General features: G+C 70.5%; 46 protein-coding genes and 2 tRNA genes (1 of these 48 only partly in view). 9 read left to right on the top strand and 39 right to left on the bottom strand.

What is annotated here, in order from left to right:
- Positions 1–3,167, top strand: a 3,167-nt coding sequence (locus ACIREE_RS35860) for a HAMP domain-containing protein (protein WP_404162035.1), incomplete at its 5' end; no start/stop codon positions are given.
- 12 nt (positions 3,168–3,179) lie between these two features.
- A complete protein-coding gene (locus tag ACIREE_RS35865; RefSeq protein WP_404162038.1) occupies positions 3,180–3,755 on the top strand; it encodes a two-component system response regulator in 576 nt (191 codons plus the stop codon).
- 21 nt (positions 3,756–3,776) lie between these two features.
- On the opposite strand, the gene ACIREE_RS35870 is transcribed toward ACIREE_RS35865, so the two are convergent.
- Both ACIREE_RS35870 and lepA read right to left on the bottom strand, forming a co-directional pair.
- Positions 3,777–5,666 carry an AMP-dependent synthetase/ligase gene (locus ACIREE_RS35870; RefSeq protein ID WP_404162041.1) on the bottom strand — a complete coding sequence of 630 codons (1,890 nt, stop codon included), beginning with the start codon at positions 5,664–5,666 and terminating at the stop codon, positions 3,777–3,779.
- A 239-nt stretch (positions 5,667–5,905) separates the two neighbouring features.
- Complete coding sequence (lepA, locus tag ACIREE_RS35875; protein ID WP_404162044.1) at positions 5,906–7,777, bottom strand: translation elongation factor 4; 1,872 nt, start codon at positions 7,775–7,777, stop codon at positions 5,906–5,908.
- A 225-nt stretch (positions 7,778–8,002) separates the two neighbouring features.
- Between lepA and rpsT the strand changes: the two genes are divergently transcribed.
- The gene (gene rpsT / locus ACIREE_RS35880; protein WP_404162047.1) at positions 8,003–8,269 is read left to right on the top strand and encodes a 30S ribosomal protein S20; all 267 of its coding nucleotides are present in this window, start codon (positions 8,003–8,005) and stop codon (positions 8,267–8,269) included.
- 242 nt (positions 8,270–8,511) lie between these two features.
- On the opposite strand, the gene holA is transcribed toward rpsT, so the two are convergent.
- From holA to ACIREE_RS35925, 9 genes are all read right to left on the bottom strand, one after another.
- Positions 8,512–9,501, bottom strand: coding sequence for a DNA polymerase III subunit delta (gene holA / locus ACIREE_RS35885; protein WP_404162050.1), 990 nt, complete (start codon positions 9,499–9,501; stop codon positions 8,512–8,514).
- A 63-nt stretch (positions 9,502–9,564) separates the two neighbouring features.
- Positions 9,565–9,810, bottom strand: a complete 246-nt coding sequence (locus ACIREE_RS35890) for a hypothetical protein (protein ID WP_404162053.1) — start codon at positions 9,808–9,810, stop codon at positions 9,565–9,567.
- 75 nt (positions 9,811–9,885) lie between these two features.
- On the bottom strand, positions 9,886–10,767 hold the full coding sequence (locus ACIREE_RS35895) for a YceI family protein (RefSeq protein WP_404162056.1): 882 nt from the start codon (positions 10,765–10,767) through the stop codon (positions 9,886–9,888).
- A gap of 315 nt (positions 10,768–11,082) precedes the next feature.
- Entirely contained in the window at positions 11,083–13,830 is a 2,748-nt protein-coding gene (locus ACIREE_RS35900) for a ComEC/Rec2 family competence protein (RefSeq protein WP_404162059.1), read from the bottom strand.
- A complete protein-coding gene (locus ACIREE_RS35905; RefSeq protein ID WP_404162062.1) occupies positions 13,827–14,825 on the bottom strand; it encodes a helix-hairpin-helix domain-containing protein in 999 nt (332 codons plus the stop codon). Before ACIREE_RS35905 ends, ACIREE_RS35900 begins: the two co-directional genes overlap by 4 nt.
- 300 nt (positions 14,826–15,125) lie before the next feature.
- On the bottom strand, positions 15,126–15,974 hold the full coding sequence (locus ACIREE_RS35910; RefSeq protein WP_404162065.1) for a DegV family protein: 849 nt from the start codon (positions 15,972–15,974) through the stop codon (positions 15,126–15,128).
- A gap of 93 nt (positions 15,975–16,067) precedes the next feature.
- Positions 16,068–16,751, bottom strand: a complete 684-nt coding sequence (locus tag ACIREE_RS35915; protein ID WP_404162067.1) for a hypothetical protein — start codon at positions 16,749–16,751, stop codon at positions 16,068–16,070.
- Between the two features lie 129 nt (positions 16,752–16,880).
- The gene (gene leuS, locus ACIREE_RS35920) at positions 16,881–19,799 is read right to left on the bottom strand and encodes a leucine--tRNA ligase (RefSeq protein ID WP_404162070.1); all 2,919 of its coding nucleotides are present in this window, start codon (positions 19,797–19,799) and stop codon (positions 16,881–16,883) included.
- Positions 19,800–20,201: 402 nt separating this feature from the next.
- Complete coding sequence (locus ACIREE_RS35925) at positions 20,202–20,351, bottom strand: hypothetical protein (protein ID WP_404162073.1); 150 nt, start codon at positions 20,349–20,351, stop codon at positions 20,202–20,204.
- A 4-nt stretch (positions 20,352–20,355) separates the two neighbouring features.
- Here ACIREE_RS35925 and ACIREE_RS35930 point away from each other — a divergent pair, with 4 nt between their 5' ends.
- Positions 20,356–21,519, top strand: coding sequence for a cytochrome b/b6 domain-containing protein (locus ACIREE_RS35930; protein ID WP_404162076.1), 1,164 nt, complete (start codon positions 20,356–20,358; stop codon positions 21,517–21,519).
- The gene (locus ACIREE_RS35935; protein ID WP_404162079.1) at positions 21,516–23,090 is read left to right on the top strand and encodes an NADH-ubiquinone oxidoreductase-F iron-sulfur binding region domain-containing protein; all 1,575 of its coding nucleotides are present in this window, start codon (positions 21,516–21,518) and stop codon (positions 23,088–23,090) included. The genes ACIREE_RS35930 and ACIREE_RS35935 overlap by 4 nt, the downstream gene beginning before the upstream one ends.
- A 70-nt stretch (positions 23,091–23,160) precedes the next feature.
- Here the strand turns inward: ACIREE_RS35935 and ACIREE_RS35940 are convergent.
- Positions 23,161–23,233, bottom strand: a tRNA-Ala gene (locus ACIREE_RS35940).
- A gap of 146 nt (positions 23,234–23,379) precedes the next feature.
- Here ACIREE_RS35940 and ACIREE_RS35945 point away from each other — a divergent pair.
- Positions 23,380–24,573, top strand: coding sequence for a glycosyltransferase 87 family protein (locus ACIREE_RS35945; RefSeq protein WP_404162082.1), 1,194 nt, complete (start codon positions 23,380–23,382; stop codon positions 24,571–24,573).
- Here the strand turns inward: ACIREE_RS35945 and ACIREE_RS35950 are convergent.
- From ACIREE_RS35950 to ACIREE_RS35990, 9 genes are all read right to left on the bottom strand, one after another.
- Complete coding sequence (locus ACIREE_RS35950) at positions 24,542–24,775, bottom strand: hypothetical protein (RefSeq protein WP_356493193.1); 234 nt, start codon at positions 24,773–24,775, stop codon at positions 24,542–24,544. The two genes, ACIREE_RS35945 and ACIREE_RS35950, sit on opposite strands and share 32 nt — an antisense overlap.
- Positions 24,776–24,785: 10 nt before the next feature.
- Complete coding sequence (locus tag ACIREE_RS35955) at positions 24,786–25,004, bottom strand: hypothetical protein (RefSeq protein ID WP_404162085.1); 219 nt, start codon at positions 25,002–25,004, stop codon at positions 24,786–24,788.
- Between the two features lie 355 nt (positions 25,005–25,359).
- Positions 25,360–25,432, bottom strand: a tRNA-Ala gene (locus tag ACIREE_RS35960).
- 131 nt (positions 25,433–25,563) lie between these two features.
- Positions 25,564–26,217, bottom strand: a complete 654-nt coding sequence (locus ACIREE_RS35965) for a histidine phosphatase family protein (protein WP_404162088.1) — start codon at positions 26,215–26,217, stop codon at positions 25,564–25,566.
- Entirely contained in the window at positions 26,214–26,672 is a 459-nt protein-coding gene (gene rsfS / locus ACIREE_RS35970) for a ribosome silencing factor (protein ID WP_404162091.1), read from the bottom strand. The genes ACIREE_RS35965 and rsfS overlap by 4 nt, the downstream gene beginning before the upstream one ends.
- A gap of 150 nt (positions 26,673–26,822) precedes the next feature.
- Complete coding sequence (locus tag ACIREE_RS35975; protein ID WP_404162094.1) at positions 26,823–28,574, bottom strand: LCP family protein; 1,752 nt, start codon at positions 28,572–28,574, stop codon at positions 26,823–26,825.
- A 25-nt stretch (positions 28,575–28,599) separates the two neighbouring features.
- On the bottom strand, positions 28,600–29,262 hold the full coding sequence (gene nadD / locus ACIREE_RS35980) for a nicotinate-nucleotide adenylyltransferase (protein WP_404162097.1): 663 nt from the start codon (positions 29,260–29,262) through the stop codon (positions 28,600–28,602).
- A gap of 46 nt (positions 29,263–29,308) precedes the next feature.
- Positions 29,309–29,473 (bottom strand): hypothetical protein, encoded by a 165-nt coding sequence (locus ACIREE_RS35985; protein ID WP_404162100.1) that lies wholly within the window; start codon positions 29,471–29,473, stop codon positions 29,309–29,311.
- Positions 29,474–29,585: 112 nt separating this feature from the next.
- Positions 29,586–29,759, bottom strand: coding sequence for a hypothetical protein (locus tag ACIREE_RS35990; RefSeq protein WP_404162103.1), 174 nt, complete (start codon positions 29,757–29,759; stop codon positions 29,586–29,588).
- Between the two features lie 134 nt (positions 29,760–29,893).
- Here ACIREE_RS35990 and ACIREE_RS35995 point away from each other — a divergent pair, with 134 nt between their 5' ends.
- Entirely contained in the window at positions 29,894–30,985 is a 1,092-nt protein-coding gene (locus ACIREE_RS35995) for a M48 family metallopeptidase (RefSeq protein WP_404162106.1), read from the top strand.
- 12 nt (positions 30,986–30,997) lie between these two features.
- On the opposite strand, the gene ACIREE_RS36000 is transcribed toward ACIREE_RS35995, so the two are convergent.
- From ACIREE_RS36000 to proB, 5 genes are all read right to left on the bottom strand, one after another.
- Positions 30,998–32,086: a hypothetical protein gene (locus ACIREE_RS36000; protein WP_404162109.1), complete on the bottom strand. Its 1,089-nt coding sequence runs from the start codon at positions 32,084–32,086 to the stop codon at positions 30,998–31,000.
- Positions 32,087–32,175: 89 nt separating this feature from the next.
- On the bottom strand, positions 32,176–32,793 hold the full coding sequence (locus ACIREE_RS36005; RefSeq protein WP_404162112.1) for a hypothetical protein: 618 nt from the start codon (positions 32,791–32,793) through the stop codon (positions 32,176–32,178).
- A 41-nt stretch (positions 32,794–32,834) separates the two neighbouring features.
- Positions 32,835–34,124 (bottom strand): glutamate-5-semialdehyde dehydrogenase, encoded by a 1,290-nt coding sequence (locus ACIREE_RS36010; protein ID WP_404162115.1) that lies wholly within the window; start codon positions 34,122–34,124, stop codon positions 32,835–32,837.
- A gap of 142 nt (positions 34,125–34,266) precedes the next feature.
- A complete protein-coding gene (locus ACIREE_RS36015; protein ID WP_404162118.1) occupies positions 34,267–34,743 on the bottom strand; it encodes a hypothetical protein in 477 nt (158 codons plus the stop codon).
- 167 nt (positions 34,744–34,910) lie between these two features.
- The gene (gene proB / locus ACIREE_RS36020) at positions 34,911–36,050 is read right to left on the bottom strand and encodes a glutamate 5-kinase (protein ID WP_404162121.1); all 1,140 of its coding nucleotides are present in this window, start codon (positions 36,048–36,050) and stop codon (positions 34,911–34,913) included.
- Between the two features lie 263 nt (positions 36,051–36,313).
- On the opposite strand from proB, the gene ACIREE_RS36025 reads away from it, so the two are divergent.
- The gene (locus ACIREE_RS36025; RefSeq protein ID WP_404162123.1) at positions 36,314–38,404 is read left to right on the top strand and encodes a hypothetical protein; all 2,091 of its coding nucleotides are present in this window, start codon (positions 36,314–36,316) and stop codon (positions 38,402–38,404) included.
- A 109-nt stretch (positions 38,405–38,513) separates the two neighbouring features.
- Here ACIREE_RS36025 and obgE read toward each other — a convergent pair whose 3' ends face one another.
- The 7 genes from obgE to ACIREE_RS36060 form a co-directional block, all read right to left on the bottom strand.
- Positions 38,514–39,962 carry a GTPase ObgE gene (gene obgE / locus ACIREE_RS36030; RefSeq protein WP_404162126.1) on the bottom strand — a complete coding sequence of 483 codons (1,449 nt, stop codon included), beginning with the start codon at positions 39,960–39,962 and terminating at the stop codon, positions 38,514–38,516.
- 132 nt (positions 39,963–40,094) lie between these two features.
- Positions 40,095–40,352, bottom strand: coding sequence for a 50S ribosomal protein L27 (gene rpmA / locus ACIREE_RS36035; RefSeq protein WP_026245994.1), 258 nt, complete (start codon positions 40,350–40,352; stop codon positions 40,095–40,097).
- An 11-nt stretch (positions 40,353–40,363) separates the two neighbouring features.
- Positions 40,364–40,684: a 50S ribosomal protein L21 gene (rplU, locus tag ACIREE_RS36040; protein WP_324772180.1), complete on the bottom strand. Its 321-nt coding sequence runs from the start codon at positions 40,682–40,684 to the stop codon at positions 40,364–40,366.
- Positions 40,685–40,875: 191 nt separating this feature from the next.
- Positions 40,876–42,204 (bottom strand): phospholipase D-like domain-containing protein, encoded by a 1,329-nt coding sequence (locus ACIREE_RS36045; RefSeq protein WP_404162129.1) that lies wholly within the window; start codon positions 42,202–42,204, stop codon positions 40,876–40,878.
- A 234-nt stretch (positions 42,205–42,438) separates the two neighbouring features.
- Positions 42,439–46,386, bottom strand: a complete 3,948-nt coding sequence (locus ACIREE_RS36050) for an Rne/Rng family ribonuclease (RefSeq protein WP_404162131.1) — start codon at positions 46,384–46,386, stop codon at positions 42,439–42,441.
- Between the two features lie 244 nt (positions 46,387–46,630).
- Entirely contained in the window at positions 46,631–47,416 is a 786-nt protein-coding gene (locus tag ACIREE_RS36055; RefSeq protein WP_404162133.1) for a TIGR03936 family radical SAM-associated protein, read from the bottom strand.
- Positions 47,417–47,462: 46 nt separating this feature from the next.
- A complete protein-coding gene (locus ACIREE_RS36060; protein WP_404162136.1) occupies positions 47,463–48,497 on the bottom strand; it encodes a hypothetical protein in 1,035 nt (344 codons plus the stop codon).
- 128 nt (positions 48,498–48,625) lie between these two features.
- Between ACIREE_RS36060 and ACIREE_RS36065 the strand changes: the two genes are divergently transcribed.
- Positions 48,626–49,213, top strand: a complete 588-nt coding sequence (locus ACIREE_RS36065) for a TerD family protein (RefSeq protein ID WP_404162138.1) — start codon at positions 48,626–48,628, stop codon at positions 49,211–49,213.
- A gap of 123 nt (positions 49,214–49,336) precedes the next feature.
- Here the strand turns inward: ACIREE_RS36065 and ACIREE_RS36070 are convergent, their stop codons facing one another.
- The 6 genes from ACIREE_RS36070 to mreC all read right to left on the bottom strand — a co-directional run.
- Entirely contained in the window at positions 49,337–51,289 is a 1,953-nt protein-coding gene (locus ACIREE_RS36070) for a TIGR03960 family B12-binding radical SAM protein (protein WP_404162141.1), read from the bottom strand.
- 40 nt (positions 51,290–51,329) lie between these two features.
- Entirely contained in the window at positions 51,330–52,844 is a 1,515-nt protein-coding gene (locus ACIREE_RS36075) for a CHAD domain-containing protein (RefSeq protein WP_404162144.1), read from the bottom strand.
- Positions 52,845–53,010: 166 nt separating this feature from the next.
- Positions 53,011–54,210, bottom strand: coding sequence for a rod shape-determining protein RodA (gene rodA, locus ACIREE_RS36080; RefSeq protein WP_363191635.1), 1,200 nt, complete (start codon positions 54,208–54,210; stop codon positions 53,011–53,013).
- A gap of 6 nt (positions 54,211–54,216) precedes the next feature.
- On the bottom strand, positions 54,217–56,397 hold the full coding sequence (gene mrdA, locus ACIREE_RS36085; RefSeq protein WP_404162146.1) for a penicillin-binding protein 2: 2,181 nt from the start codon (positions 56,395–56,397) through the stop codon (positions 54,217–54,219).
- Between the two features lie 74 nt (positions 56,398–56,471).
- On the bottom strand, positions 56,472–57,146 hold the full coding sequence (gene mreD / locus ACIREE_RS36090; protein ID WP_404162149.1) for a rod shape-determining protein MreD: 675 nt from the start codon (positions 57,144–57,146) through the stop codon (positions 56,472–56,474).
- Between the two features lie 19 nt (positions 57,147–57,165).
- Positions 57,166–57,671 carry the 3' portion of a rod shape-determining protein MreC gene (gene mreC / locus ACIREE_RS36095; protein ID WP_404162152.1) on the bottom strand. It continues 445 nt past the right edge of the window, so the window shows 506 of its 951 coding nt (coding positions 446–951); its start codon lies off the right edge, out of view; its stop codon occupies positions 57,166–57,168.

Below are 57,671 nucleotides of genomic sequence, written 5' to 3' on the forward strand. Positions count from 1 at the left end.
AGATCCTCGAACTCAAGTCGACGATCAACACGATGGTCGACCAGCTCTCCGCCTTCGCCGACGAGGTCACCCGCGTCGCCCGCGAGGTCGGCACCGAGGGCCAGCTGGGCGGCCGCGCCCAGGTCCGCGGCGTCTCCGGCGTCTGGAAGGACCTCACCGACAACGTCAACTTCATGGCCGACAACCTGACCTCGCAGGTCCGTAACATCGCACTGGTGTCGACGGCCGTCGCCTCGGGCGACCTCGGCAAGAAGATCACGGTAGAGGCGAAGGGCGAGATCCTCGAACTCAAGTCGACGATCAACACGATGGTCGACCAGCTCTCCGCCTTCGCCGACGAGGTCACCCGCGTCGCCCGCGAGGTCGGCACCGAAGGCAACCTGGGCGGCCAGGCGCAGGTGCGCGGCGTCGCCGGCGTGTGGAACGACCTCACCGCGAACGTCAACTTCATGGCGTCGAACCTGACCTCCCAGGTCCGCAACATCGCGCAGGTCACCACGGCCGTGGCGCAGGGCGACCTCTCCAAGAAGATCTCGGTCGACGCGCGCGGCGAGATCCTGGAGCTGAAGGACACCGTCAACACGATGGTGGAGCAGCTGCGCGGCTTCGCCGACGAGGTCACGCGCGTGGCCCGCGAGGTCGGTACGGACGGCCGGCTCGGCGGTCGCGCGACGGTGCACGGCGTCTCGGGCGTCTGGAAGGACCTCACCGACAACGTCAACTACATGGCGGACAACCTGACCTCCCAGGTCCGTAACATCGCGCAGGTCGCCACGGCGGTGGCGCAGGGCGACCTCTCCAAGAAGATTGACGTCGACGCGCGTGGCGAGATCCTCGAACTGAAGACGACCATCAACACGATGGTGGACACCCTGTCGTCCTTCTCCTCCGAGGTCACGCGGGTGGCCCGCGAGGTCGGTTCCGAGGGCCAACTCGGCGGTCAGGCAAGGGTCGAGGGCGTCTACGGCACCTGGAAGCGCCTGACGACGAACGTGAACGAGCTGGCGTTGAACCTGACCACGCAGGTCCGCGCGATCGCCGAGGTGGCGTCCGCGGTCACCTCAGGCGACATGTCGCGTTCCATCACGGTGGAGACGCAGGGCGAGGTCGCCGAGTTGCGGGACAACATCAACCTGATGGTGGCCAACCTCCGCGAGACGACCCGCGCGAAGGACTGGCTGGAGTCGAACCTGGCGCGCCTGGCGGCCCTGATGCAGGGCCACCGGGACCTCATGGAGGTCGCCGACCTGATCCTGCGCGAGCTGACCCCGCTGGTGAACGCGCAGTACGGCGCCTTCTTCCTCGCGGAGCCGGACGAGGGCGACACTCCGATCCGTACGACCATTCCCACCAAGGGGCTCGCCTACATCGCGGGGTACGGCTCGGCGGCGGCCCTGGTCGTCGACACCGGTGGCATGCCGGTCCACGGTCTCGTGCGGCAGGCGGCCCTGGAGAAGAAGCGCATCCTGGTGGAGGAGGCCCCGCCGGACTACATCAAGATCAACAGTGGTCTGGGGGAAGCCGCTCCCGCCTCCGTCGTCATCATCCCGATCCTCTTCGAGGACAAGCTGCTCGGCGTCATCGAGCTCGCGTCCTTCTCCCGCTTCTCCGACGTCCACCTGGCCTTCTTCGACCAGTTCGTGAACACGATCGGCGTCGCGATCAACACCATCATCGCCAACTCCCGCACCGAGTCGCTGCTCGGCGAGTCCCAGCGCCTGGCGACCCAGCTCCAGGAGCGGTCCGACGAACTCCAGCGTCAGCAGGGCGAGTTGCAGCGCTCGAACGCGGAACTGGAGGAGAAGGCCGCCCTGTTGGCGACGAGCTCGCAGTACAAGTCGGAGTTCCTGGCGAACATGTCGCACGAGCTGCGCACCCCGCTCAACTCCCTCCTCATCCTGGCGCGGCTGCTCTCCGACAACCCGGACGGACACCTCAACGACCAGGAGGTCCAGTTCGCGACGACGATCCACCGCTCGGGATCCGACCTGCTCCAGCTCATCAACGACATCCTCGACCTGTCGAAGATCGAGGCCGGGCGCATGGACGTACGCCCGAAGAAGCTCCCGCTCATCAAGCTGCTCGACTACGTCCACGCCACGTTCCGCCCGATCACCCTCGACCGCGGGCTCGCCTTCGAGGTGACGGTCGGCGAGGACGTGCCGCGCGAGGTCTTCTCCGACGAGCAGCGCCTCCAGCAGATCCTGCGCAACCTCCTGTCGAACGCGATCAAGTTCACCGCCAACGGCAGGGTCGAGCTGCGGGTCAAGCGGATCAAGGACCCGGAGCACCAGTTCGTGCGCGAGACCGAGGATCTGATCGCCTTCGCCGTCTCGGACACCGGTATCGGCATCGCCCGCGACAAACTCCCCGTCATCTTCGAGGCGTTCCAGCAGGCCGACGGCACCACCAACCGCAAGTACGGCGGCACGGGCCTCGGCCTCTCCATCAGCCGGGAGATCGCCGGGCTCCTTGGCGGCCGCATCATCGCCGAGAGCGAGCCCGGCGAGGGCTCCACGTTCACGCTGTACGTTCCCGTGGTCTATCCCGGTCACGAGCCGGCCGGTGACGCGACGGAGACCGATCAGGCACCCCTGATCCCCGCCCAGCAGGACGACTCCGCGGACGTCTACACGATCCATGAGCAGGAGGACAACTGGCCGACGCCGACGAAGCTGGAGCAGTGGAAGACCGGACTCGCCGGCCAGGTGCTGCCGGGACGCCGCGTGCTCATCGTCGACGACGACATCCGTAACGTCTTCGCGCTCACCCACGTACTCGGTCGCGTCGGGATGCCCGTCCTGTACGCGGAGAACGGCCGGGAGGGCATCGAGACCCTGGAGCGCAACTCCGACATCGCACTCGTCCTGATGGACATCATGATGCCGGAGATGGACGGCTACGAGACGATCTCGGTCATTCGCGGAACGACGCGCTGGGCCGGGCTGCCGATCGTGGCCCTCACCGCGAAGGCCATGCCCGGCGACCGGGAGAAATCGATCGCCAAGGGCGCCAACGACTACGTACCCAAACCGGTGGACGTCGATCAGCTGCTGACCGTCGTGTGCGACCTCCTGGCCCCTGAGGCCGACGAGACGGGCGACTCCACCGCGACAGAAGAGCGGGAGGGCAAGGATGGATCCGTCGCCCCGCCGACGATCGAATGAGGGACCGGCATCATGACCACTGCAGAGCTGACCTCGGAGCGTGCGAGCATCCTCCTGGTCGATGACATGGAGGACAATCTCGTCGCACTGGAAGCCGTCCTCGGATCGCTCAACGAGCCGCTGGTACGGGCCCGTTCAGGCGAGGAAGCGATGAAGGCACTGCTCCGTCGCCGCTTCGCCGTCGTCCTGCTCGACATCAGGATGCCGGGCATGGACGGCTTCGAGACGGCGACGAACATCAAGCGCCTCGACCAGACGAAAGACGTCCCGATCATCTTCCTCACGGGCACGGACGCCGACGCCGGGTACGCCTTCCGGGGGTACGCGACCGGCGCGGCCGACTACCTGACCAAGCCCTTCGACCCCTGGGTGCTGCGCGCGAAGGTCACGGTCTTCCTGGACCTGCACCGCAAGACCCAGCAGCTGGAACGGCTACTGGCGCGCGAACAGCAGCAGTTCGACGCGCTGACGTCCCGTATGACCTCGATCGAGCACCAGTTGTCGGAGGAGACCGACCCCGAAGTACGGGAACTGCGGCATCACCTCACGCGGATGGAGGAGATCCTGCGCATGATGAGGCGCCCCTGACCGGGGCACCCCGTCACACTTTCAGCCTTCGCGGGAGCCGGCGTACATGTCGTCGAGCAGCTCCTTGTACTCGCGCTCGACGACGGGCCGCTTCAGCTTCAGGCTCGGCGTCAGCTCGCCGTGCTCCACGTCGAGGTCGCGCGGCAGCAGCTTGAACTTCTTGATGGTCTGCCACTTCTGCAGGCCCTCGTTCAGCTCGCGTACGTAGCCGTCGATGAGCTGCACCGTCGCGGGCGCGGCGACGACGTCCGCGTAGGACTTGCCCTCCAGGCCGTTCTCCTTGGCCCAGTCCAGGATGGCCGGCTCGTCGAGCGCGATGAGCGCGGTGCAGAAGTTCCGGTTCGCTCCGTGCACCAGGATGTTGGACAGGTACGGGCACACGGCCTTGAACTGGCCCTCGACCTCGGCGGGCGCGATGTACTTGCCGCCCGACGTCTTGATGAGGTCTTTCTTGCGGTCGGTGATGCGCAGGTACCCGTCGACGGACAGCTCACCGATGTCCCCGGTGTGGAACCAGCCGTCGCTCTCCAGCACCTCGGCGGTCTTCTCGGGCAGCCCGTGGTAGCCCTCCATGATGCCGGGGCCGCGCAGCAGGATCTCCCCGTCGTCCGCGATCCGCACCTCGGTGCCGGGCAGCGGCTTGCCGACGGTCCCGGTCCGGTACGCCTCGCCCGGGTTGACGAAGGACGCGGCCGACGACTCGGTCAGCCCGTACCCCTCCAGGATGTGGACGCCCGCACCGGCGAAGAAGTAGCCGATGTCGGGAGCGAGCGCGGCCGAGCCGGACACACAGGCGCGCAGCCGCCCGCCGAACGCCTCGCGCAGCTTGCTGTAGACGAGCCGGTCGGCGGCCTTGTGCTTCGAGGCGAGCTTGAACGGCACGGAGGCGACGCCCGTACGCCGGAAGTTGTCCTGGCTGACCTTCGCGTACTCGCGCGCGACCCCGGCCGCCCACTGGAAGATCTTGAATTTGGCGCTGCCGCCGGCCCGCGCCTTCGCGGCGACGCCGTTGTAGACCTTCTCGAAGATGCGCGGTACGGCCGCCATGTAGGTGGGCTGCACGATCGGCAGATTCTCGATGATCTTGTCGACGCGGCCGTCGACCGCCGTCACGTGCCCGACCTCGATCTGGCCGCTGATCAGCACCTTGCCGAAGACGTGCGCGAGCGGCAGCCACAGGTACTGCACGTCGTCCGGGCCGAGGAGCCCAGTCGCGGCCATCGCCTTCGCCAGGTACGACCAGTTGTCGTGCGGCAGCCGGACGCCCTTGGGCCGCCCGGTCGTCCCGGACGTGTAGATGAGGGTCGCGAGCTGCTCCTTGCGGATCGCCCCGACGCGCTCCTTGACGATCTCCGGGTTCTTCTCCAGATACGCGGCGCCGCGCGCCTCCAGGTCCTCCAGGGTGAGCAGCCAGCCGTCGGGGTCGGCGGCGTCGGGCTCGACCCCGGTCGCGTCGATCACCACGACATGCTGCAGCTCGGGCAGCTCGGCCCGCCGCTCGCGCGCCTTGGCGAGCTGCGCGGCGTCCTCGGCGACGAGCACCCTGGACTCGGAGTCGGACAGGATGAACGCCGACTCCTCGGCGTTGGTCTGCGGATAGACGGTGGTCGTCGCCGCTCCCGCGCACATGATGCCGAGGTCGGCGAGGATCCACTCGACCCGCGTCGAGGAGGCGAGCGCCACCCGCTCCTCGGGCCGGATCCCCAGCTCGACGAGGCCCGCGGCGATGGCGTAGACCCGCTGCGCGGCCCCCGTCCAGCTCAACGACTTCCAGTCGTCCGGGCCCGCGCCCGAGGGGGCCGGCACCGGATAGCGGTAGGCCTCGGCGTCCGGTGTCGCCGCGACGCGCTCCAGGAAGAGAGACGCCACGGAGGGCGGACGGTTCTCGATCAGGGTCTGTGTGTCGCTCACGACGTCCTCCGGGGCCCGCGACTCTTGAAACGCGGCTTGTTTAACTGGCGAGTAACCATTGAGCAGTGATCAGGGTAAGGCGCGCTCGCCCGGCGCGTAAGGGGCACCGGCTCTCAACTTCGGCCGGGTTGTCCCACTGGCCTCGGCCCACACAGCGTCCACACAAAAACGGTGGGCCCAGCACGCCTGCGCATGCCGGGCCCACCGTCTCGTGCGGGTGTCGCAAGGATTTCTCCGGGTTACTTCTTCCCCTTGGCACTGCCGCTGTCGTCGCTGGAGAGCACCGCGATGAAGGCTTCCTGCGGCACCTCGACGGAGCCGACCATCTTCATGCGCTTCTTGCCCTCCTTCTGCTTCTCCAGGAGCTTGCGCTTACGGGAGATGTCACCGCCGTAGCACTTGGCGAGCACGTCCTTGCGGATGGCGCGGATGGTCTCGCGGGCGATGACCCGGGAGCCGATCGCCGCCTGGACGGGGATCTCGAAGGCCTGGCGCGGGATGAGCTCGCGCAGCTTGGCCACCAGGCGCACGCCGTACGCGTACGCGGCGTCCTTGTGCGTGACCGCGGAGAAGGCGTCGACCTTGTCGCCGTGGAGCAGGATGTCGACCTTGACGAGCTGGGCGGACTGCTCGCCCGTGGGCTCGTAGTCCAGCGAGGCGTAACCCCGCGTCTTGGACTTGAGCTGGTCGAAGAAGTCGAAGACGATCTCGGCGAGCGGCAGCGTGTAGCGGATCTCCACGCGGTCCTCGGAGAGGTAGTCCATGCCGAGCAGGGTGCCGCGCCGGTTCTGGCACAGCTCCATGATCGAGCCGATGAACTCGCTGGGCGCGAGGAGCGTGGCGCGCACGACGGGCTCGAAGACCTCGTCGATCTTGCCCTCGGGGAACTCGCTCGGGTTGGTGACCGTGTGCTCGGCGCCGTCCTCCATGACCACGCGGTAGACCACGTTCGGAGCGGTGGCGATGAGGTCGAGGCCGAACTCGCGCTCGAGCCGCTCACGGATCACGTCGAGGTGCAGCAGCCCGAGGAAGCCGACGCGGAAGCCGAAGCCGAGCGCGGCCGAGGTCTCCGGCTCGTAGACCAGCGCCGCGTCGTTGAGCTGCAGCTTGTCGAGGGCCTCGCGCAGGTCCGGGTACTCCGAGCCGTCCAGCGGATAGAGACCCGAGAACACCATCGGCTTGGGGTCCTTGTACCCGCCGAGGGCGTCGGTCGCGCCGTTGTGCAGGGAGGTGATCGTGTCACCGACCTTGGACTGACGGACGTCCTTCACGCCGGTGATGATGTAACCCACCTCGCCGACGCCGATGCCGTCGGCCGGGGTCATCTCGGGCGAGGAGACCCCGATCTCAAGGAGCTCGTGCGTGGCGCCGGTAGACATCATCCGGATCCGCTCACGCTTGTTGAGCTGGCCGTCGACGACTCGTACGTACGTCACGACGCCGCGGTACGAGTCGTAGACCGAGTCGAAGATCATCGCGCGGGCCGGGGCGTCGGCGACGCCGACCGGTGCGGGGACCTCGGCGACGACCTTGTCGAGGAGCGCCTCGACGCCCATCCCGGTCTTGGCGGAGACCTTGAGGACGTCCTCCGGGTCGCAGCCGATGAGGTTCGCCAGCTCCTCGGAGAACTTCTCGGGCTGGGCGGCCGGCAGGTCGATCTTGTTGAGCACCGGGACGATCTTGAGGTCGTTCTCCATCGCCAGGTACAGGTTGGCGAGGGTCTGGGCCTCGATGCCCTGGGCGGCGTCGACGAGCAGGACCGTGCCCTCGCACGCGGCGAGCGAGCGCGAGACCTCGTACGTGAAGTCCACGTGTCCCGGGGTGTCGATCATGTTGAGGATGTGGGTACTGCCCTGGTCGGGGCCCTCGGTGGGGGCCCAGGGCAGTCGCACCGCCTGGGACTTGATCGTGATGCCGCGCTCGCGCTCGATGTCCATCCGGTCGAGGTACTGAGCGCGCATCTGCCGCTGATCGACCACTCCGGTCAGCTGGAGCATCCGGTCGGCGAGGGTGGACTTGCCGTGGTCGATGTGCGCGATGATGCAGAAATTGCGGAGCAGCGCCGGGTCGGTACGGCTCGGCTCGGGCACATTGTTAGGGATCGCGGGCACGCAGGGTCCTGTCTCTTGAGGCGCCTTATGCCTCGGGTCGGATCGATACGTAGCTTCCATGGTCCCACGGCCGGGGCACTGGAACCGGTTTGGGCCGGTGGGAGTACGGCTGGTACCGTGGGCGGCTGTGTCTCATGCCCTCTAAAGCGGAGACGCACACTCAGTGAAAATCATCGGCGCGGGACCCTTACCGGCCCTGTGCCTGAACCTGCAAAGGCTCATTTCGTGGCGAACATCAAGTCCCAGATCAAGCGGATCAAGACCAACGAGAAGGCTCGGCTGCGCAACAAGTCCGTCAAGTCTTCCCTGAAGACCGCGGTGCGCAAGGCCCGCGAGGCCGCTGCCGCGGGTGACGTCGAGAAGGCCACCGAGTTCCAGCGCGCTGCCGCGCGTGAGCTCGACAAGGCCGTCTCGAAGGGTGTCATCCACAAGAACCAGGCCGCCAACAAGAAGTCGGCGCTTGCTTCCAAGGTCGCCGCCCTCAAGGCCTGACCCTTCGCCTTCTCCACGGGGTCTTCTCTTCCCGGATGTATGTCCGGGAACTGATCTGATCCATCTGATCCAACGCCGGAAGGACCCGGGCGGGCCCTCTCTCATCCGCCCCCGACCGGCAACCCGAGCCCGCACGCGACTGCGTTCGCCACGCGGGTGTGGGCTCACCACAGGCGTCATCCGAAGCCCCGCCCTGATGCGTCAGGGCGGGGCTTCGGCATGCTGTCCCGGCCCGGGGTTCGCTACGTACGTCCTCGCGAGCGCGCGGCCCGCGCGATCGTCACGACGGCCTTCTCCAGCGCGTACTCCGGGTCGTCTCCGCCGCCCTTCACCCCGGCGTCGGCCTCGGCCACGGCCATGAGCGCCACGGCGACCCCGTCCGGAGTCCATCCGCGCATCTGCTGCCGCACCCGGTCGATCTTCCACGGCGGCATGCCGAGTTCCCGCGCCAGATCCGCGGGGCGGCCGCCGCGTGCGGAGGACAGCTTGCCGATCGCGCGCACGCCCTGCGCCAGCGCGCTGGTGATCAGCACCGGCGCGACCCCGGTCGACAGCGACCACCGCAGGGCTTCCAGCGCCTCCGCGGCCCGCCCCTCCACGGCCCGGTCGGCCACGGTGAAGCTGGACGCCTCGGCCCGACCCGTGTAGTACCGCCCCACGACGGCCTCGTCGATCGTCCCCTCGATGTCGGAGGCGAGCTGGCTCGCGGCCGACGCCAGCTCCCGCAGATCGCTGCCGAGGGAGTCGACGAGCGCCTGGCACGCCTCGGGGGTCGCGGACCGCCCGAGCGCCCGGAACTCATTGCGCACGAAGGCCAGCCGGTCCGCCGGCTTCGTCATCTTCGGGCAGGCGACCTCCCGGGCGCCGGCCTTGCGCGCGGCGTCGAGCAGCCCCTTGCCCTTGGCGCCCCCGGCGTGCAGCAGCACCAGGGTGATCTCCTCGAAGGGCGAGCCGAGATACGCCTTCACGTCCTTGACGGTGTCCGCCGACAGATCCTGCGCGTTGCGTACGACGACGACCTTGCGCTCGGCGAACAGCGACGGGCTCGTCAGCTCGGCGAGCGTGCCGGGCTGCAGCTGATCGGAGCTGAGGTCGCGCACGTCCGTGTCCGCGTCGGCGGCGCGGGCGGCCGCCACCACCTGCTGCACGGCGCGGTCGAGCAGCAGGTCCTCCTGGCCCACCGCAACGGTGACAGGGGCGAGGGGTTCGTCGTGTGCACTCTTCCTGGCCATCGCGGTCAAGCATCCCACGGGCCACTGACAATCCGCCCTGACCGGCGAGGGCCCGGCCAGGGCCTAGGACTCCTCGCGCCAGCCGTCCCAGCCGGCCGCGAACTCGTCCAGCTCCTTGGGATCGAGGCGGCCCCGCGGGTCCTCGACGACCACCAGCCACTGCGCGTCCTCGGCGTCGTCCTCGCCGGCCAACGCGTCCCGTACGAGCTGGGGCTCCTCGGCTACGCCGAAGCGCTCGCCGAGCGCTTCGGCGGCCGCCTCCGCGGCGTCACGGTCGGGCAGCACCAGTACGTGTCTCACATCGCTCACGACACCATTTTCCGCTACGCGCCGACCGCTTCCGCACCGCCACCCCGGCCACCCTGCACCCTGACCGTTCGCGGCTCAGCTCTTGGGCACGATCTGTACGTCGAGGTCGATCCGGACGCTGGAGCCGACGACGGCGATGCCGCGCGCGAGCATGGTCTGCCAGCTGACGGTGAAGTCGTCGCGGTGCAGTTCCACGGTGGCGCGGCAGGCGGCGCGGGTCTCGCCCTCCATGCCGCTGCCGAGGCCCAGGTACTCGGCGTCGAGGGTGACCGTGCGCGTCACCCCGTGCAGCGTGAGAGCGCCGGTGATCGTCCAGCGGCTGCCGCCCTTGTGCGTGAAGCGGTCGCCGTAGAACTCCAGGGTCGGGAAGCGGTCGACGTCGAGGAAGTCGGCCGACCTGAGGTGGTCGTCGCGCATCTTCACGTTCGTGTCGATGGACGCGGCGTCGATGACCACGTGCATCGCGGACTCCTCGATGCGATCGGCCACCCGCAGCGCACCCGCGAAGGTGTTGAACCGGCCGTGGATCCGGGCGAGCCCGATGTGCCGTGCGGTGAACGCGATCGAGGAGTGCGCCGGCTCGATCTCCCAGTCACCGGGCGCGGGCAGCTGCGGCGGCGGGGAGACCTGGAGCATGACGTCTCCGAGCGAGGCGTGTCCGCTCTCGGTGACCGTGGCGCTGCCGCGGAACGGGGCGTACCCCTCCGCCGACACGGCCAGCCGGTACTCACCGGCGGGCACGGTCGACACGAACGAGCCGAACGGGTCGGTCCCCCCGCCGACGACCTTGCGCCCCGTGGCGTCGCTCACCACCAACTCGGCGTCCTTCACCGGCTCGTTGACCGGGTCGAGAACGCGGCAGCTGAGCACGCCCGCGCTGGGTGGCAATGTCACCGCCGCGAAGGGACTTGTCCGTTGAGCCCGGTTCGTACGGTTTCCCAGCCAGCGGCCGAACATGACCTACCCACCCCAGTGCGCCTTGACGACGATCGTTGCTACTTGAACGAAAGAGTATTCGATCACCGTTGCGGCTTTCGAGGCAACACGGGCCCCATCGCGGAAATCGGAGGGAAGGTGCGCAGCTGCCCATGAGTGGGGGTAATGAGCCACTCCGATCGGCATTTGGACCAGCGTTCAGACCGGTGTTCAGATCAGTGTTCAGACCGGTGTTCAGACCAGTGTTCAGACCGGTGTTCAGACCGGTGTTCAGACCGGTGTTCAGACCGGTGTTCGGCCAGCTCGGGAGCGCTTCTGCTCGCGGGCAGTACGGGTTCAGCGTTCGATGTGCGCCACCCCCAACCCGCGACCGCCGCCCTTCTCACGGCCCACGACCGCGATCGCCCCGTCCCGGTCCGTCCGCAGCACGGCCGCGCCGCGCCCCCGCAACGCCTCCACCGTGCGCGGCGACGGGTGTCCGTACGGGTTGTCGACCCCGCACGAGATCAGCGCGAGCCGGGGCGCGACCCGGCGCAGCAGCTCCGGATCCTGGTACGCCGACCCATGGTGGGCGACCTTGAGCACGTCGACCGGGGGCAGTCGGGCCCCGTCGCCTGTCCTCAACAGGGCCCGCTGCGCTGCCGGTTCGAGGTCGCCGAGCAGCAGCATGGTCAGCCCTGCCGTGCGCACGAGCAGGGTGACGCTCGCGTCGTTCGGGCCGTCCGGAGCGATGAGCGGCTGCGGCGGCCACAGCACCTCCCAGTCGAGCGGCCCGGTCCTGCGCCGCTCCCCCGCGACCGCCCCGACCACCGGCACCCCGTGCAGCGTGGCGAGCCGCCGGACGAACGCGGCCTGGTCCACCGGCTCCTGGAACCCGGTCGTCTCGATCATCCCGACGGAGCGACCGCGCAACACCCCCGCGAGCCCCGCCACATGATCCGCGTGAAAGTGCGTGAGCAGCAGCAGCGGGACCTTCGTGATGCCGAGTGTGCGCAGGCACCGATCGATGAGCAGCGGATCGGGTCCGGCGTCCACCACGACGCCCGCCCCGGCCCCCGCCGCGAGCACCAGCGCGTCTCCCTGCCCCACGTCGCACATGACCATGCGCCATCCCGGTGGGGGCCAGCCCGTGATGACCCGGGTGAGCGGCGGCGGCTGCACCACCACCAGAAGCAGCGCCAGCACACAAGCCGCCACGACCCAGGCCGACTTCAGCGCCCTTCGCCCCAGCAGCACGGCCACCACCGTGCCGATCGCCAGCAGCACTCCGCCGCGCCAGCCACCCGGCCAGTCCACCCCGCTGCCCGGCAGCGCGGCCCCGGCCCGTGCGATGTCCGCGATCCACCCCGCCGGCCAACCGGCGCACCAGGCGAAGAACTCGGCCACCGGCATCGCCGACGGCGCCGTCGCGAGCGCGGCGAACCCCAGCACCGTCGCCGGCGCCACGGCGAACTCCGCGAGCAGATTGCACGGCACCGCCACCAGACTCACCCGCGCTGCCAGGACCGCGACGACCGGCGCGCACACGGCCTGCGCCGCCCCGGCCGCACCCAGCGCCTCGGCGAGCCGCGCCGGGACCCCGCGCCGCCGCAGCCCCGCGCTCCACCGCGGAGCCAGCGTCAACAGCGCCCCCGTGGCGAGCACCGACAGCAGGAACCCGTAACTCCGGGCCAGCCACGGGTCGTAGAGGACGAGCAGTAACACCGCGGTGGCCAGCGCCGGAATCAGGGATCTGCGCCGCCCGGTCGCCAGGGCAAGCAAGGTGATGGCGCCGCACGACGCCGCCCGCAGCACGCTCGGCTCGGGCCGGCACACCACGACGAACCCGAGCGTGAGCGCTCCGCCCAGCAGTGCCGTCGCCCTGAGAGACAGGCCGATCCGGGGCGCGAGGCCCCGCCGCTCCACGCGGTGCGCGGTGCCGGGCGGGCCGATCAGCAGGGCCAGCAGGATGGTGAAGTTGGCCCCGCTGACAGCCATCAAATGAAGCAGGTCCGTCGCCTGGAACGCCGCGTGCAGCTCCGGCGTGACGCGCGCCGTGTCGCCGACCACCAGACCCGGCAGCAGTGCCCGCGCGTCCCCCGGCAGGCCGTCCGTCGCCTCGCGCAGCCCTGCCCTCAGCGCCCCCGCAAGGCGCTGCGGGCCGCTCGGCCCGGCCACCACGCGCGGCCGCTCGCCGTGCGCGACGCGCAGCACCGCGGCGATCCGGTCGCCGCTCCTCAGCGGCTGAACCAGTCCGCCCCTGACGGCGACCCGGGTGGTCGGCAGCAGGGACAGCCAGGGGCCGCCGCGCGCCTCGACCATGACAAGCACGGGCGCGCGGGTCCGCGACACCGTCCCGTCGGATGCCGTCACCCGCACCGCGTCCGCCTCGATCAGCACGACGGACGGCGCCGCATGGTCCCCCGTGACCCGGGGCCGGGCGACCCGCGGATCGGACGTCACCTGCAACTCGGCTTCCACTCGCGCGTGTTGAGCGGCAAGGGCTGGCACGGGCCCCCTGCGCAGGTCCGCCCCGTGCAACCCGGCGGAGGCCGCCGCCGCGGCGACGCAGAGCAGGAGCACAGCGACGGATGGGCTCCGCCAGGGGTGGCCGTGGAGTGGCGCGGCTGGGGATGGGGCCGTCGGCTGGGCGGCGTCTCCTTGATCCGCATCGCGGCGGGAGGTCCCGGGTGCCCCCCGGAGCGGGGTCCCGGGCGTCCCCCGGAGCGGGGTCCCGGGCGTCCCCCGGAGCGGGGTCCCGGGCGTCCCCCGGGGCGAGGTCCCGGGGGACAGGTCCGGCCCAGGGCCCCACCGCGCCCCGCCGGTGGCCCGCGCCGCCCCTCCCCGCCGTCGACGGCCCCGCCCCGCCGCCAGGAGTGCCAAGCCGGTGGCCGAGCTCACCGTCGCCACGACGATCGCCCAGTACCCGGGAGCCGTCAGGGTCAGCGCCGCGGTCAGCCATGCCGCGAGCGCGGGCGGCACCAACCTCAGGTCGAGCGGCTCCTCTTGACGCGGGTTCGCTTCGCCGAGCCGGCCGGCCGGGGCCGATGCCGGAACTGGAGTGAGCGGTGCAGGATGCCGTCGGTCGGCGCGGGTGCCCCTCATGGCCGTACGAGATTCTGCAGATCTTCGAAGCGGCGGTCCCCGATCCCGTTGACCTCACGCAGTTCATCGACGGAGCGGAAGCCCCCGTGCTCCGTGCGGTAGTCGATGATGTGCTGGGCCAGCACCGGGCCGACGCCGGGCAGCGTGTCGAGCTGTTCCGGCGTGGCCGTGTTGAGGCCGACCGGTCCCGGGGGAGCCGCTCCCGCAGGCCCGCCGCCCGGTGCCGCGGGGACCGGGGCCACGCCGGGGGCGCCCACCAGGACCTGCTCGCCGTCCGTCAGCAGCCGCGCCCTGTTGAGCCCCGCGGTGTCCGTTCCGGGACGGACACCGCCCGCCGCCCGCAACGCGTCCGCCACCCGTGCCCCGGCGGGCAGCCGCTGCACTCCGGGCCTGCGTACCTTGCCACTGACGTCCACGATGATCCCCGCGCCGCCCGACGCCGCGGGTCCCGGCGCGACCGGGGACGCGGGGACATTCGACGGCTCCATCAGCTGCGGCGCCGCGGCGCGGACCGTCTCCGGCGCCTGTACCTGCTGCGTCCTCCCCGCCCAGAAATGCTGCACCGCGAAGAGCGCCACCACGCCGAGGACGACGACCAGTGCCACCGCGCCGCGGCGCTCGATCCCGCACCGCGTCTGCACCCACAGCGGCACCCGGTCGCGCACGGCGAGCGCGACCCGCTCCCGCCACGACCGCACCGGCTCCTGATCGGGCGCGAGCGCACCCGCGGGGATCGGATCGGCGAACGGGCCGGAGGTACGCGGCGTCGGGCCCCGTGCCGGAACCGCCTGCATCGGCACCGGCTCGGGCTCCGTATATCGCTGCGGCGGCGCGAACAACGCCTCGGCCCGCAGCCGCGTCCGCTCCGCCGCGAGGTGCTTGCGCCGCGTACGCCGCCGGACGGCGTGCCGGTGCTGTGTGCGGCTGTCGGACGCGGGGCCACGCCCCGGCCCGCTGGATGCCCGTGCTGTTCGGGTCAGTGATCGAAGTGCCATGTCACGACACGTTAGGCATCCCACGAGAACCCAGTGGATCTTGGTCAATTCCCGGGGACAACCCGGCAGTTGTGGATAACTCCGTCACCCACAGATCCCCCACAGATCACCCAGGCAACGCTCGAAGCTCGCCCGGAGAACGCCCAGGCAACGCTCGGAGCCCGCCCGGAGAACGCCCGCAGATCACCCAGGCAACGCTCGGAGCCCGCCCCGAGAACGCCCGCAGATCACCCAGCCAACGCTCGGAGCCCGCCCGGAGAACGCCCGCAGATCACCCGCGGAAAATAAACGCCGCCGCCCTCAGGCCCGCGGCGACACCACCACACCCAGCAGCCCGGGCCCGGTGTGCGCCCCGATCACCGCCCCGACCTCGCTGACATGCAGCTCGCCGAGGCCCGGCACACGCTCGCGCAGCCAGCCGGCCAGCGCCTCCGCCCGGTCCGGCGCCGCCAGGTGGTGCACGGCGATGTCGACCTGCCCGCTGCCCGCGCGCTCGGCGACGATCTCCTGCAGCCGCGCGATAGCCTTCGACGCCGTGCGGACCTTCTCCATGAACTCGATGCGGCCGCCGTCGAGCTGCAGCAGCGGTTTGAACGCGAGCGCGGAGCCGAGCAGCGCCTGCGCGGCCCCGATGCGGCCGCCGCGGCGCAGATAGTCCAGCGTGTCGACATAGAAATAGGCGGAGGTGTCCGCGGCCCGCTTCTCCGCCGCCGTCACCGCCTCGTCGACGGTGCCGCCCGCGTCGGCCGTCTCCGCCGCGGCGAGCGCGCAGAATCCGAGGGCCATGGCCACCATTCCGGTGTCCACGACACGCACCGGCACCGGTGACTGCCGCGCGGCCATGACCGCGGCGTCGTACGTCCCGGAGAACTCGGCGGACAGATGCAACGAGACGATGCCGGTGGCGCCGGACTCGGCGACCTTGCGGTAGGTCTCGGCGAACAGTTCGGGGCTGGGCCTCGACGTCGTCACCGAGCGGCGCTTCTGCAGCGCCTCGGCGACCGAGCGGGCCGAGATCTCCGTACCCTCCTCCAGCGCCCGGTCGCCCAGAACCACGGTCAGCGGCACCGCCGTGATGCTGTGGCGCTCCATCGTCCGCTGCGGCAGGTAGGCCGTTGAATCGGTGACGATCGCGACATGGCGGGACATGCACCGGAGGTTACCCGCCGGGGCCCGTCGGCGGCAGCCCGGCCCCCACCGGCCGGACGCCGACCGGCGTCCGTCGGCCACGGGTCAGAAGAATCAAGTCGTGCTCTCGGGGCGGGGTTTCTTCTGCCACGGATACACCGGCCGCACACCGGGCGGAGTGATCGCGGGCGGCGCGGGCTCCTGAACCGTACCCGCGCCCTCAGCGCCTCGCGGGGTGGCCTGCGGGCCGTCCTCCGTCGTCCAGTGCCGCAGCGCCCCGGCCTCCAGGTCGATCTGCACACGCAGCGAGTCCAGGTCGTCACCCGCGAAGCGGCTGGCCCGGTCCCGCGCCGCGTGCCGCAGTGCGTCGGCGGACGCCGTGATCTGTTCCGTCCGCGCCTTGAGCTCCGGCAGCAGGGCTGCCACGCGGGCCTTGTCGGGCTCGGTCTCCAGGCGCTTGAGCTCGCTGTCCAACTCGTGCCCATGTGCGCTCAGGCGCTCGAAGAGGCCGAGGGATTCCTTGAGCGTGACGTCCTCGCCCACGCGCGCGTGCAGCGAGTCCTGCGTGGCCCGCATGGAGGTACGCAGCTTCAGACGCAGCTGCGCCAGCTCGCTCGCCGTACCCGGCTGCGCGAAGGACCTGGCTCGCAGCGTGGTGTCCTCCACCGCCCGCCTGGCCTGCCCGACCGTGCGGTCCACTCCGCGCTTGGCCGCGCCGACCACCTTCACCGTCGCGTACGCGCCGAGCGCCAGGAACGCGATGAAGATCAGCGCCACGATCACCAGCACAGTTTCCACGGCGCTCCTCCGATTCGTCCGACTGCCCCGTAACTGCCCACTGTCCCGCCTCTCCACCGTAAACGGAGCGGGCAGGCCGAGGGTTCCATCAGAACCCCCAACCTGCCCGTAGGGAACAACCCTGAGTGCTTACGCGGGCACGATGTTCACCAGCTTCGGCGCCCGCACGATCACCTTGCGGATACCGGCGCCGTCCAGCGCGGCGACGACCTTCTCGTCGGCCAGGGCCACCTTCTCCAGCTCCTCGTCCGAGATCGACGGGGAGACCTCCAGGCGGGCCTTGACCTTGCCCTTGATCTGTACGACGCAGGTCACGGCCTCGTCGACGACGTACGCGGGGTCGGCGACGGGGAAGTCCCGGTGGACGACCGAGTCGGTGTGGCCCAGCTTGCGCCACAGCTCCTCGGCGACGTGCGGGGCCAGCGGCGCGACCAGCAGCACCAGTCGCTCGGCGACCGAGCGCGGCAGGGCGCCCCCCGCCTTGGTCAGGTGGTTGTTCAGTTCGGTGACCTTGGCGATGGCGGTGTTGCAGCGCATGCCCTCCAGGTCGCCGCGGACCCCGTCGATCGCCTTGTGCAGGGCGCGCAGCGTGGCCGGGTCGATCTCCGCCTCGGGCACGTCGACCACGGTGACCTCACCGGTCGCCTCGTCGATCATGTTGCGCCACAGGCGCTGCAGCAGGCGGAACTGGCCGACCACCGCGCGCGTGTCCCACGGCCGCGACACGTCCAGCGGGCCCATCGCCATCTCGTACAGGCGCAGCGTGTCCGCACCGTACTCGGCGCAGATCTCGTCCGGCGTGACCGCGTTCTTCAGGGACTTGCCCATCTTGCCCAGCAGGCGCGAGACCTTCTCGCCCTCGAACCAGAACGCGCCGTCGCGCTCCTCCACCTCGGCCGCCGGTACGGCGATGCCGCGCGCGTCCCTGTAGACGTAGGCCTGGATCATGCCCTGGTTGAACAGCTTGTGGAACGGCTCGGCCGACGAGATGTGGCCCAGGTCGAACAGCACCTTCGACCAGAAGCGCGCGTACAGCAGGTGCAGCACAGCGTGCTCGGCACCGCCCACATACAGGTCGACGCCTCCGGTGGGCATGCCCTCACGGGGGCCCATCCAGTACTGCTCGACGTCCGGGTCGACCAGCTTGTCGCTGTTGTGCGGGTCCAGGTAACGCAGCTCGTACCAGCACGAGCCGGCCCAGTTGGGCATGGTGTTGGTCTCGCGGCGGTACTTCTGCGGCCCACGGCCGTCGCCCAGGTCCAGGGTGACGTGGACCCACTCGTCGTTGCGCGACAGCGGCGTCTCGGGCTGCGTGTCGGCGTCGTCCGGGTCGAACGTGCGCGGACTGTAGTCCTCGACCTCCGGCAGCTCCAGCGGCAGCATCGACTCGGGCAGCGCGTGGGCGATGCCGTCCTCGTCGTAGACGATCGGGAAGGGCTCGCCCCAGTAGCGCTGCCGGCTGAACAGCCAGTCGCGCAGCCGGAAGTTGACGGTGCCGTGGCCGATGCCCTCGCGCTCCAGCCACTCGGTCATCCGCGCCTTGGCGTCGGCGACGCCCAGGCCGTCCAGGCTGATGTGCTCGCCCGTGGAGTTGACCAGCTTCGCCTCGTACGCGACGAACGCGTCGTCCCACGTGGCGGGGTCGGTGCCGCGATCGTCGGAGGGCTCGACCACGCAGCGCATCGGCAGCTCGAAGGCGCGCGCGAAGGCGAAGTCGCGGACGTCGTGCGCCGGTACGGCCATGATCGCGCCGGTGCCGTAGCCCATCAGTACGTAGTCGGCGATGAAGACCGGGACCTGCTCGCCGCTGACCGGGTTGATCGCGTACGCGCCGGTGAAGACGCCGGTCTTGTCCTTGGCGTCGGCCTGGCGCTCCACGTCGGACTTGGAGGCGGCCTGCTTGCGGTACGCGGCGACGGCCTCGGCGGGCGTCGCGTGGCCGCCCGTCCACACGTCGTGGGTGCCCTCGGGCCAGGCGGCCGGGGCGATCCGGTCCACCAGGTCGTGCTCGGGCGCCAGCACCATGTAGGTGGCGCCGAACAGAGTGTCCTGGCGGGTCGAGAAGACGGTGATCGCCTCCGCGCCGGACCCGGAGCCGGACGGCACCTCGAAGTCGATACGAGCGCCTTCGGAGCGGCCGATCCAGTTGCGCTGCTGCAGCTTGATCGCCTCGGGCCAGTCCAGGCCGTCCAGGTCGTCCAGCAGGCGGTCCGCGTACGAGGTGATGCGCATGTTCCACTGGCGCAGCTTCGCCTTGAAGACGGGGAAGTTTCCGCGCTCGGAGCGACCGTCGGCGGTGACCTCCTCGTTGGCCAGGACGGTGCCCAGGCCCGGCGCCCAGTTCACGGGAGCGTCGGAGGCGTACGCCAGGCGGTACCCGCTCAGGACGTCGGCCCGCTCGGCGTTGCTCAGCCCGGTCCAGGATCGGCCGCCGTCGACGGCGCGCTCACCGGTCTCGAACTGCTCGACCAGCTCGGCGATCGGACGTGCCTTCTTCAGGTCGTCGTCGTACCAGGAGTTGAAGATCTGCAGGAAGATCCACTGCGTCCACTTGTAGTACTCCGGGTCGATCGTGGCGAACGACCGGCGCTTGTCGTGGCCCAGGCCCAGACGGCGCAGCTGGACCTTCATGTTCTCCATGTTGGCCTCGGTCGACGTGCGCGGGTGGGTGCCCGTCTGCACGGCGTACTGCTCGGCCGGCAGGCCGAACGCGTCGAAGCCCAGGGTGTGCAGCACGTTGTGCCCGGTCATGCGCTGGTAGCGCGCATAGACGTCCGTGGCGATGTAGCCCAGCGGGTGACCTACGTGCAGGCCCGCACCCGAGGGGTAGGGGAACATGTCCATGACGAACTTCTTGGGCCGGGCGGCGATCGCCCTGGCCGCCTCGGACTCCCCGGCCAGGTCACCGGTCGGGTTGGGCGCCTCGTACGTGCCGTGGGCGTCCCAGAAGTCCTGCCAGCGTGCCTCGATGTCGGCAGCCATGGCCGCCGTGTAGCGGTGCGGTGCGACCGCCGCCTCGGAAACGGCGGCGGTATTCGTCTCGCTCATGATCCTCAAAGCTCCATCGATCGTCTCTGCCGGCTGCCAGTGCTCGGGAAATGAAAAAGCCCCTCGCACAGGAGGGGACGCCGCGCCGATGCCGACCACACGCGCGAAGGCGGGTCGGTACTGATCAGCGCGGCTCACTAAGCAGAAGGCGTACGGCACGCATGGCGTCAGGGTACCGCAGCCCCCGCGCGGGCCGCGAGGGGCTTCCACGCGCCCCACCCATGGCCAAGGGTTACTCCGCGTACCGCCTGCTATCGGGGCAACACAAATACCGGGCTTCCTCTAGATAACGGCGAGATAACTCAAACCTCGTACTGGCTGGTATTCATCGACCTAGAGTGCGGGCTGTGGGTCCACTGTGCCGAACCTTTCGGAGTCGCCCCCCATGAACCCTCGAACCCCTCACTCTCTGAACTCCCCTCGCTCGCCCAGGAGTTCACGCACCAGCGCACGCACCAGCGCACGCCTGACTTCACGTATAACGCCACGCACCATCGGAAGCAGCCGCCGCGCGACCACGGGGGTGTTGAGCGCGGCGGTCCTCCTGCTCATACCCGTGATCGTGGTCGTCGGGAGCGACGCCTTCAGAGCGGCGCTCGACTTCACCACGGGTGTGCTGTCCCTGGTCTCCCTCACGGCATCCGTCGTGTGGGGCCTGGTCGCCTCCGACCGCCTGTTCCTGACCTCCAGGCAGCGACTGCTCGCCCAGGGCGTCCACCGGGTCACCGCGATCGCCTCGCTGGGTTTTCTGCTGCTGCACGTCAGCGTGAAGGTGGCGCTGGCCCATGTGACCGTCATCGGGGCGCTGATCCCCTTCGGGGCGGGCGTCGCGGGCAGCAGCGGGCTGATCGGCCTCGGCGTCCTCGCCGGGCTCCTCCTGGTGACCACGGGCATCACCGGGGCGTTGCGCAGTTCCATGGCGTCCCCGGCGGGCCTCGCCGCACGCTGGCGCGCGACCCACATGCTCGCCTACCCGGCGTGGTGCATGGCCCTGATGCACGGCCTGTATGCGGGCCGGCCGCCCAAGACGTACGTGGTGGTCCTGTACTGCCTGTGTCTGCTCGCGGTCGCCGGCGCGGTGAGCCTGCGGGCCGCTCCTCGCCCGGTCAAGCTCAAAGTGGCGGCCCGGATCCTCGCCTTCCTGGATCCGGGACCGCGCGCGCCCCGTGACATCCCGCGCGAGACGGCCCGTGACGTGACCGAACAACCGCTGCCCGCAACCGAGGCCCCGGCCCGCCCCTCACCGGCGCCCGCCGGGGTCGGCTTCGCGGCCGCCTACCGCGCCGTCTCCGCCACCGCGACCCCGCGCAGCGAGGCACCCACTTCTTCGCTCCCCTACACGGAGCCCCTGCAGACCACATACGTGGAGCCGACATACGTAGAGCCAACGTATGTGGAGCCCGCATACGTAGAGCCAACATACGGAGAGTCCGCATACGGAGAGCCTGCGCCCACCCAGCGCTGGCCCGCCCCCTCTCCCCCGCCGCTGGCCGAGGCCCCGCCCTCCTCGTACGACCCCGCGTACGACACGCCTTACGGGGGCGTCCCCTCGTACGGCGTCCCCTCGCACGACACCGCATACGAGAACAGCGGCTCGCAGGAAGTCCCGTACGACGGCCGGTACGCGGCCGACGAGTCACCCACCGAACCGCTCCCCGGCCCTTTCCAGGCCCCTCCGTCGGGTGAGCCCTGGACCACGCCCTCCGGAGGCCCGCAGTGAACACGGCGCTGCCCGACGTCCCGGAGGTCCGCGTCGTCGGTCTTCCCCAGCTCACCGCGGGGTTCGACCTCGTGGAGCGACTCGACCTCGACATGCACCTCAAGGTGCACGGCCCGCTGGAACCCATGGCGGGCGAGTCGCTCGCACAGCTGGCCCAGGCGGTGTCGCTGCGCGGCAGGGGCGGCGCCGGCTTCCCGTTCGCCAAGAAGCTGCGCGCGGTCGCCGAGTCGGCGATCCGGCGCGGCGTACGCCCTGTGGTCGTCGTCAACGGAAGCGAGGACGAGCCCGCCTGCCGCAAGGACACCGTGCTGATCAACCGGGCCCCCCACCTGATCCTGGACGGCGCTCTTCTAGTCGCCGAGGCACTGGGCGCGCGCACGCTCGTCGTGGGCGTGACCCGCGACTCCACGGAAGCCTCGATGCAGGCGGCCCTCGCCGAGCGCGGCCTGTCGAACCGGCGCAACGCACCCCTACGCGCGCGCGTGCAGCGCAATCCGGTGCGCATGGTCACCGGGGAGTCGTCCGCCCTGATCCGCTCGGCGGACGGCGGGCCGCCGATGCCGCCCGGCCGCAAGGTACGGGCCTCCGACTCCGGGGTGGGCGGCGCCCCCACGCTCCTGTCGAACGCGGAGACGTTCGCCCAGCTCGCCGTCGCCGCCCGCACGGGCCCGGAACGCTACTGCCGCACCGGCCTGCACGACGAGCCCGGCACGGTCCTGCTGACCCTCTCCGGCGCCGTCACGCGGCCGATGGTCCTGGAGGTGCCCTCCGGCGTCCCGCTGCGCTACGTCCTCCAGCTCGCGGGCGCTCCCCCGCTCCCCCAGGGCGTCCTCACGGGCGGCTACCACGGCAAGTGGCTGGACGGGCTCGGCGCGCAGGACGCCATCGTCTCCCGCGCCTCATTGGAGGCGAGCGGCGGCGCTCTGGGCGCGGGCGCGATCCTGCCCATCGGCCAGGACACCTGTCCGCTCGGCGAAGCGCTACGGGTGGCGCAGTGGCTGGCCTCGGAGAGCGCGGGCCAGTGCGGGCCCTGCTACCTAGGTCTGCCCGCGGCGGCGCGCGGCCTGGAGGACGTCCTGAACGGCGGCGGGCCCACCGCTCTGGAGGCGCTGCGCGAGGTCACCCGCGCGGTGAAGCGGCGCGGGGCGTGCAAGCACCCCGACGGTTCGGCGGCGTTCATCGAGTCGACGATCTCCGCGTTCACGGACGACCTGGCGGCGCACGTCCTGGGCGCCGGGTGCGGTCGCCCGGTGCTCGGGGTGCTGCCGCTGCACACGGAGGCGCCGGCCGGGGCGGCCCCCAGCGGCAAGCGGCTCGCCGTCGACTGGACGCTGTGCCGGGGCCACGGCCTGTGCGCGGACATCGTGCCGGAGCTGATCCAGCTGGGCCCTGACGGCTACCCGGCGGTCGCGGACGCGGCGGTGCCGCGCTACTCCGAGGCGAACGCGGTACGCGCGGTACGCCGCTGCCCGGCGCTGGCCCTGCGCCTGGAGGAGGACGCGGCGGCGCTGCCCGCCCGGCCCGCACTCCCGCCCGCGCTTCCGCCGGGCCGCAGCCGCGCCCGCAGGTAGACACCTTCGGACGGCTTCCGGGACAGACGAAAGCGGGCCATCCGATGGGATGGCCCGCTTTCAACTCTTGTGGAGCTAAGGAGAATTGAACTCCTGACCTCCTGCATGCCATGCAGGCGCTCTACCAACTGAGCTATAGCCCCGTGCCTTGGTCCGCCAGGTTTTCCTGTCGGTTTCCCCGGCGGCGTCGCCAACATTACACGGTCACCCAGGTGCATCACCAACTCGATTCCCATCTGACCCGCTCTATGGAGAAACCGGAAGGAAACGACCACTAGGGTCCCCTGACGTGACCGTGCTCGTCCTGCCCCGCACCCATCGCCGTGTGCCCGCAGCCCTGGCCGTCTGTCTGCTCTCCTTCGTGAGCTTCTGGATCGCCCAGCGCGCCGCCCATGTCTCGATGATCGATTTGATGGTCTACAGAGCGGAGGGCGCGACCGTAAGAGCGGGCGGCGACCTGTATGCGCTGCGCACCACGCATGCCCGACTGCCCACCACGTACCCGCCGTTCGCCGCGCTGCTGTTCACCCCGCTGACGCTGCTGGACGTCACCACCATGCGGGCCGCGGCGACCGTGGCGAACCTCGCCCTTCTTGTCGCCTTCGCGCATCTGTCCCTGCGTCTCGTGGGGCGCCGCGCGCGCGTGGAGCAGGGCTTGTGGGTGGCGGCGGGCGCCGTGTGGTGCGAGCCGGTGTGGACGACACTGCGCTACGGGCAGGTCAATCTCCTGCTGGCCGTGCTGGTCCTGTGGGATCTGACACGGCGGCCGGGCCACCGCTGGGCGGGCGTGGGCATCGGAGTGGCGGCCGCGATCAAGCTGACGCCGGCCCTGTTCGCCGTCTTTCTGGTGTGTACGGGGATCACGCTGGCCGTGACCGGGAGGGGCGCCTGGCGGCCGTGGCTGCGGCAGGCGTGCGTGGCGGGATGTGCGTTCGTCGGCGCCACGACACTGGCCGCCGTGGCCCTGCCGTACGACTCCCGCCTCTTCTGGACCCGGATGGTCTTCGAGGCGGGCCGGGTGGGGCACGCCGAGGACACCGCCAACCAGTCGCTGCGCGGCGTCCTGGCCCGGCTGCTGCACACCGGCGACCCCAGCCCGTGGTGGGCCCTCGGCGCCGCCGTGACGGGCGCTCTCGGCCTCGCGGTCGCCGTCGCCGCGGCGCTGCGAGGCCGGCGGGCCCAGGCAGTGGTGGCGTGCGCCACGACGGCGCTCCTGGTCAGTCCGGTCTCCTGGTCCCACCACTGGGTGTGGTGCGTACCCCTGGTCCTCCTGGTTCGAGAGTCCGGCCGCGGACGCACCGCCGCCGTGCTGGCGGCGCTGTTCTGCTCGTACGCACTGTGGTGGGTGCCGCACGGCCAGGGCAGGCTCGAACTGCACCAGAACGGTGGGCAATTGGCTCTGTCGGCGCTCTACGTAGGCGTGGCGTACGCCTTCTTGATGTACTCCGGGTTCAGGCTCTGGCGAACGAGTAGAACCGCTTGAGGGTGCAGTGCTCGTCGAGGAGTCGGCCGTAGATCGGCTCGCCCTCCAGCTCCCGATACGTCTCGATCGGGTCGCCCTTTATGATCAGCGCCCGCGCGCACTCCTCGCACCAGTACTGGTAGTCCGGGTTCACCGGCTCCATGTCGCGCACGATGGGCGTACCGCTGCCGCACCAATCGCACTTCCTCCTGTGTGACCCCATGTCGATCTGCTCAGCTCCAGCTGTGGCCGCAGGCCGTGCACACGTACGAGATCCCACCGTTGTCACCCAGCATCTGGGCGACGTGGAAGGAACCGCAGGACGGACAGTTGAGCAGGACATCTATGACGAGGAGAGCATCACCGGAAGAACGGGACGGGGGCGGGGGCTCGACAAGTGGCACTGCCACGCCGAGGAGGCGGTCGGCCTCCTCATTGATGCTCAAGGGCATCGTGCACTCCCTCCCGTCGGGCCGTCTTCGTCGGTCGGACGCAGCCCCCTTCCGGTCGTCCGATTCTGCCACGGCCGGAGCAATACGGTCAGCGACGCCTGCGTACCAGTCCGGATACGGCACCCAGGGCAGCCGCTCCGGCCAGCGCATAAGCGCTTACCAGCAGCGCGTCCGCGGAGGTATACGCCCCGAAGGCCCCTGATGCCTCAAAGCGGTTGAGGAAAGGTGTCCCGGGGGCGGCCGCGCCGAGGAGCCGGCCGACGGGGAAGGCCGCGCGCGGACAACGAAAAATCCCGCCCCTGACGGGACGGGATCTTCGGCACCTGTGAACGAACCTGTACAACAGGAACTTCTGTGGAGCTAAGGAGAATTGAACTCCTGACCTCCTGCATGCCATGCAGGCGCTCTACCAACTGAGCTATAGCCCCGCGCCGCGATCTTCTCGCGGTCCTTCTCACTGTTCTTCTCGCCGGTTTTCCCGGCGGCCCGAACAAGAAGAACTTTAGCTTGCGACCTGCCCGAAAGTGAAATCCGGTCCCCGCGGCCCGCGGGGACCGGATCAGTCGTCGTCGCCGAGGACGGGCTCGGGCAGTGTGCCCGCGTTGTGCTCGAGCAGCCGCCAGCCGCGCGCGCCCTCGCCGAGGACGGACCAGCAGCAGTTCGACAGACCCCCGAGTCCCTCCCAGTGCCGGGACTCAAGACCCAGGAGGCGACCGATCGTGGTGCGGATGGTGCCGCCGTGGCTGACCACGACGAGCAGGCCGTCGTCCGGCAGCTTGTCCGCGTGCCGCAGCACGACGGGCGCCGCCCGGTCGGCGACCTCGGTCTCCAGCTCGCCCCCGCCACGGCGCACCGGCTCGCCGCGCTTCCACGCGGCGTACTGCTCGCCGTACCGGGCGATGATCTCGTCGTGCGTGAGGCCCTGCCAGTCACCGGCGTACGTCTCCCGCAGCCCCTCGTCGTACGTGGCGTCGAGACCGGTCAGGGCGGTCAGCTCGGCGGCGGTGGCGGCGGCCCGCTGAAGGTCGGAGGCCACGATGGCGTCCGGCTTCAGCGAGGCGAGCAGGCGCGCGGCCCGGCGCGCCTGGGCGACACCGGTCTCGGTCAGCTCGATGTCCGTGCTGCCCTGGAAGCGGCGCTCCAGGTTCCAGGACGTCTGGCCGTGCCGCCACAGGACGACGCGGCGGCCCCGCTGGGAGGAGCCGCTGGTCAAAGGACCTCACCGCCGAGTTCGCGGATGTCCTCCGCTTCCGCCGCGGCCTGCTCGCGCTGGGAGTGCTCGGCGCCCTTGCCGCGGGTGGCCTTGGCGTCGGCCGGCAGGTCGAGCTCGGGGCAGTCCTTCCACAGCCGCTCGAGGGCGTAGAAGACACGCTCCTCGCTGTGCTGGACGTGGACGACGATGTCGACGTAGTCGAGCAGGATCCAGCGGGCGTCGCGGTCGCCCTCGCGGCGGACCGGCTTGCTGCCGAGCTGCTTGTTCAGCTGCTCCTCGATCGCGTCGACGATCGACTTGACCTGGCGGTCGTTGGGCGCCGAGGCGAGCAGGAAGGCGTCCGTGATGGACAGCACGTCGCTGACGTCGTAGGCGATGATGTCGTGCGCGAGCTTGTCGGCAGCCGCCTGTGCGGCGACGGTGATGAGCTCGATGGAACGGTCAGTGGCGGTCACTACATGGCTTTCCGTCGGCGGTCAGAAACCCCCGAGATATCCGTGCCGGGGGTACCTCAAGGGTCTCACGGACCGCCGGATGGCCTCACTGCGTTCCTGGTGACCCCGGTGCGCGGAGAATCCGCGCCGGGTCCGGGGTCACCAGGAGGGTCACTTGCCGGTGTAGTCCTGGCCGAGGACGACGGCCACGTCCGCGTTGGCCGCGGCCTTGTTCTTCCGCACCGCCGAGGTCGGCAGGCCGAGCGTCTTGGCCACCTCGACCGCGTCCTGCTTGCGGGCGTCGTCGGCGTAGGTGACCTGCGACGCGGCCGCCGCGGTCCCGGTGCCGCCCTCAACGAAGGTGTAGCCGCCGTTGACCAGGGCGACGCGGGCCTTCTCGGTGCGGGCCTTGTCGCCGGTGGCGTTCTTGATGGCGACGCGCAGCGAGTCGCCCTTGGCGGGGGCCTTGACGGTGCCGCCGAGGACGTCCTTCACCACGGAGTTCGCGGCGGCCTCGGAGAGGGTGCCGCTCTGCTGGACCGGCAGCAGGGCGGTCTTGTAGTCGCCCTCCTTGGCGTGGTCGGCGAGCTTGGCGAGGAACGCGCCGAGGTCCTTCTCCGTCAGCGACGGGTCGAGGATCTGGGCGAGCGTCTGCACGGTGGTCGTCGCGGCCTGCGGGTCGGACGACAGCTTGCGCAGCACGCCCTGCATGACCTGCCCGAACCGCATGAGCTGCGCCGTCTCGGCCTCGCCCTTGGCCTGGTACGTGGCGTAGGCGACGGCCGCCGCGCCGCCGAGGGTCTGGGCCTCGCCCTTGTGGACGAGGAACGTGCCCTTCTTGGCCGGGTCGGGGACGTCCGTGTTCGTGTCGATGTCGATGTTGCCGACGAGCTCGACGAGGTTGTTGAGGTAGGGGGTGTCGAGCCGCCAGGTGCCCTCGACGTCCGTGCCGAGCAGGGTGTCGATCGAGCCGCTGGTGCCGGAGGAGCCGTCGTCGTCGACGGACTTGCCGAGCGTGGTGGCCGTGCCGTCGTCGTCCGTCAGGGCAAGGGAGTTGGGCAGCAGCACGGTGCTGCCCTGCTTGGTCGTGGCGTTGTTGACGAGCAGCGCCGACGAGGTGCCGCCGCCCTTGGTGTTGTGCAGGTGGACGACGATGACGTCCCGGTTCTGCGGACCGGTCGCGGCCGCGCCGCCCGCCTTCGCGTCGTCCTTGGACAGGAACGGCAGCTTGTTCGCGTACCAGAGGTAGCCGACGCCGCCGACCAGGCACAGGGCGAGTACGACGACGAGGGCGACGACCCGGTTGCGGCCGCGCCGCTTGGCCTCCCCGCGCCGCTCACTGCGCGACTCGGTGAACGCCAGCCAGTCGATGACGTCTTCGGAGTTCTCGTCCGGCTCCTCCACGAAGGAGAACTGCTCGGTGCGGTAGTCGCGGTCCTGCTGCGACGCGCGGGCCTGCCGCTCGGGTTCCTGCGGCGGCGGCGCCTGCTGCGGAATGTAGGCGGTGGACTGCTCGGTCTGCTGAGGCGCTTGCTGAGGCGGGTGATGCTGAGGCGCGCGATGCGACTGCTGAGGCATCTGATGCGCCTGTTGGGGCACCTGGTGCGTCTGCTGGGGCTGGTGCGTCTGCTGGGTGGCCCGGGGCTGCTCACCGGTCCCGGCGGCCTGCCCGTACGGGTCGTAGGTCCCGGCTCCGTACGGGTCGTAGGAGTGCGCGGGCCGCTGCGGCGGAGCCGGCGGCACCGGCTGCTGCTGCCCGGTCGCATACGGGTCGTAGCCGTATCCGTACCCCGGGCCCGCCGCGTTCTGCTCGTACGACGGCGCCTGCTGGACCTGCCGGTACACCGGCTGGCCGAACTCGTCGTAGCCGACCAGCTCGTATTCATCGTTGCGCTGGTCGTAACCGTCGTAGCGGTCGTTCACCGATGCCCCTCTCGGCGGTGCAGGGTCATTCGCCTCGGTACAGCTGGCGCTTGTCGATGTAGCGCACCACACCGTCCGGCACCATGTACCAGATGGGGTCTCCCTTGGCGACCCTGTCCCGGCAGTCCGTGGACGAGATCGCGAGAGCCGGCACCTCGACGAGCGAGACACCGCCCTCCGGGAGGCCCGGGTCGGTGAGCGGATGTCCGGGCCGGGTGACGCCGATGAAGTGTGCCAGGGAGAAGAGCTCTTCGGTGTAACGCCAGGTGAGGATCTGACCCAGGGCGTCCGCACCTGTGATGAAGAAGAGGTCCGTTTCCGGATTGAGCGCACGCAGATCGCGCAGGGTGTCCGTGGTGTACGTCGGGCCGCCGCGGTCGAGGTCGATGCGGCTCACCGAGAACTGCGGGTTCTCGGCGGTCGCGATGACCGTCATCAGATAACGGTCCTCGGCCGGTGAGACCTGCTTGTCGCTCTTCTGCCACGGCTTCCCGGTCGGCACGAACACCACCTCGTCGAGGTGGAACTGCGCGGCGACCTCACTGGCCGCCACCAGGTGTCCGTGGTGGATCGGGTCGAACGTTCCGCCCATGACGCCGAGACGTCGCTTGGCGGGTGACACCCACTCGTGATCCGGGCCGCCGGCCGGGCTGTTGACCGGGCCGGTAGGCATGTCCTGCGCTCCCATGCGTGCAGAGCCTACTGGCCCGATCGGAGTGGTCCGCGCCCCCGGCTCAGCGGTCGCGGTTGAAGCGGGTCACGATCCACAGCAGCAGAAGCAGGATGACGAAGGCGCCGCCACCGGTCACTAGGGGGCTGAGGCTCTCGTGGTTGCCGCCGTGCTCGCCGCCCTCGGCGGCGAGAGTGGCCAGCTGGGCAGCGGTGCTTGGCAGGGTCATCGTCAGCAGGACCTATCCGGTGTGGGATCGGGATAAAGACTTCCGGCCCATCGTAAGCGGGGGTGCTCGCGGCACTCACGCCGACTCTGCCGTACGGGTCCAAATCCTCGGATCAGTCGTCGGAGGAGTCGTCGCGCTTGTAGCCGCGCAGCAGGAACCAGGCCATGAAGAGGGCGCCGAGCACGCCGACGACGATCACGATGCGCAACAGGTTCCCTGGGCCCTGGCCGGACGCGGCGGCATTGACGATGTGCCCGAGTCCGGCGGCGCCGGTGTGGTGATCCATCACGGTTCGCTCCTTCTGTGTGCTGCCCCGCCACGGTATCTCCGCCTAATGTGGATCCCGCCTTGGGGGCACAACCGAACCACACCGGCATGCCAGCAACATGCCATCGACATGCCATCGACATGGGGGGCCGCATGCCCGACGTACCGAACGAGCAGCACGAGAACGTACCCAGCAGGCAGCGCAGGCGCTTCCCGGGAATCTCCTCGCGGGCGTACGAGCACCCCGCGGACCGCTCGGCCCTGGTGGCGCTGCGCAAGCTCACCGGGTTCGACACCGTCTTCAAGGCACTGAGCGGTCTGCTGCCGGAGCGCAGCCTGCGTCTGCTGTTCCTGTCGGACTCCGTGCGCGTCTCGGACGAGCAGTTCGCGCACCTCAACTCGATGCTGCGGGACGCCTGTTACATCCTGGACCTGGAGAAGGTCCCGCCGATGTACGTCAACCAGGACCCGCAGCCGAACGCGATGTGCATCGGCCTGGACGAGCCGATCATCGTCGTCACCACCGGTCTGGTGGAGCTGCTCGACGAGGAGGAGATGCGGGCGGTCGTCGGCCACGAGGTGGGCCACGCGCTGTCCGGGCACTCGGTCTACCGGACGATACTGCTCTTCCTGACCAGCCTCGCGCTGCGGGTGGCGTGGATCCCGCTCGGCAACCTCGCGATCATGGCGATCGTGACGGCGCTGCGCGAGTGGTTCCGCAAGTCCGAACTCTCCGCGGACCGCGCCGGGTTGCTGGTCGGCCAGGACCTGCAGTCCTCGATGCGCGGCCTGATGAAGATCGCGGGCGGCAACCATCTGCACGAGATGAACGTGGACGCGTTCCTCAAGCAGGCCGAGGAGTACGAGGCCGGGGGCGATCTGCGCGACTCCGTGCTGAAGATCCTGAACGTGATGCCGCGCTCCCACCCCTTCACGACGGTGCGGGCCGCGGAGCTGAAGAAGTGGGCGGAGTCGCGTGACTTCCAGCGCCTCATGGACGGCCACTACCCGCGCCGCACCGAGGACAAGGAGACCTCGGTGACCGACTCCTTCCGGGAGTCCGCCGCGCACTACACCGACCACGTCAAGAACTCGAAGGACCCGCTGATGAAGCTGGTCAGCGACATCGCGGGCGGCGCGGGCGACCTGGGCGGCCGGGTGAAGCGCGGCTTCGGCGGCTTCGGCAACGGGGGCGGTGGCAACACCGGCAACCACGGCGCTCAGGACGACCCCGGCGAGAGCTGAGACAGCGCGCTGTCAGACGGACGGCTGGGCGCTCGGTGCGAGCGCGCCGCACAGCGCGGTCGCACCGCCCGTCGCGTACGGGTCGGTGCCCGCCGGGCCGTCCTTCTTCGCCGTCTCTCCGGCGAGCAGCGGGTGCAGCCGCTCGGCGGCGTCCACGGAGCAGGAGAGCGGGCCCGCCTGGAGGTAGGACACGAGCAGTTCGGCCTGGTGGTTGCGCAGGTCCTCGCGGTCGAAGCGGAAGTGCAGCTCGCGGCGGACCGTGAACAGGGAGGCCCGCGCCCTGTCGCCGGCGGCGGTGCCGACGGGGCGCAGCGCGTACACGAAGGTGTGGTCGGAGGTCACTTCGAGGGAGTCCGTGTCGGTCTCGGCGGCGTGCAGCGTGCCCTGGACGCGGATGTGCGGGTCGGCGAGCTCTGCCTGTGCCGGGTCGAAGCGGACGAGCCAGCCGGTCGCCGCGTGCCGCCCGTCCACGACGGGCTGGTCGAAGCTCTGGTCGAACTGGTCGAGCTGCTGCGGGTCGACGAGCATGCGCACGCTCCTGACCGCTCCCCCGGTGAGCACGTCGGGGTCGAGCGAGGAGTCGACGAGGTAGTCCTTGACGGTGGTCAGCGCGGCGACGACCTGGCTGTCGGAGAAGTGCGCGGTGCGGCGGACGGGGGTCGGCAGCGCGATGCCGTCGGCGGCGGTGCGGAACCGGGCGGCGGGGCTGTGCTCGTACAGGTCGTGGACGGAAGCGGCGCCCGGGACCGCCCCGGTCGGGGCGAGCGGGATCACGGTCATCCGCAGCGGTTCGCCGTGCCGGGCGACGGCGGTCGTGCGGTACGGGCTGCGCACGCCCATGTAGATCGCGGTGCCGAAGGCGATGACGATCAGGACGACGAGTATGACGGCCTGCCTGGTCAGGCCACGGCGCAGCGCGGGCGTGCGGCGCACGGCGGGCGCGTGGTCGGAGATCCGCTCCTGCGCCGAGAACTCCTGGAGGCGGGCAGCCCGGACGAACGACTCGTCGAACACGACGGATCGGTACTCGTCGTCGCTTGCGCCGCCACCGCCTGGTCCGCCTTCCGGTGGCCCCTCCGGTGGGTCCACTGGCCCGCCCATACCTTCAGGGTAGGTCTCCTGGACCTCCGGTAAACGCCCTGGTGCACGACAACTTCCGACAGCGCCCCGCGCGGACGGTCCGCAGCCGCTCAGGGCGTCCGCGGGACCGCGGAAACCGCCGGCTGGGAATAGTCCGCCGAGGCGGAGGGCACGCTCGGGACGCTCTTCTCCAACTCCGTCGTCGCGGGCGGCGGAACCCGGTCCTGGCGGCCCGCGGCGGCGCCCCGGTAGACGGCCGTGAAGGCCAGGGCGACCATGCCGATGCCCATGAGCAGGGCCAGGGCCCAGGCGATGGGCCTGCGCCAGCGGACCATGCTCGCGTGCGCTCCGGCCCTGCCGTCGGCCTCAAGGCCTTCCTCGTACAGGCCGTCGGCGTCGTCCGGCACGTGGCCGAACCGGCTCGCGTCGGCCGCCCCGAACCCTTCGCCGTCGTCGTAGAAGTCGTCGTCGGGGCCGCGGCGGGTGCGCGCCCTGCGGGCCTCGGCCTCCTGGGCCTCGGCGCGCGCCTGGGCGGCGGCGAGCAGCCGCTCCACCGCGGTGGGCTCATGGACTTCGGCGGCCTTCACGAAGTCCTCGTCGAAGACCACGGAGGCGAACTCTTCGTCCCAGCCCCCGCGGTCGTGGTCGTCGTCGGGCTCCCAGCCGTCCGGGAACGGCGCGCCCCCCACGTCCTCCGGCACCTGTCCAGAGTAGACCTGAGGGGTCATTTTGGGCAGACGGTAAGGGAATTCACCCCACAAGACATTGCTTAACGGGTGTGGCCGTCGCCCGTGACGATGTACTTGGTGCTCGTCAGTTCCGGGAGCCCCATCGGACCGCGGGCGTGCAGCTTCTGCGTGGAGATGCCGATCTCGGCGCCGAAGCCGAACTGGCCGCCGTCGGTGAAGCGGGTGGAGGCGTTGACCGCGACGGTCGTGGAGTCGACGAGCTGGGTGAAGCGGCGGGCGGCCTGCTGGGAGGTGGTGACGATGGCCTCCGTGTGCCCGGAGGACCAGAGCCGGATGTGCTCGACGGCCTTGTCGAGGTCGTCGACGACGGCGGCCGCGATGTCGTACGAGAGGTACTCGGTCTCCCAGTCGTCGTGGGTCGCCTCGACGACGGTGGCCTTGGACCGGTCGGCGTAGGCGAGGATCCGCGGGTCGGCGTGGACGGTGACGCCCGCGTCGGCGAGCGCGTCCAGGGCGCGCGGCACGAACGCGTCGGCGATGTCCTGGTGGACGAGGAGCGTCTCGGCGGCGTTGCAGACGGAGGGGCGCTGGGCCTTGGAGTTGACGAGGATGTCGACGGCCATGTCGAGGTCCGTGTCGGCGTCGACGTACACGTGGCAGTTGCCGGTGCCGGTCTCGATCACGGGCACGATCGAGTTCTCCACGACGTTCTTGATGAGGGAGGCGCCGCCGCGCGGGATGAGGACGTCGACGAGGCCGCGGGCGCGCATGAGTTCGGTGACCGAGTCGCGGCTCTCGCCGGGCACGAGCTGGATGGCGTCGGCGGGCAGGCCGCTGCCGCCGACGGCGTCGCGCAGCACGCGCACGAGCGCGGTGTTCGAGGCGTACGCGGAGGAACTGCCGCGCAGGAGTACGGCGTTGCCCGACTTGAGGCAGAGGGCGGCGGCGTCGACCGTGACGTTCGGGCGGGCTTCGTAGATGATGCCGACGACGCCGAGCGGGACTCGGACCTGGCGCAGGTCGATCCCGTTCGGCAGGGTGTTGCCGCGGACGACCGTGCCGACCGGGTCGGGCAGGGCGATGACGTCGCGTACGTCGGAGGCGATGGCGCGGACCCGCTCGGGGGTCAGGGTCAGCCGGTCGATGATCGACTCGCTGGTGCCGGCCTCGCGGGCGCGGGCGATGTCCTCGGCGTTGGCCTCGACGATCTCGGCGGTGCGGACCTCGAGGGCGTCGGCGATGGCGGCGAGCGCGTCGTCCTTCTCCGCGCGCGGCAGCGGGGCGAGGTCGTTGGCGGCGGCGCGGGCGCGGTAGGCGACCCGGGTGACCGGGGTCATCGAGTCGTACGGGTTGAGCGAAGGCGACGTCATGCTCCGCAGGGTAACGGGGGACGGGCGGGCGTCCAGGTCCTGTTCCGGAGGCTGAGACATGGCCGAAAGCTGCAGGTTCGGCGGCGATTCGGGCCGTCGGAGGTTTGAGGACGGACCGGGAAACAGACCTGGGAAGCAGGCCTCAGAAAGGGTGCACGCCCACCGGGGTCGCGGGAAGCGGGCCATAACCCTCCGCGATGCGGTGGTGATAGGTCTGGCGGTCGATGACCTCCAGGCCGACGATCTCCCAGGGCGGCAGCTGCGACGTCTGGCGGTGCTCGCCCCACAGGCGCAACGCCACGGCCGCCGCGTCGTGCAGGTCGCGGGCCTCTTCCCAGTAGCGGATCTCCGCATGGTCGACGGCATAGCGGCTGGTCAGCAGGAAGGGGTGGTCGTGAGCAAGTTGTTCGAGGCCCCGGCGGACCTCCGCGAGGGGGGCCTCGGCGCCCGAGACGCTGAGCGTGATGTGCCACAGGCGGGGTCCCTCTTCGGCCATCGGCCCGGCGTCGGAGCCGAAGTCGCCCGCGGTCCCCTCGTCGTACGCGTCCCCGGCAGCCACGCTGGTCAGTGCCCGCTCCGCCGACCCTCGGGGCGTCGCCCCCGGGCGCGCTCGTCTCACGACGGCCTCCTTTGCGCAATGGTCGTGCGGAACTTCCCTGCATGAGGTCCCTGCATCAAGAGTTGAGCAGGACACGAGACGCCGTGGGGTGGTTTTGAGGAAGGTCCCCCTCGGGTGGCAGGCTTTCGGCCGATTGCACAACGGTTTCGAAGGCAGACGGGCACGGATCACGCCCTGAGGAGGACCAGATCGTCCCTGTGTACGACTTCTCGTTCGTAGGCGGGGCCGAGGTCGCGGGCGAGCTCCCGGGTGGAGCGGCCGATCAGCTGGGGGATCTCCTTCGCGTCGAAGTTGACCAGGCCGCGGGCGACCGCACGGCCGCTCCCGTCGCGCAGTTCGACGGGGTCGCCCGCGCTGAACTCGCCCTCCACGGCGGCGATCCCGGCCGGCAGCAGTGAGGTCCGCCGCTCGACCACGGCCCGTACGGCACCGTCGTCCAGAGTGATCGCGCCGCGCGGAGTGGACGCGTGCTGGAGCCACAGCAGCCGGTCCGCGCTGCGCCGGCCCGTGCGGTGGAAGTACGTGCCGGTGTCGCGGGCGGCGAGGGCGTCGGCGACGTGGCTGGCGCTGGTGAGGACGACGGGGATACCGGCCGCGGCCGCGATCGAGGCGGCCTCGACCTTGGTGACCATGCCGCCGGTGCCGACGCCCGCCTTGCCGGCGCTGCCGATCTTGACGTGCGCGATGTCGGCGGGGCCGCGCACCTCGGCGACGCGGGAGCTGCCGGGCCTGCTCGGGTCGCCGTCGTAGAGGCCGTCCACGTCGGAGAGGAGAACCAGCAGGTCGGCGTGGACGAGGTGGGCGACAAGGGCGGCGAGCCGGTCGTTGTCGCCGAAGCGGATCTCGTCGGTGGCGACCGTGTCGTTCTCGTTGACGACGGGGAAGGCGCCCATCGCGAGGAGCTGGTCGACGGTGCGCGAGGCGTTGCGGTGGTGGGTGCGGCGTGCCATGTCGTCGCTGGTGAGCAGGAGCTGCCCGACGCGGACGCCGTAGCGGGCGAAGGACGCGGTGTAGCGCGCCACCAGGAGGCCCTGTCCCACGCTCGCCGCGGCCTGCTGGCGGGCGAGGTCCTTGGGGCGGCGGGTCAGGCCGAGCGGGGCGAGCCCGGCGGCGATGGCGCCGGAGGAGACGAGGACGATCTCCCGCTCCCCGCCGGAGCGCTGCTTCGCCAGGACGTCGACGAGGGCGTCGACGCGGTCCGCGTCCAGGCCCCCCGCGGCCGTGGTGAGCGATGACGATCCGACCTTGACCACGATCCGGCGCGCTTCCGCCACGCCCTGCCGTGCCCCACGTGTTGCCCCTGACATGCTCAGCAATCTACGTGACGTGACCAGCCGGACGCTCTCGGGTTTCGAGGAGCGGACAACACCCCCGGACACCGGGCCCTGACGGGAATTTGGTCCCTCGGGTTCCATGTCCTTTGCCCCTTTATCGGGTGATTGCCCTCACGGAGGATTGCTACGGGACCTCTGAAAGTCATACGGTCAGTGGTCAGTCTCTTCACCGAGGTGGATCACCCCCACGCTCCCCCTCCCTGATCCCCTCCTACTTCCTGCCAGGAGCCCAGCCCGTGCCCTCCGCCGGACTTGCCCCGCGCCGCATCGTGCAGCTCTCCACGCTGTTCGCGATGTTCGCGCTATATGTGGCCCAGCTCGTCAGCGCGTCCCTTCCGTACGTTCCGGTGTTCGTCGCCGCGAGCGCGGCCGGTCTCGCCCTCGACACGTATATGCAGTACAAGCAGCCGGGCCTGCTGACCCTCCTGGGCAAGGTGCGCTTCGACGTCACCGTGCGGCAGCTGCTGCGCGACATGCTGATCCTCGTCGGCCTGCTGCGCATCGACGGCATCGAGCCGCTGGGCGAGCAGGCGCCGCTGCTGTTCGCGCTGCTGGCCGTGTACGTGCTGCACTTCGGCTGCCAGGCCGCCGCGGTCCTGGTGCGCCGCACCCGCACGCTGCCGATCCTCACGCGCAACATCGACGCCTCGGCGCTGCGGCTGTCCGCCGCCCCGCCGCGCATCCTGGCCCGCCGCTCCAGCCACCGGATGCTGACCTTCTCGATCCCGGCCACCGTCGGCCTGCTGATCACGGCCGCGACGACCGACGCGATCTGGGGCGGCATCGGCATCGGCGTCTCGATCGTCCTGTTCGGCGGCGGCACGCTGTACCTGGCCACCTGGCTGCTGCCCAAGAAGCGGGCGCTGAGCGAGGCGAAGGTCATGGCGTGGCTGGACAAGTGGCTGGCGAACTACAAGCCGACCGTGGCCATGTACTTCTCGGGCGGCACCACCTCCGCGTACCAGGCGAACATGTGGCTCTCCACGCTCGCCGACGTGGACGGCAGGCCGCTGATCGTGCTGCGCGAGCGCTTCATGGTGAACAAGATCGACGCCACCGACGTGCCGATCATCTGCTTCCCGAAGGTCGCCTCGATGTTCTCCCTGGAGAACTCGACGCTGAAGATGATGCTGCACCCGGCGAACGCGGCGAAGACCTCGCAGGTGCTGCGCATCCCGACGGTCAAGCACGCGTTCATCAACCACGGCGAGTCCGACAAGCTCTCGTCCTGCAACCCGTACGCGAAGGCCTACGACGAGGTGTGGGTGGCGGGCCCCGCGGCCCGCGAGCGCTACCAGCTGGCCGATGTCGGCGTCGAGGACAAGGACGTCGTCGAGGTGGGCCGCCCGCAGCTGGCCCCGATCACGGTCGGCACGGGCCCCGCTAAGGGTGCGTTCACCAATGTCCTGTACGCCCCCACGTGGGAGGGCTGGGACGGCAACCCCGGGAACACCTCGGTGATCCTGGCCGGCGAGAACATCGTGCGGCACCTGCTCGCCGACGACCGGGTGCGGCTGATCTACAAGCCGCACCCGATGACCGGTTCGCAGGTCCCCGCCGCGGGTGCCGCCAACGCGCGCATCATGGCGATGATCCGCGAGGCCAACACCCGCCGCTCAGGCGCCCGCCCCGGCCCCGAGGCCGCCGCCGAGCTGACGCGCAGTGCCGCGGCGCTCGACAAGCTGACCTCCACGTCGTTCCGCACCAGCGCCGACGAGATGGAGAAGATGCTGCTGCAGGGCCGCCCCGACGGTGACCGGCAGGCCGCCGTGGCCGAGGCGACGGCGGCGTGGGAGCAGGCCTACTGGGCCTCGTTCCCCGAGTGGGAGCACCTGATCGTCACCGAGGCCCGCCCCGCGATCTTCACCTGCTTCAACCAGGCCGACGTGCTCGTCTCCGACGTCTCCTCGGTCGTCTCCGACTGGCTGGCCGGCGAGAAGCCGTACGCCGTCGCGAACACCTCGGGCCTGTCGGAGGCGGATTTCCGCACCGGTTTCCCGACAGTGAGCGCCGCCACGATCCTGGCACCCGACGCGAAGGGCGTACCCGGCCTTCTCGCGGCCGTTCGCGGCGAGAGCGAGGATGTGTACGCCGAGGCGCGTCTGGAGCTCAAGGAGCACCTCCTGGGCCCCTCGGACCCGCCGTCCATCGACCGTTTCAACGCGGGCGTGGCCGCCCTGTGCGCCCGCGCCGACGAGCGCCGCGTGCGGATGGCCGCGCGCGGCGACGCGGAGATCCCCGCGCAGCGTGAGGACTCCGTGGAGGAGCAGGTGGCCGACGCGCTGGCGGCGGAGGCCGCTCCGGAGTCGGAGGACGTCACCGCGTAGCGCCTGCCGCGCGCGGACATGAGGAAGGGCCCGGGAGATTTCTCCCGGGCCCTTCCTCATTCACCACCAGCCGGCATGACCAGAGGCCGGCATGAACCACAAGCCAGATTTAGAAGGGCTTGAAGTCGTCGTACTCCTTGTCCGCCTCGTCCCGCTCCGCCTGCTTGTCACGGCGGCGCTGGGTGGCCGGACGCGGCTCGTCCATGCGGTGGTCCTCGCCACGACGGCCGAGCATCTCGGCGCCCGCCAGCACGGTGGGCTCCCAGTCGAAGACGACCGCGTTGTCCTCGGGGCCGATGGCGACGCCGTCACCACTGCGGGCACCGGCCTTCATCAGCTGGTCCTCCACACCGAGGCGGCTGAGGCGGTCGGCGAGGTAGCCGACGGCCTCGTCGTTGCTGAAGTCGGTCTGGCGCACCCAGCGCTCCGGCTTCTCGCCGCGCACCCGGAACAGGGGCTCACCGTCGACGTCCTCGCGGACCACGGTGAAGCCCGAGTCGTCCACGGCCTGCGGGCGGATGACGATGCGGGTCGCCTCCTCCTTCGGCTTCGCGGCGCGGGCGGAGCCCACCAGCTCGGCGAGCGCGAACGACAGCTCCTTGAGGCCCTTGTGGGCGACGGCCGACACCTCGAAGACGCGGTAGCCGCGCGCCTCCAGGTCGGGGCGGACCATCTCGGCGAGGTCCTGGCCGTCGGGCACGTCGATCTTGTTGAGGACGACCATCCGCGGCCGGTTCTCCAGGCCCGCGCCGTACTCCCGCAGCTCGGTCTCGATGACGTCGAGGTCGGAGACGGGGTCACGGTCGGACTCCAGGGTCGCCGTGTCGAGTACGTGCACGAGGACCGAGCACCGCTCGACGTGGCGCAGGAACTCGAGGCCGAGGCCCTTGCCCTGGCTGGCGCCGGGGATCAGGCCGGGCACGTCGGCGATCGTGTAGACCGTCGCTCCGGCCGTGACGACGCCGAGGTTCGGGACCAGCGTCGTGAAGGGGTAGTCGGCGATCTTCGGCTTGGCGGCCGAGAGCACCGAGATGAGCGAGGACTTGCCGGCGCTCGGGTAGCCCACCAGGGCGACGTCGGCGACGGTCTTCAGCTCGAGGACGACGTCGCGCAGGTCGCCGGGGACGCCGAGCAGCGCGAAGCCGGGGGCCTTGCGGCGGGCCGAGGCGAGGGCCGCGTTGCCGAGGCCGCCGCGGCCGCCCTGGGCTGCGACGAAGGTCGTGCCCTGGCCGACGAGGTCCGCCAGGACGTTGCCCTGCTTGTCGAGGACGACCGTGCCGTCGGGGACGGGCAGGACCAGGTCCTCACCGTTCTTGCCGGAGCGGTTGCCGCCCTCGCCGGGCTTGCCGGGGGTGGCCTTGCGGTGCGGGGAGTGGTGGTAGTCGAGGAGCGTCGTCACCGCCTGGTCCACGACCAGGATGACGTCGCCGCCATGGCCGCCGTTGCCGCCGTCCGGGCCGCCGAGCGGCTTGAACTTCTCACGGTGAACGGAGGCACAGCCGTGGCCCCCGCTACCCGCGGCGACATGCAGCTCGACGCGGTCCACGAAGGTGGTCATTGGTCAGTGCCTCCAGAAACGTACGGGGATTACTACTGCGTGCTGTGTTCATTAACAACACGCGAAAGGCGGACCCGCTTCCCCAGGAGGGAAGTGAGGTCCGCCTCGCGAAAGAACTGGTCAGAACGCCTTTCAGGCGGCGACCGGAACGATGTTCACGACCTTGCGGCCACGGTGGGTACCGAACTCCACCGCACCGGCGTCGAGCGCGAACAGCGTGTCGTCCTTGCCACGACCCACACCGTTGCCGGGGTGGAAGTGGGTGCCGCGCTGGCGGACCAGGATCTCACCGGCGTTGACGGTCTGACCGCCGAAGCGCTTCACGCCGAGCCGCTGAGCATTGGAGTCGCGCCCGTTCCGAGTGGACGATGCGCCCTTCTTGTGTGCCATGTCTCAGTCCCTTACTTCGCAGCCGCGGGGATCTCAGTGACCTTGATCGCCGTGTACTGCTGGCGGTGGCCCTGACGACGGCGGTAACCGGTCTTGTTCTTGTAGCGAAGGATGTCGATCTTCGCGCCCTTGTGGTGGTCCACGACCTCGGCCTGCACCTTGATCCCGGCCAGCACCCACGGGTCGCTGGTCACGGCGTCGCCGTCGACAACGAGCAGCGTAGAGAGCTCTACGGTGTCGCCAACCTTGGCGGTGGGAAGCTTGTCAACCTCAACGATGTCGTCGACAGCAACCTTGTGCTGACGACCACCGCTGCGCACGATGGCGTACACGGATCTCTCTTTTCGCTCGGAACGGGACCCCCGCAGTCCAGCCGCACGAGGCGGCCTCTCCGGTCGGTCCCAGAGGGACGCGTCCGGAGGAGAAGTAGGTTTACGGGAGTGCGGCGTCTCGATGGACACGCCGACGGTCCAGGTTACGGGTCAGCCCTGAGAAGGGTCAAACCGGCCCCGGACCGGACGCCTCACGCCGTCTTCACCTCACCGTCCTGCGGCAGGACCTTGACGCCCTTGCACAGGTTCGTGTTGTCGCTCGTTCCCGGGTACGCCACGTTCCACACGTTGGCGAAGTGGGCCCGGTACGTGTCGTGCACGGAGTCGTCGTCGATCTTGACGTACGCCTCGTCGTTCTCGCGCAGCGCCGGGCCCGAGGCGTTCTGCGAGCCGGTGAACGTGATCTTGTTGCGCGCGCCGTCGTACCAGCCGTCGATCGCCACGTACTTGGTGTGGATGATGAACGGCGTCGTGAGCTTGCTGCCCGGGTGCAGCGGATCCCGGTCGTCGTTGTAGCAGCGCGCGGGCGGGGCGCCCGTGGCGTTCATCGTCTTCCAGGTGCCGGCGTCGGCGGTGGCGTACTCGATGCTGACCGTGCAGCCCGCCTTCTTCAGCGCGACCAGCTTGTCGGCGATGGCCTGCCGGGTGATCTGGAAGATCGCGGCCCGCACGATGGTGCTGCGCTTCACACCGCCCGCGTCCTTGTAGGTGCAGGAGACGTTGTTGAGCGCCGAGTACAGCGTGTCCGTCGAGTTGGTGGTGCCGGCCCGCGGGAAGAAGTACGCCTTGTAGTGGCCGTTGCTGACCGTGCGGTAGTCCCAGTCCTTCCACAGCTTGGCGGCCATGTCGTCGAAGTAGTCCGAGTAGGCCCCGTACAGAACCCGGTTGTTGGGCAGTTGCAGCGCATCGTTGAAGAACTTCGTGCTCGCGGATGGTGTCGAGTTCGACGTGGTCTGCACGACGACGTTCGTGGCGCCCTCGACGGCCGAGAACAGCCAGAACTTGTTGTGCATGATCGACTTGCCGAACTTGGGGTCGCCCAGGCAGGACTTGTCGGTGGGGCACAGCGTCACGTACGACCGGCTCGTCGTGCTGGTGCCCAGGGCCGCCTTCAGCCGGCCGTACACCACGTTGTCGGGGCGGTCCTTCACGCTGGACGAGTCGAGCACGATCTGCACGTTCACACCGCGGTTCCTGGCGGCCACCAGCGCGTCGGAGACCGTGGTCTCCCACACGTGGTAGACGGCGACCTTGATGTACGAACCGGGCAGCGCCGCGTTCGTCAGATCGATGAGGCGCGTACGGATCGCGTACTGCTGCTCGGTGGTGCCCAGCGGGTCGTTGAAGAGGGGCCCCTCGGTCCAGGTCCGCGCCTCATCGGCCGACGCGGTGCCCGCGGAGAGTCCCGCCTGCAGCCCGGCCGCCGAGAGCACCGTGGCCAGCGCCACCGCCTGCCGCCCGGCCCTGGCCGGCTTCACGGCCCGGTGTCGGCCAGCACCTCTGAGACGCACGTGCGCCATCGCCACCCCTCCCCTGGCACGGGCACCCGTCTCCCCAACGTGCGCCCCACATTCACTTGTACGACGTGATGAGTTTTGCAGGTCGTCGACCGGGCTCCAAGAGGCAGGGGTGGATCGAGCGCTCATCGAGACATACGGAACATCACGCACACGGCACTACGACGAACGACGACGCCCCCGCACAGCGTGCAGCTGTGCGGGGGCGTCGCCCTGTCCGGTCTCCCGGACGGTGCCTCAGGCCTCGTCGGCCGGGGCCGAGACGGACGGCGACGACTGCTGCCCGGCCGCAGCGGTCTTCTTCGCGGCCGTCTTCTTGGCGGGGGTCTTCGCCGCCTTCTTGGCCGTCGTCTTCTTGGCGGCCGTCTTCTTGGCCGCGGTCTTCTTGGTGGCGGCCTTCTTCGCCGTCGCCTTCTTGGCCGTCTTACGGGCCGTCTTCTTGGCGGCGGGCGCCTCGTCCCCGGCCTCGTCGGCGGCGGACTCGACGGACTCGGCGGACTCGGCGGGGCCGGTCTCCTCCGCGGCCGACGGGACGACCACGACGGCCGTCTCCTCGGACGTGGTGGGGGCGGTGGCCTTGCGGACGGCGCGACGGCGCTGGCGGGCCGGGGCCGCGGTCGGCTCGGCCGCCTCCGCCACCACGGGGGCCGGCGCCTCGGCCGGCTCCTCGGCCTTCACCGGCTCGGCGACGGTCACCTCGGCGGCCTCCTGGGAGGACGCCTTCGGGGAACCGGCGGGCGCGCTGGCCTTGCGGGTGGCACGGCGACGCGAGCGCGGCGCGGGAGCCTCGTCCGCCACGGGCTGCGCGGGCTCGGCAGCCTCTGCCACGACGGGGGACGCCGGGGCCTCCACGACCGGCTCGGGCTCGGGCGCCGGGGCCTGCTGGGCCGCCGGCTCCTTCGGCGCGCCGACCGGGGCCGAGGCGCGGCGCGTGGCACGGCGGCGCGAGCGGCCGCCACGGCTCGCCGCGGCCTCCGCCTCGGCAGCGCTGGAGTACAGCTCCTCGTCCGGGTTGTAGTCGGGCTCGGGCAGCGCCACGGGGGCGGCGGCCTCCGCGGCGACCTCGGCCTCGGACTCGGTCTCGTACGACTCGGTGGAGTGCGCGGCATCGTGGTCGTGCTGGTCCGCCCCGTTGCCACCGCGGCCACGCTTCTTGCGCTTGCCGCCGCCACCGCCGGAGGAGGTGGGCTGCTCCATGTGGACGATGACGCCGCGCCCGTTGCAGTGCACGCAGGTCTCGGAGAAGGACTCCAACAGGCCCTGGCCGACGCGCTTACGGGTCATCTGGACCAGGCCGAGCGAGGTGACCTCGGCGACCTGGTGCTTGGTGCGGTCCCGGCCCAGGCATTCGAGCATCCGCCGCAGGACCAGGTCCCGGTTGGACTCGAGGACCATGTCGATGAAGTCGATGACGACGATGCCGCCGAGGTCGCGCAGGCGCAGCTGGCGCACGATCTCCTCGGCCGCTTCGAGGTTGTTCCTCGTCACGGTCTCTTCGAGGTTGCCGCCCTGGCCGGTGAACTTACCGGTGTTGACGTCGATGACGATCATGGCCTCGGTCTTGTCGATCACGAGGGAGCCGCCGGAGGGCAGCCACACCTTGCGGTCGAGCGCCTTGGCGAGCTGCTCGTCGATCCGGTACGTCGCGAAGACGTCGACCTCGCTGGTCCACCGCGTCAGGCGGTCGGACAGGTCGGGCGCCACGTGGTTGACGTAGCCGTGGATGGTCTCCCACGCCTCTTCACCGCTGACGATGACCTTGGAGAAGTCCTCGTTGAAGATGTCGCGCACGACGCGGACCGTCATGTCCGGCTCGCCGTACAGCAGGCTCGGCGACGACGTCGAGATCTGCTGGGACTTCTTCTGGATGTCCTCCCACTGGGCCTGCAGACGCTCGACGTCGCGGCTCAGCTCGTCCTCGCTCGCGCCCTCGGCGGCGGTGCGCACGATGACGCCCGCGTCCTCGGGGACGATCTTCTTGAGGATGGTCTTCAGGCGCGCGCGCTCGGTGTCCGGGAGCTTACGGCTGATGCCGGTCATCGAGCCCTCGGGCACGTAGACCAGGTAACGGCCGGGCAGCGAGATCTGGCTGGTGAGGCGGGCGCCCTTGTGGCCGATCGGGTCCTTGGTGACCTGTACGAGCACGGACTGGCCGGACTTGAGGGCGGTCTCGATGCGGCGCGGGCCGTTGGCCATGCCCAGCGCCTCGAAGTTGACCTCACCGGCGTACAGCACCGCGTTGCGGCCCTTGCCGATGTCGATGAAGGCGGCCTCCATCGACGGCAGCACGTTCTGGACCTTGCCCAGGTAGACGTTGCCGACGTACGAGGTCGACTGCTCCTTGTTGACGTAGTGCTCGACGAGGATGTCGTCCTCGAGCACGCCGATCTGGGTGCGCTCGCCGTTCTGGCGGACGACCATCACGCGCTCGACGGCCTCGCGGCGCGCCAGGAACTCGGCCTCGGTGATGATCGGCACACGACGACGGCCCTGCTCGCGGCCTTCGCGGCGGCGCTGCTTCTTGGCCTCCAGACGCGTGGAGCCCTTGATGGACTGCACCTCGTCCGCGGAGGTCGACCGCTCGGTGTGGCTGTCCTTCTTGCGGGGCTCGCGGACCTTGACGACCGTGCGCTCCGGGTCGTCGGACGTCTGCGGCTCGCTCTCGGGAGCCGAGTCACCGGCGCGACGCCTGCGGCGACGGCGACGGCGGCTGCTGCTCGAACCGGAGGCGGCGCTGTCGTCGCGCTCGTCGTGGTCGTCACGCTCGTCGTGCTCGTCCGCCTCGTCCACGTCGTCCGCGGAGTTCTGCTCCGCCTCGTCGTCGGACGGCTCCTGCTCGTGCTCGGCGTCGTTGTCGGCGGACTCGCCGCGGCGACGGCGACGGCCACCGCGGCGACGGCGACGGGCCGGGCGGTCTCCGTTCTCGTCGTGGTCGTCGTGCTCGTCGGACGCATCGTCATGGTCAGCCGGCTCCTCCGGCTCGGCCTCGGCCTCGACGACAGCCGCGGGCTCGGGCTCGACGGGCTGCTCGGCGACCGGCTGCTCGTCGGCGGCGCGCTTGCTCCGGCGGCGACGGCGCGGCGCCGGCTCCTCCTCGGCGACGGCGGCAACGGGGGCGGGGGTCGGCTCGGCCTCGGCGGGCTGCTCCTCGGCGGCCTCGGCCGCGGCAGCGGCGGCGGCGCGCTCCGGCGTCTGGAACATGGGCTCGGTGAAGACGGGCGCCTGGAACACGGCGACCGACGGACGCTTCGGACGGCCGGAGCCCTCCTCGTCACGGCCGGCCTTCGACGCGGACCGCTGAGTCGACTTCGGCTCGGCGAAACCGCCCGCGGCCTTGCGGGTGGCGCGGCGACGGCGGCGCGGCTCGGCGGCCTCGGCCGTGTCCGTGGCCTCGGTCACCGCGGCGGTGTCGGCCGGCTCGGGCTGCGTCTCTGCGGGCGCGGCGGCCTCGGCCACCTGGGCCTCCGGGGCGGCGACGGCGCGCGTGGCACGACGGCGGTTGCGGCGCGGGGCGGCCTCATCGGCCGGCTCCTCGACCGCGGCGGGCTCCTCGGGCGCGGCGACGGCCTGCGGCTCTTCGGCCACGGCGGTGGCGGGGGCCTCTGCAGCGGCGGTGGGCGCGGCAGCGGTGCGGGTCGCGCGGCGACGGCGGCGCGGGGCGGGCGCCTCGGCGGCGTCCTCCGGCTCCGCGACGGCCTGCGCGGCCTCGGCCTCGGCGACCGGCTCGGCGGCCTGCTGGGGCTGCTCGGCGGCGGGCGCGGTCACGGCGCGGGTGGCACGGCGGCGGGAGCGGCGCGGGGCCGCTTCCTCGGCCGCCGGTTCGGCGACGGGCACGGCCGGCTCCTCGACGGGAGCTGCGGTCTCGGCGGCGGGCTGTGCGGCCTCGTCCTGTGCGGGTGCACCGGCGGGCGCGGAGGCGCGGCGGGTGGCGCGACGGCGCGGGCGGCCGGCGGACGCGGTGTCCTGCGCCGGGGCCGTCTCGACGGCCTGGGCGGTCGCCTCGTCCGCGGCGTCGGGCTCGGCAGCGGCCGCTATGGCCGGCGTGGCCTGCGCGGCGGCCTTGCCTGCGGGCGGCCCCGCGGGGCGCGACGCGGCCCGGCGCCGACGGCGCGGGGGCAGGGTGTCGCTGGGCGTGTCGCCCGCGGCGGTGGCGGTGGGATCGTTCGATTCGATCTGCTCGGGCATGCGGGTGGATCTCCCGTCAGGCCCCCGGGCGCCGCGCCTGATCCGATGACCGGTGACGTCTGCGGCTCGCGCGTGGAGCGCGGTGCCGCCGGTCCGGGGCGCGGGCGCCGCACGGGGGCTCTCTAGTCTGTTCTCGCCGGTTCCGGTACGCGATGTACGTACGGCCTGGCGAAAGTCCTTGGGGTGGGTGCGCTGCCCGACCCAGGTGGCTCCCGAGTACCAGGGCGGCGCTACGACGACCGCCTTACGCGGAACCTTCCACGGCAGACGCCGTCGCGGCGGCAGATCCTGCGGCCCCCGAATGGGGGGCGGCCTGGACTGCCTCGCGGTCAGGCGCGAGCGGGTCGGTCACCGTGCCGGTCTCTTCATCGAAAGGCCCCTGCGCCAGCCTGGTCACCGCTGCGGGGACCGGCGGCGCCAGGTCAGCCACGGCGCGGAGACCGGACAGGACGTCGTCGGGTCGAACGGCAGGCGTCACGTGCCGAACAACCAGCCGCAGTATCGCACAGGCCGCGGAGCCGGGCCTATCAGCCGGAACATCCGCGGCTTCCAGACTCGCGACGGCCTCGCGGGCGTCGAACGTCCGGATCCCGTTCTTCGTGCGGCGCTGGACCTCGACGGTCTCGGCGGCGCGGAACGCATCGGCGGCGCGCGCGGCCTCCTCGACCGTCACTCCGTCGAGCCGCAGCTCCCACACGGATGCGGCGAGCCGCTCGGCCAGGCCCGAGGTGCGGGCCTCCACGGCGTCGATGATGTCGAGCCCGACGGGCATCGACTCGTCGAGCAGGGCTTTCAGTTTCTCGGGATCGCGCTGCGCGGTGAGCGCGATCTCCAGGTACTCGGCCTCACTGCCCGTGCCGGTGGGGGCGGCATTGGCGTACGACACCTTCGGATGCGGTGTGAACCCCGCCGAGTACGCCATGGGCACCTCGGCGCGGCGCAGCGCACGCTCGAAGGCGCGCTGGAAGTCTCGGTGGCTGGTGAACCGGAGGCGGCCGCGCTTGGTGTAGCGCAGTCGGATGCGCTGCACCGCGGGTGCGGGCGGCGGGCCTACGGGCTGTCGCTTGCCCAGTGTCCTAGTCCTTCGTGAGTGCGGTCGTACTCCTGTCAAGAGTACGTGTCGACGCGACGCCAGGTTCCCGCCGGTCCCTGACCTGCGGTTCAGGCAGGCCCACGGCCGGTCGTGGCGTACCGAACAGGGCGCGGCGGACGTCGGCGCGGACCTGCCGGACGGTGGCGCGGACCTCCTTGGCGACCCGGATCGCGGGGCGCCACACCTGGTCGCGTACGGCGTGCCCGACCGGAGTGAGCACGCTGCGGTACGCCCACCGCAGCGGGTCGACGACCAACCACCGCAGCAGCCGCCCGAGGAACCGTCCGACGGCGAGCGACACATACCCGGCCACGCGCCAGGCATGCCCGAGTGCGGCGCCGATCTCGCGGGCGATGACGCCGAGGACCCGGCCGACGGGCACGAGCACCCAGCGCCAGAGGGTCAGCACGGGCACCACGAAGATCCACCGCAAGAGTGTCGCGGCACCCCGCCCGAGCGCGAGAGCCGCCCACCGCAGTGCGTGCCCGAGGGGTGTGAGCAGCCAGGCGTACACCCACCCGCAGGGCACCACGACCAGCACCCACCCCAGCCAGCCGAGGGCGCGCCCAACTCCCTTGCACAGCAAGGCGATCGCATGACCCAACGGTGTCAGCACATACGTGTACGCCCAGACCGCCGGCACCACGACCAGCACCCGCGTGAGCCAGGCCAGCGCGAGCCCGGCCGGCACCACGCCGAACCGCCACAACGCCACCCACGGCCACACGAACAAGGCCCTGCCCAACCAGCCGAGCGCGACCCCTGCTCCCCTGCCCAGCACGGCGATCACCCGACCGAGCGGCGTCAACACATACGCGTACAACCAGACCGCCGGCACGACGACGAAGACCCGCGTGAGCGGTACGAGCACCCTCTGGTACACCAGGCGGCCGACCACGGTGAGCGCGTCCCACGCGAGGCGTACAGGTACCACCAGGACGAGCGCGACGATGCGCACCGGCAGGCGGATCGCGACGACGAGACAGCCGTCGGGCTCGGGGCGCTTTTCCAGGTCCATGCCTGTCAGGACGCCGCAAGCGGCGCGACGGATCCATTTTCCGGGCACTTGACCACCCGCGTGGACGTTGACCCCCTCGTATGGGCAAACTTTGCCGATAGCCAGCCACTATCAGGGGGGACCCCCGCATGATCACGCTCACGAAGGAAGACGGCCCGGCGGACCTGGACGGAGTCACGCATCTCTCCATCGGGGTGTCCTGGGACCCCACCTCCGGGAGCAGCGGCGGAGTGCTCGGCACCCTGCGCCGCAAGCAGGGCACCGACCTCGACCTGATCGCCATCGCGATGCAGGGCGCCGACCCGGTGCGCCTGGCCGGTCTCGACTCGCTGGACCCGCTGGGCAACGGCTCGCTGGTGCACTCCGGTGACAACCAGACGGGCAAGGGCGACGGGGACGACGAGACGGTCACGGTCGAGTTCGCGCGGATCCCGCAGAACATCACGGCGATCGTGTTCGTCGCGGCCGCGTTCAAGAAGGGCAGCTCTTTCCAGAAGGCCCGCAACGTCAGCATCAAGGTGTACGACGCCACGGGCGGCAGCAGCCAGCAGGTCGCCGACATCTGGCCGAGCATGCTGAGCGCCGACAACGGCTGCGCGGTGGCCAAGGCGATCCGCGGCGCGGGCGGCACGTGGAAGCTGGAGGTCATCAACACGACGGGCAAGATCAAGCAGGGCGACGAACTCGCCCTGATGCGGTTCGCCGTGAGCAAGTAGCAGGCATAGAGCAGCGATAGAGCAGGCATAGAGCAGGCATCAAGTACGCCGAAGGGGCGGCCGGTTGGTCAACCGGCCGCCCCTTCGCGTACGCCCTGCTTGCTAATTACTACTTGCTACTTGCTACTTGACGACCGTCAGCGGCAGCAGCTTCTTGCCGGTCGGGCCGACCTGGATGGTCGTGTCCATCGCCGGGCAGACACCACAGTCGAAGCACGGCGTCCAGCGGCAGTCGTCGACCTCGGTCTCGTCGAGCGAGTCCTGCCAGTCCTCCCAGAGCCAGTCCTTGTCGAGACCGGAGTCCAGGTGGTCCCAGGGCAGGACCTCCTCGTACGTGCGCTCACGCGTCGTGTACCAGTCGAGGTCCACACCGTGCGCGGGCAGCGCCTTCTGGGCGCACGCCATCCAGCGGTCGTAACTGAAGTGCTCGCGCCAGCCGTCGAAGCGGCCGCCGTCCTCGTAGACCGCGCGGATGACGTCGCCGATCCGGCGGTCACCGCGGGAGAGCAGGCCCTCGACGATGCCGGGCTTGCCGTCGTGGTAGCGGAAGCCGATGGAGCGGCCGTACTTCTTGTCGCCGCGGATCTTGTCGCGCAGCTTGGTGAGACGGGCGTCCGTGTCCTCGGCCGACAGCTGCGGCGCCCACTGGAACGGCGTGTGCGGCTTGGGCACGAAGCCGCCGATCGACACCGTGCAGCGGATGTCGTTGCCCGCGACCTCGCGGCCCTTGGCGATGACGTTCGCCGCCATCTCCGCGATCTGCAGGACGTCCTCGTCGGTCTCGGTGGGCAGGCCGACCATGAAGTACAGCTTCACCTGGCGCCAGCCGTTGCCGTACGCGGTGGCGACGGTCCGGATCAGGTCCTCTTCGCTGACCATCTTGTTGATGACCTTGCGCATGCGCTCACTGCCGCCCTCGGGGGCGAAGGTGAGGCCGGAGCGGCGGCCGTTGCGGGTCAGCTCATTGGCCAGGTCGACGTTGAACGCGTCGACGCGGGTCGACGGGAGGGACAGACCGATCTTGTCCTCGGTGTACCGGTCGGCGAGGCCCTTCGCGATGTCACCGATCTCGGAGTGGTCGGCCGAGGAGAGCGACAGCAGGCCGACCTCTTCGAAGCCGGTCGCCTTCAGGCCCTTGTCGACCATGTCGCCGATGCCGGTGATGCTTCGCTCCCGCACGGGGCGCGTGATCATGCCGGCCTGGCAGAAGCGGCAGCCGCGGGTGCAGCCGCGGAAGATCTCCACGGACATCCGCTCGTGGACCGTCTCGGCGAGCGGCACGAGCGGCTGCTTCGGGTACGGCCACTCGTCGAGGTCCATGACGGTGTGCTTGGAGACCCGCCACGGCACGCCCGACCTGTTCGGTACGACGCGGCCGATGCGCCCGTCGGGCAGGTACTCGACGTCGTAGAAGGCGGGGATGTAGACGTTGCCCGTCTTCGCGAGACGCAGCAGCACCTCCTCGCGCCCGCCGGGGCGTCCCTCGGCCTTCCAGGTGCGGATGATGTCGGTCATGTCGAGCACGGCCTGCTCGCCGTCACCGATGATCGCGGCGTCGATGAAGGCGGCGATCGGCTCCGGGTTGAACGCCGCGTGGCCGCCCGCGAGGACGATCGGGTCGTCAAGGGTGCGGTCCTTGGACTCCAGCGGAATCCCGGCCAGGTCGAGCGCGGTCAGCATGTTCGTGTAGCCGAGCTCGGTGGAGAAGCTCAGCCCGAAGACGTCGAACGCCTTCACCGGGCGGTGCGAATCGACCGTGAACTGCGGGACCTTGTGCTCGCGCATCAGCGCTTCCAGGTCCGGCCAGACGCTGTAGGTGCGCTCGGCGAGGACGCCCTCGCGCTCGTTCAGCACCTCGTAGAGGATCATGACGCCCTGGTTGGGCAGACCGACCTCGTACGCGTCCGGGTACATCAGCGCCCAGCGGACGTCGGAGGTCTCCCACGGCTTGACCGTGGAGTTGAGTTCTCCGCCGACGTACTGGATCGGCTTCTGCACATGCGGGAGCAGCGCTTCGAGCTGCGGGAACACAGACTCGACCGCTTTGGGCGCCGCGGCGGCGGCTTCGGCAGGCATAACCGTGGACCTTTGTGAGCTGACAGGGGGACCCTCAAGGCTAACCCGCCGAGAGGCCGGGCTCCGCCGCCCGATTCCACACCTTGGGAAGTTCCCGTTCCCGGTCCGCGGCGGCCGCCTGCTCCTGCCCGTACAGCAGACCCCAGGCGAAGGCGGTCTCGCCTGCGGCGTGTGCCTGGATCGCCAGGTCCCGCAGCGCCTCGCGGGCGACGACGGAGTCCTGGTGGTCGCCGAGCAGCGATTGCACCTTCTTGACGCGCTTGGTGAACTTCTTTGCCTGCTTGCCGAGTACGGGCACGGCCGTCTCCCCGGCGTACCGGGCGCGTTTGGCGGCCTTGCGGGCGTCGTGCAGCGCATGGTCGCGCTCGGTGCCGGGCGCGAGGGCCTCGGCGCGCTCGATGCGGGCCGCGAGGCGTGCGTGGTCCTTGAGGGCCGCCTTCACCAGCACCTCGGCGGCGGGCCGCTCCCCCGCGGGCCGCAGCGGCGGATCGGCGAGCAGCGCGTCTAGCGTTTCCAGGAGCGCCAGGTAGCGCTTGCCGTCGAGCACGGAGACGGTGTGCCGGCGCGAGCCCAGGCGGCGGGCCACGGCCCAGATCCGCAGCCGCCCCCGTACGGGCCCGAGCAGCAGGGTGCGTGGCAGCGCGTCGATCCGCTCGGTGAGCCGCTCGGTCAGCACTTCCCGGTCGCGGTCGATGCCCAGCTCCCCCGCGAGCCACTTGAGCTCCTGGCCGACGGGCTCCGTCACGGCCGGGTCGAGGACCTTCTTGTACGTCTTGAACGCGCTGCGCAGCCGCCGGGTCGCGACCCGCATCTGGTGCACGGCGTCCGGCAGGTCGCGGCGCACGGCGGGGTCGAGCTCGACGAGGATGTCGCGCTGCTCCCGCAGCCGGGCGAGGATGTGGTCCCCGGCGGTGACGGGCGCTGCCGCGGGGGCCTCCCGTGGGGCGCCGGCGCCGGTCTCGTCCAGCGCGCGGGCCAGCTTGGAGCCGGCGGCCGACCGCTCGACCCCGGCCCTGCGGAGCCGCTTCTCGACCTTGCCGAGGAACTCCGGGTCGCCGTCGTCGGCGAGCTCGACCTCGATCTCCGTCCATGCGACGGCGTTCTCGCCGCCGACCCGCTCGGCGCGCACGGCGTCCACGCACACCTCGGCGAGCAGTACGCCGTCGGCGCCGGTCAGATGGGTCACGTCCCGGGAGGTCAACAGGCGTACCACGGGGACGAGTTCACTCTCGCGGATCCGGGACCGGACGAGCCCGGAGAGCACCCGGGGCACGTCGTCGGAGAGCGGCGCCCGCACCTCGTCCCGTATGCCCTCGCTCAGGGCGACGGGCAGCTTGAGGTGCCAGCCCGCGTCGTCGCCGCCGGTACGCCGCCGCAGCGTGATCCGGTGGGCGGCGAGCCGCTGGTCAGGGGTGTCGTAGTACACGGCGTCGAGTTCCACGACGCCCTTGTCGATGACCTCCGACACTCCGGGGACCTTGTGCAGGTCGGGCAGCCGGAAGTGCTCGGCAGGGGCGTCGTACTTCCGCTCGATCTCGCGCTTGGTCTCCGCCATAACCTGAATTTAGACGTCACCTGTGCGCACCGATAGATGTCCGCGCTGCCAGGGGCGCGAGGCTGCGTCCGTCGGGCCGATGAATCAGCAACCGGCGATGGCGCTGATCCCCGGGGCTCTGCCCCGGACCCGCTCCTCAATCGCCGAAGGGGCTTAGTGGGCGGGCCTACGCCGACATCGGGCGTTGCACTCTGATCGACTGCAACAGCCCCACCGCCACCCACACGGCGAACATCGATGATCCTCCGTAGGAGACGAACGGCAGCGGGAGGCCCGCGACCGGCATGATGCCGAGGGTCATCCCGATGTTCTCGAACGCCTGGAACGCGAACCAGGCGATGATCCCGGCGGCGACGATCGTGCCGTACAGCTCCGTCGTCTCCCGGGCGATCCGGCAGGCCCGCCACAGCAGCACGCCGAGCAGCAGCACGATCGCCCCTGCCCCGAGGAAGCCGAGCTCCTCGCCGGCCACCGTGAACACGAAGTCCGTCTGCTGCTCGGGCACGAACTGGCCGGTGGTCTGCGAGCCGTGGAAGAGGCCGGCACCGGAAAGCCCGCCCGAACCGATCGCGATCCGCGCCTGATTGGTGTTGTAGCCGACGCCGGCCGGGTCGAGCGCGGGGTTGGCGAAGGCCGCGAACCGCGCGATCTGGTACTCGTCGAGCACGCCGAGCTTCCACACCGCGACGGCGCCGGCCGCGCCGACGCCGATCAGGCCGAGCACCCAGCGGTTGGAGGCGCCCGAGGAGAGCAGCACGCCGAGCACGATCATCACCATGACCATGACGGAGCCGAGGTCGGGCATCAGCATGACGACCGCCATCGGAACGGCCGCGAGGCCCAGCGCCTGCAGCACGGTCCGGTGGTCGGGGTGGTCCCGGTCACCGGCGTCGACGCGCGCCGCGAGCAGCATCGCCATGCCCAGGATGATGGTGATCTTCACGAACTCGGAGGGCTGCAGGGAGAAGCCGCCGCCGATGATGATCCAGGCGTGCGCCCCGTTCACCGTGGCGCCGAGCGGGGTGAGGACGAGCAGCACCAGGAAGACGGAGATCCCGTACAGGATCGGGACGGCCGTGCGCAGCGTGCGGTGTCCCAGCCAGATCGTCCCCACCATCAGCCCGAGGCCGATGCCGGTGTTGAGCAGGTGCCGGAAGAGGAAGTAGTACGGGTCACCCTGGTTGAGCTCGGTGCGGTTCCTGGTGGCGGAGTAGACGAGCGCCGCGCCGATCATCGAGAGCGCGAGCGCGGACAGCAGTATCGGCCAGTCGAGGCGGCGCACCACCGAGTCGCGGGCCATGAGCCGCGACATGGTGGAGCGCTGGGGACCGTACCCGGAGACGGAGAAGCCGTTGGTGCCGGCCATGGTGGGTCAGTCCCTCCTGCTGGTCGTCGTGGCGGGCGGACCCGCCGCCAGGTTCTGCGGGGCGTTCGGGTCCTCCTTGTTCGGCTCGTACGGCTTGATCTCCGGGGCGTCGATCGAACCGTCGGACTGGATCTTCGGCAGCGCCTTCTCGGGCTCGGGCAGCAGCGCCTTCTTGAGGTCCTGCTTGCCGTTGCCGTCGAGGCCGTAGATCGCGTCGTAGATCTTGCGGACGGCCGGTCCCGAGGCGCCGGAACCCGTACCACCCTGGGAGATCGTCATGACGATCGAGTAGTCCTTGGTGTACGTCGCGAACCATGAGGTCGTCTGCTTGCCGTAGACCTCGGCGGTACCGGTCTTGGCGTGCATCGGGATCTTGTCCTGCGGCCAGTTCTGGAAACGCCAGGCGGCCGTTCCGCGGGTCGCCACTCCCGCCAGTGCTTGGTCTATCTCGTTGCGCGTCTTACCGGTCATCGGGAGCTTGCCGTTGGTCTTCGGCTGGATCTCGGACACCTGCTTGCCGTCGGCGCTGACGACGGCCTTGCCGACCTCGGGCGCGTGCAGGGTGCCGCCGTTGGAGATCGCCGCGTAGATCGACGCCATCTGTATCGGCGTGACGAGGGTGTCGCCCTGGCCGATGGAGTAGTTGACGGAGTCACCGGCGCGCATGAGGTTGCCTTCGAGGCAGTTCTCGTAGTTGAGCTTCTGGACGTAGTCGCCGTCCTTCTTGCCCGACTTGCACCAGGAGTCCTTGTTGGCCGCCCAGAACTTCTTCTTCCACTGGCGGTCGGGGACCCGGCCGGTGACCTCGTTGGGCAGGTCGATGCCGGTCTCCTTGCCCAGGCCGAACTGGTGGGCCGTCTTGTAGAACCAGTCCTTGGTGTTCTTGTTGCCCTTGAGGCCGCCGTCCTTCTTCCACTCCCTGTGGGCGAGCCCGTAGAAGACGGTGTCGCAGGAGACCTCCAGGGCGCGGCCCAGGCTGATCGGGCCGAAGTTCTCCGACTCGAAGTTCTTGAAGACCTGGCCGCCGATGGAGTACGAGCTGGTGCAGGGGTAGCGGCCGTCGAACGCGTAGCCCGCGTTGACCGAGGCCGCCGTGGAGACGACCTTGAAGATCGAGCCCGGGGCGGCCTGGCCCTGGATCGCCCGGTTGAGCAGCGGGTAGTTGGACTTCTTGCCGGTGAGCGCCGCGTAGTCCTTGCCGGAGATCCCGCCGACCCAGGCGTTCGGGTCGTACGACGGCTGGGACGCCATGGCGACGACGCGGCCGGTCTTGGCCTCGAGGACCGCGACGGCGCCCGAGTCGGCCTTGTAGTTCGTCCCGGTGTTCTTGTCGAACTCCTTGCGGGCGGTCTTCATCGCCTCGTTGAGCTCGGCCTCGGCGACGGACTGGACACGGGCGTCTATCGACGTGACGACGTTCGCGCCGGGCTCGGCCTTGTCGCTGTTGGCCTGGCCGATGACGCGGCCGAGGTTGTCGACCTCGTAGCGGGTGACGCCGGCCTTGCCGCGCAGTTCCTTGTCGTACGTGCGCTCCAGGCCGGAGCGGCCGACCTGGTCGGAGCGGAGGTACGGGGATTCGCTGTCCTTGGCCTTCTCGATCTCGGCGTCGGTGACCGGGGAGAGATAGCCGAGGACCTGCGCGGTGTTGGAGCCGCCGGGGCCCGCGTAGCGGCGCACGGCGGTCGGCTCGGCCGTGATGCCGGGGAAGTCCTCGCCGCGCTCGCGGATCTGCAGCGCCTGCTTGGGCGTGGCCTCGTCGGTGATGGGGATGGGCTGGTACGGCGAGCCGTTCCAGCAGGGCTGCGGCGTCTTGGCGTCGCAGAGCCGGACCTTCTCCTCGACTTCCTTGGGCGTCAGCTTGAGGACGGCGGCGAGCTTGGCCAGGACGCCCTTGCCGTCGTCCTTCATCTTCATCAGGTCGGTGCGGGAGGCGGAGACCACGAGGCGGGTCTCGTTGTCCGCGATGGGCACACCGCGGGCGTCCAGGATCGATCCGCGCACGGCGGGGGTGACGACCTGCTGCACGTGGTTGCCGGAGGCCTCCTTGGCGTACTCGTCGCCGTTACGGATCTGGAGGTACCAGAGACGGCCGCCGAGGGTCAGCAGGAGGGAGAGGACGAGGATCTGCAGGACGATGAGCCGGATCTGGACACGAGGTGTCCGGCCCGTCTCGGGAATGTTGGTCACGGTGGTGGGCTCCCCCTCTCAGTACGAGTACGAGTACGTGTACACCCGGAAGCTGTGCGTCAACTGACCGGCGGTCACAGGCGCTTGACCCCCTTGATGCGTCCGGCGCGAGCGGCGCGGGCCTTGGCGGTCTTCATCCGCAGGCCGCCGCGCTGGTTGCCGATGCGCAGGCCGGTGCCGGCGGAGAGCCAGCCGGCGGACACGTCGGCGGTCTTGCCGGAGCTTCCCGAGGTCTCGGCCAGCGGATCGTTGTCCGCGCGTCTGGCGAGCGCCATCACGCCGGGCACCACGAACGGCGCGAGCAGCAGGTCGTAGAGCGCGGCGGTGAAGAGCAGGCTGCCGAGTCCGACGTGGCGGGCCGCGGTGTCGCCGACGAGGGCGCCCACGCCCGCGTACAGCAGGGTCGTGCCGATGGCGGCGCCGACGACCACGACCATGGGTCCTGTGGCCGAGCGCAGCTGCCCGTTGTCGGGCTTGGCGAGGCCCGCGAGGTAGCCGATGAGGCAGAGCACGAGGGCGTAGCGGCCCGCGGCGTGGTCGGCGGGCGGGGCCAGGTCGGCGAGCAGACCGGCCCCGAAGCCGACGAAGGCGCCGCCCACGTGCCCGTAGACCAGGGCCAGGCCCAGGACCGTCAGGAGCATCAGGTCCGGTACGGCGCCGGGGAGTTGGAGCCTCGCCAGGACGCAGACCTGGATGACCAGGGCCACGACGACGAGGGTGGTGGAGAGCAGCATCCGGTTGAAGCGCATGAGCTTTCGCTCCTCCTGACTACTGCTCGTAGCCGTTGTCGGCGGCGCCGTTCGCGGGCGCGGACGGGGTGACGGTGACGGTCACGGTCGGCGCCGGCTTGGGCTTGGCGGGCTTGGACGGCAGGACTTCGTCGCGCGGGTCGGTGCGCGGGGGCTGCACGACGACGCCGACGATGTCGAGTTTGGTGAATCCGACGTACGGCTGGACGTAGACGGTGCGGGTCAGGTCGCCGCCCGACGGGTCGACGCGGACGACCTTGCCGACCGGGACGCCGGGTACGAACGGCTTGTCGGCCTGCGAGCCGAAGGTGATGAGCCGGTCGCCCTTCTTGACCTTGGCCTTGCCGTTGAGCAGCTGGACGCGGAGCGGGCGGTCGCCCTGCCCCGAGGCGAAGCCGAGCTCGTCGGTCTTCTCCATCCGGGTGCCGACGGTGAAGTCGGGGTCGTTGGCGAGCAGCACCGTGGAGGTGCCGGGGCCGACGGTGGTGACGCGGCCGACGAGCCCGTCCCCGTTCAGGACGGTCA

The sequence above is a fragment of the Streptomyces sp. NPDC102467 genome (assembly GCF_044765445.1).
In the GTDB taxonomy this organism is placed as follows: domain Bacteria; phylum Actinomycetota; class Actinomycetes; order Streptomycetales; family Streptomycetaceae; genus Streptomyces.

Excerpts from the sequence above, each read along its gene's own strand:
- ACIREE_RS36060 (WP_404162136.1), bottom strand. The coding sequence starts at position 48,497 with ATGGACCTGGAAAAGCGCCCCGAGCCCGACGGCTGTCTCGTCGTCGCG.
- ACIREE_RS36000 (WP_404162109.1), bottom strand. The coding sequence starts at position 32,086 with ATGGGCGGGCCAGTGGACCCACCGGAGGGGCCACCGGAAGGCGGACCA.
- ACIREE_RS36005 (WP_404162112.1), bottom strand. The coding sequence starts at position 32,793 with ATGACCCCTCAGGTCTACTCTGGACAGGTGCCGGAGGACGTGGGGGGC.
- ACIREE_RS36010 (WP_404162115.1), bottom strand. The coding sequence starts at position 34,124 with ATGACGTCGCCTTCGCTCAACCCGTACGACTCGATGACCCCGGTCACC.
- ACIREE_RS35955 (WP_404162085.1), bottom strand. The coding sequence starts at position 25,004 with ATGCCCTTGAGCATCAATGAGGAGGCCGACCGCCTCCTCGGCGTGGCA.
- ACIREE_RS35950 (WP_356493193.1), bottom strand. The coding sequence starts at position 24,775 with ATGGGGTCACACAGGAGGAAGTGCGATTGGTGCGGCAGCGGTACGCCC.
- ACIREE_RS35910 (WP_404162065.1), bottom strand. The coding sequence starts at position 15,974 with ATGTCCCGCCATGTCGCGATCGTCACCGATTCAACGGCCTACCTGCCG.
- ACIREE_RS35900 (WP_404162059.1), bottom strand. The coding sequence starts at position 13,830 with ATGAGGGGCACCCGCGCCGACCGACGGCATCCTGCACCGCTCACTCCA.
- ACIREE_RS35905 (WP_404162062.1), bottom strand. The coding sequence starts at position 14,825 with ATGGCACTTCGATCACTGACCCGAACAGCACGGGCATCCAGCGGGCCG.
- holA (WP_404162050.1), bottom strand. The coding sequence starts at position 9,501 with ATGGCCAGGAAGAGTGCACACGACGAACCCCTCGCCCCTGTCACCGTT.
- ACIREE_RS35995 (WP_404162106.1), top strand. The coding sequence starts at position 29,894 with ATGCCCGACGTACCGAACGAGCAGCACGAGAACGTACCCAGCAGGCAG.
- ACIREE_RS35925 (WP_404162073.1), bottom strand. The coding sequence starts at position 20,351 with ATGAGCAGGAGGACCGCCGCGCTCAACACCCCCGTGGTCGCGCGGCGG.
- ACIREE_RS36070 (WP_404162141.1), bottom strand. The coding sequence starts at position 51,289 with ATGCCTGCCGAAGCCGCCGCCGCGGCGCCCAAAGCGGTCGAGTCTGTG.
- nadD (WP_404162097.1), bottom strand. The coding sequence starts at position 29,262 with ATGGGAGCGCAGGACATGCCTACCGGCCCGGTCAACAGCCCGGCCGGC.
- ACIREE_RS36045 (WP_404162129.1), bottom strand. The coding sequence starts at position 42,204 with ATGGCGCACGTGCGTCTCAGAGGTGCTGGCCGACACCGGGCCGTGAAG.
- ACIREE_RS36075 (WP_404162144.1), bottom strand. The coding sequence starts at position 52,844 with ATGGCGGAGACCAAGCGCGAGATCGAGCGGAAGTACGACGCCCCTGCC.
- leuS (WP_404162070.1), bottom strand. The coding sequence starts at position 19,799 with ATGAGCGAGACGAATACCGCCGCCGTTTCCGAGGCGGCGGTCGCACCG.
- mreD (WP_404162149.1), bottom strand. The coding sequence starts at position 57,146 with ATGCGCTTCAACCGGATGCTGCTCTCCACCACCCTCGTCGTCGTGGCC.
- ACIREE_RS35990 (WP_404162103.1), bottom strand. The coding sequence starts at position 29,759 with ATGGATCACCACACCGGCGCCGCCGGACTCGGGCACATCGTCAATGCC.
- ACIREE_RS36065 (WP_404162138.1), top strand. The coding sequence starts at position 48,626 with ATGATCACGCTCACGAAGGAAGACGGCCCGGCGGACCTGGACGGAGTC.
- rodA (WP_363191635.1), bottom strand. The coding sequence starts at position 54,210 with ATGGCCGGCACCAACGGCTTCTCCGTCTCCGGGTACGGTCCCCAGCGC.
- ACIREE_RS35895 (WP_404162056.1), bottom strand. The coding sequence starts at position 10,767 with ATGTTCGGCCGCTGGCTGGGAAACCGTACGAACCGGGCTCAACGGACA.
- ACIREE_RS36050 (WP_404162131.1), bottom strand. The coding sequence starts at position 46,386 with ATGCCCGAGCAGATCGAATCGAACGATCCCACCGCCACCGCCGCGGGC.
- proB (WP_404162121.1), bottom strand. The coding sequence starts at position 36,050 with ATGTCAGGGGCAACACGTGGGGCACGGCAGGGCGTGGCGGAAGCGCGC.
- ACIREE_RS35865 (WP_404162038.1), top strand. The coding sequence starts at position 3,180 with ATGACCACTGCAGAGCTGACCTCGGAGCGTGCGAGCATCCTCCTGGTC.
- ACIREE_RS35985 (WP_404162100.1), bottom strand. The coding sequence starts at position 29,473 with ATGACCCTGCCAAGCACCGCTGCCCAGCTGGCCACTCTCGCCGCCGAG.
- obgE (WP_404162126.1), bottom strand. The coding sequence starts at position 39,962 with ATGACCACCTTCGTGGACCGCGTCGAGCTGCATGTCGCCGCGGGTAGC.
- rpmA (WP_026245994.1), bottom strand. The coding sequence starts at position 40,352 with ATGGCACACAAGAAGGGCGCATCGTCCACTCGGAACGGGCGCGACTCC.